Here is a 57,671-nt window from a genome sequence, read left to right on the forward strand (position 1 = left end):
ATGCAAGTGAATGGTTGTAGTCCTCTTATAGGAATTATTGTGGAAGTAGAAGAATGTTTTGTACATTGTGCAAAAGCATTCATACGTTCTAAACTATGGAATCCAGACTCTTGGGTAGAAAAAGAACAATTACCTTCTGCAGCAAAAATGTTGGCTGAGCATGCGAAAAGTCTCAATCAAAATGAGAAAGAAGTTGCTAATTCTCTCTATGAAAGTTATACGAAAAGGCTGTATTAAAACTTGTGTATTTTTACTACAAATGAGGGGTAATTTGAATAGTAAGAGAGCGAAATAGTTCAAAACGAGAATATATTTTTTTCTTAATGACACAATTGGGCTTTTTTAAAAAAGTCTTGCTTTTTAAAATTATCACAATTATAATAATTAAATAAATATAACTGAACGAAAAGTAATGATAAGGACATGAGATTATTTTTACGGTTTACAGAGAGGGAAGCCAAAGGCTGTGAGCTTCCTAACACGGAAAATAACCTTACCACCTTTGAACTTCAATAGTGAACGAGTAATCTAGTAATTATTGACGGACTCAACCGTTATCTGATCTTGAGCAATCTATCCTGTATATACTGGTAGGTTGAAACAAGGGTGGAACCACGAAAACACATTCGTCCCTTTACTAGGGATGAGTGTGTTTTTTTATATATATAAATACAAATTAAAAAACGGACATAAAACCCTTCTTTTTAGGTGGGAGAGAGCATCCGACCATGCATAGAAGCGGTCAGATCCTTTTCCTTCCCCATGCCAAGTGAAAACAAAGAGAGAAAATGAGTGCAGGTCACCTTTTGTTATCTATAGCCGTGGCTTATATGTCGAAAAATCAAAATGGATTTATACAGACTGATAAATTAAATATTTAAAATATAAAAAATAATTATTTATTTTATGTAATATGTATGTATAATGAATTAATAAATATAACTGAACGAAAAGTAATGATAAGGACATGAGATTATTTTTACGGTTTACAGAGAGGGAAGCCAAAGGCTGTGAGCTTCCTAACACGGAAAATAACCTTACCACCTTTGAACTTCAATAGTGAACGAGTAATCTAGTAATTATTGACGGACTCAACCGTTATCTGATCTTGAGCAATCTATCCTGTATATACTGGTAGGTTGAAACAAGGGTGGAACCACGAAAACACATTCGTCCCTTTACTAGGGATGGGTGTGTTTTTTTGTATATAAAATCTTGAAAAGAACAGTTGAATTGAAAGGGGGTGTCGTGGAATGAAACGATTGATACGAACGAAAACAACCATAACCTGCGCAACTACGAGAGCAATGAGGATGGAGAATGTGTCATAGTTTGAAATAATAGGAGGAGGTACAAAAATGAAAAAGGTAATTTATGTCGGTGTGCTAGGTCTTGGAACTGTAGGGAGTGGGGTCGTTCATATTTTAGAGAAACACCAAAAGAAAATTTCCCTTGATACAGGGTATGAGGTAAGAGTGAAGTCAGTAGCGGTCCGTGATTTGGAAAAAGAACGTGATGTTTCTATCAGTGGAATTGCTATAACGAACGATGCAGATGAAATATTAAATGATTCAGATATTGATATCGTAGTAGAAGTAATGGGCGGAATCCAGGAAGCAAAACAATCTATTGTAAAGGCGTTACACAATAAAAAACATGTAGTGACTGCAAACAAAGATTTGATGGCTTCTTATGGTGCGGAATTATTACAATTGGCACATGAACAGGAGTGTGATTTATATTATGAAGCGAGTGTTGCCGGAGGGATTCCAATTTTAAGAGGTCTTGTGGATGGGCTAGCTTCGGATCATATTGAAAAAATAATGGGAATTGTAAATGGAACAACAAATTATATATTAACAAAAATGAGTCAAAATGGATGGTCATATGATCAAGCGCTCCAAGAAGCACAAAAGCTTGGGTTTGCAGAAGCTGATCCTTCAGCAGATGTGGATGGACTTGATGCAGCACGAAAGGTGGCCATTCTTGCTAATTTAGGTTTTTCAATGAATGTTTCTCTAAGTGATGTACATGTACAGGGAATTCGTAATGTGGAGAAAAAAGATTTGGAAATGGCAAAAAAATTAGGATTTACTATGAAATTAGTGGGGAAAGCGGAGCAACACGATTCGAGCATTCATTTAAACGTAGCGCCTACTTTATTACCAGATCATCATCCGCTTTCAAGTGTGAACAACGAATTTAATGCTGTGTATGTACACGGTCACGCTGTTGGAGAAGTGATGTTTTATGGGCCAGGTGCTGGGAAATTACCAACTGGGTCTGCTGTAGTGAGTGATATCATTTCTATCGTTAAAAATATGAAGATAGATGCAAAAGGTCATGGTGTGTTAAAAGAACCACAACCTTATATGCTCAGAGGGGATCGAGAAATCGTTTCGAAATACTTTTTACGGATTTTATTAAAAGATGAACCGGGAATGTTTCAAGAAATCACTGAATGTTTTGTTAATAATTCTATTAGTTTAAAAGAAATTATTCAGTTGCCATTAAATCAAGAACTTGCAGAAATTGTGCTTGTTACTCATCAAACTTCAAAATACCAATTTGAACAGACTTTAGCATCATTAGAGAGTGTAGCAAGTGAGGTTAAGAGTTATTACTGTATTGAGGAGGAAAAAGAATATGTATAATGGTTTATTAAAACAATATGCTTCATTTTTACCGGTGAGTGAAAAAACACCAAATGTCAGTTTGATGGAAGGGAACACACCACTTATTCCGCTTCCGAATCTTTCTAAGAAATTAGGTATTACTTTATATGGGAAATATGAAGGAGCAAATCCAACTGGTTCCTTTAAAGATAGAGGAATGGTAATGGCTGTTGCGAAAGCAAAAGAAGCAGGTTCAGAGGCGATAATATGTGCTTCGACAGGGAATACATCTGCATCAGCGGCGGCGTATGCTGCCCGCCTTGGCATGAAATGTATCATTGTCATACCCGAAGGGAAAATTGCCCATGGCAAGCTGGCACAAGCAATTGCTTATGGAGCGGAAATTATTTCAATAGAAGGGAACTTTGATGATGCACTGCGAGCAGTACGTCAAATTGCAGCAGAAGAGCCAATCACATTAGTAAACTCTGTCAATCCATACCGTATTGAAGGGCAAAAAACAGCAGCATTTGAAATTTGTGATCAACTTCAAAAAGCACCAGACGTCCTTGCTATTCCTGTTGGAAATGCTGGAAATATTACAGCATATTGGAAAGGATTCTGCGAGTATGAAAAAGAAAAAGGGTATAAAAAACCAAGGATTCATGGTTTTGAGGCAGAAGGTGCAGCGGCGATTGTAAAAGGTCATGTGATTGATTCTCCAGAAACAGTTGCAACAGCAATTCGCATTGGTAACCCAGCGAGCTGGTCATATGCGGTAGAGGCAGCGGAGCAGTCGCAAGGTGAAATTGATATGGTAACGGATGAAGAAATTCTACAAGCATATGGGTTATTAGCAAAAAGCGAAGGTGTATTTGTGGAACCGGGATCTAGTGCATCTCTTGCAGGTGTGATCAAACATGTTCGAGCCGGTAAAATTAATGAAAATGAGACGGTTGTCCTTGTACTAACAGGAAATGGTTTAAAAGATCCTGATATCGCTCTTTCTTCAAATAAACTGGATATCGCTAATATTTCAAATGATATGTCAAAAATAAAAGAACATATTAAGGAAGTGATTGTTTCGTGATCCCATTTATGATTCGTGTCCCAGCTAGTACAGCAAATGTCGGCCCTGGTTTTGATTCTATCGGAATAGCTTTATCTCTATACTTGGAAGTGCGTGTGAAAGAAAAGTCAGATCATTGGCATGTGGCCCATTCATTTGGCCCTTCTATTCCAAATGATGAAAGAAACTTAATTGTAAGCACAGCACGTGAAGTATTCCCGTCTTTATCTCCTTATGTAATAGAAGTGACAAGTAATATTCCACTTACGCGAGGATTAGGTAGTAGTGCAGCGGCGATCGTGGCGGGAATTGAACTTGCGAATCAACTTGGAGATTTAAAGTTAACAAATGACGAGAAAATTCATGTTGCAACAAGCTTTGAGGGACATCCTGATAATGTAGCTGCCTCGATTTTAGGAGGTACAGTGATTGGGGCGATGGATCACCAGCATGTGTCTGTTGTAAGAATAGAACATAGAGATGTAGGCGTGATTGCACTTATTCCAAATGAAGAATTAAATACAAATGAAAGTCGTTCTGTTTTACCAGAAACGTTCCTATTTGCAGATGCTGTTCGCGCAAGTGCAGTAAGTAACGTATTGGTGGCGGCACTATGCCAAAAGAAATGGAAAACTGTAGGTGAAATGATGGAAAGGGATCAATTTCATGAACCGTATCGTTCACAGCTTGTTCCACTTTTACCGAAAATTCGCCATTATGCAAAAAACTTTGGCGCACATGGAACATCATTAAGTGGTGCAGGACCGTCGATTTTTATTCTGACTCCATATGAGAAACGCCAGGAAATTGCCGAACAGTTAGTAAGAAATTTTCCAGTACTGCAAGTATGCGAGCTTGAGATTGATCTTGAGGGAACGGTTGTCAAAAGCGAACAAAGTGCTGGAATTTCAATAGAATAATAGAATGGTATGTATCATTTTTGGAGCTAAGAAAAATGATATGATTGAGACGATGTGTACTATTTATCCCGCTATTCGCGGGCAGTAAAACCCCCACTGATCAAAATTTCACTTTATACTGTTCGGACACAACCTTTAGATAAGGGGAAAATGACATGACAAAAACATTAATGGAAGCGTTAGGTATTGAGTTATTAGAAGTGACAAATGAAAAAGTTGTGGCAACAATGCCAGTCGATGGCAGAACACATCAGCCATTCGGTTTTCTGCATGGAGGTGCATCTGTTGCATTAGTAGAAACGGTTGCGAGTATGGGGACCTATCATTTAATTGATCAAGATAAATATATTTGTTTCGGCTTAGAGATCAACGCGAATCATCTTCGTTCAAAGCGAGAAGGGATTGTGACAGCAATAGCAATGCCGCTTCATATAGGAAAGACAACAATGGTATGGGAAATTAGAATTGTTGATGAAGAAGATCAGTTAATGTGTATTTCAAGATGTACCGTCGCCGTTAAAGAGAAGCGTGGAGAATAAATCACACTTTTATTATTAAAATCCAAGACTTGAGATTCAAAGACAATAAAAATGAAAATGTCCATAAGAACTGAAATGCCATTTAGATAATTGAGTAATGATCAATGACACCACGCTGATTATCAGGGTGGTTTTTTTATGCTTTAAAAGACTAAGAGCTATCTAAACATAAATCTAATTTCATATGAAGTGGAAGAAATTATTTTCTGCCACATTCCTGTAACAAACCATCCGTATAGTCAGTGGTGGAGGTGCAGGAGATGAAAAAAATAATGGCAATATGTCTTCTTATAACAATTACGATCTCATTTTTCACGGGATGCGAGTGGAAACAAAAGAATGTTTCAATTGAATCAAAAGCAAAAAAGGTAACATATAAAGACTTTACGTATGAAGTGAATCCAGAAACGTTTGAATTAACGGTAACGCATAATGGAGTGAAGGAACAAGCATCACAGCCCTTACCAAAGATGAAAATAGCAAAGGTGAAAAAAGATGATACGCATACATCATGGGAATATCCAGAGCAGAAAGTGAAAGTAAATCTAGAAAAAAAGAAGGATCACTTAAATATTGGAATTGAATCTACAGGTGCAGAAAGTTTTACTTGGCCGAAAGTACAGGCTGAGAATTATACACTTCCTTTATGGGAAGGAAAATTTATTCCAAGCGATGATACGAATTGGAAGAACTTTTTAAAAGACGACACCTATTCATTTGCGGAATCATTTTCGATGAAATTTTTTGCATTAAATGCGTCGCAGTATTCCATGGTATATGTCGTAAACAATATGTTTAATAATGAGTTGAAATTTCATTCGGATCCTAAAATCGGTTTTGATTTTATTCATGAGTTTCCTACTATTAATAAGAACAAAGTATACAGTTTTCAATTGTATGTAACGGATAATAATGCTGTGGATATCGCAAAATTGTATAAGAGCAATATTGTTGAAAAAGGTGAATTTAAAACGTTACAAGAAAAAGCAAAACAAAATAAACAAATTGAAAAGCTATATGGGGCGGCACATTTTTATTTTTGGAATCAAGACTCTCTATCACAAAGTAATATTGACTGGCCGAAATTGAAGCAGCAGATGAATAGTCCCTTATTTGAATGGATTAAGGAGTTGATTCAAAAATATAGTAAAGAACCTGGTGAGCTAAATGTCTTTGATCAAGTCAATAGGCAAGATTTTATTGATAAGTATCAAAAGAATGTAATTCTTCGTTATATAAATGAAGCATTAGGAATGAAAGAATTGTATAAGGAAGTTATTTTCCAAAAAGTGGATGAGACAGCAAGTGAATTATTGGAAAAAGGTATAGGCCACTTAACTCAAACTGAATTATATACGTTAAACAAACACTTGTTAAAAAGTATATTAGGCGATACGGTCGATGATATTGAAAAATGGGGCAGTGCGGATGGAACGAATGTTTTAAAAGAGATGAACGAAGCTGGTATTAATCATGCATGGGTTGGACTACCAAACTGGGAGCAAGGTTTTATACAACCGGAATTTGTGAAGCGGGCAGAGAAAATGGGATATTTAGTTGGTCCATATGATTCGTATCATTCTATTCATGAAAAAGGAGATAAAAACTGGAATACAGCATCCTTTAAAGATCCTTCCTTATTTGAAGAGGCAACAGTTTCTAGAAAGAATGGTGAGAAAATACAAGGGTTTCTTGGTAGAGGACGTAAGTTAAATCCAACATTATCCCTGCCAAGTGTGAAAGAACGTGTCGGTGGCATTTTAAATAATGGTGTTGCTTTTAATTCATGGTTTATTGACTGTGATGCAACAGGAGAGATTTATGATGATTATTCTCCAAATCATATAACAACGCAAGAGCAAGACTTAAAAGCAAGATTGGCACGTATGGATTATATTGCAAAAGAGAAAAGTATGGTCGTTGGCTCAGAAGGCGGAAATGATTTTGCGAGCGAAGTAATCGCTTTTGCGCATGGTATTGAAACACCCGTTATAAAATGGGATGACGAAGACATGAGAAAAAATAAGACGAGTCCTTATTACGTAGGTGGATACTGGTCACCGAATCAAAATGTGCCAGAGAAATATGCGAAACAAGTACCGATTAAAGAAGAGTATAAACAAGTGTACTTAAATCCAGTGTATTCTTTACCACTTTATAAGCTTGTGTACAATGATTCAGTGATTACGACACATCACTGGGAATGGGGAAGTCTGAAAATTGAAGATGAAGTTGGAAATCGGATGCTGAATGAATTATTGTACAATGTTCCACCCCTGTATCACTTGGATCAAGTAGAATGGAAAAAGCATAAAAAAGCCATTACGCATCATTTGAAAACGTGGGAAGCATTTCATGAAAAGGCAGTAAGACAGGAGATGACTGACTTTGTGTATCTTTCAAAAGATAAACTTATACAATCAGCCACATATGGTAAGGATTTAAAGGTTATTGTGAATTTTTCAGGTAATGATGTGAAAAATGAAAATACAACAATACCAGCGAAATCCGCAGTTATTTATGAAAAAGAGAAGAAAACGACATATAAACCTGCAGTAAAGTGAATGACCCATCCTTACCATTCTAACGAGCTGTTTGAAGAAGAGGACTTCTGCTGAAGTACTGTTAAAATTGGATGAACGTAGTGGAGGCTTTCTTTTATAGGAATTTGTTATATATGTTATCAACATATAAAGTGTTCCTAGTGTGAGAACTAAAATTGTAAATTTTTTGAAATTCAATTGTGATGTCTTGCTAAACTGAAATGTGGGAGTATAATGTGAGATGAAATATATAAATTCAGTTTAATTTTCTCCTTAAAAAAGAAACCTTACAAAAATGTAAGGTTAATGAAATGAAATTCAATATGAAGAATAAAAGATTAAGAGTATACTAAGTGCAGATAAGGAGAGGGAAGGAGAATCAACATGAGTTCTGAGTTAGAATCCAATACAAGAAGTGGAAAAAAGCGTTCTAAAAGAAAATCTGTGAAATGGTTCATTTTGATTCCATTTGTACTGCTCATTTTTGGTGGAGTAGGCTATGGTTCATTTCTATATAATAAAGCAAAAGCAGTCGTAAGTGATGCATATGCAAAAATTGAGAAATCGGATAAACGTGATAAAGATGTTAAACCGTTAAAAGATAATATTTCTATTTTGATTATGGGTGTTGATGGAAGTGATATCCGAAAAACGCAATATGGTGAAGCGGTTCGTACGGATGCACTTCTGCTTGCGACAATTAATAAGGATGATAAATCAGTGAAATTGGTAAGTATCCCACGTGATTCACGTGTGTATATTCCATCAAGAAAAAAAATGGATAAGATTACACATGCGCATGTATTTGGCGGTGTTGAAAGTACACGGGATACAGTAGAGAAATTTTTAAATGTTCCAGTTGATTATTATGTGAAGTTCAACTTTGATTCTTTTGTGAAAATTGTAGATTCACTTGGTGGTATTGATGTGGATGTGCCTGTTACATTTACAGAACAAGATAGTAAAGATCAAGCAGGTATGATTCATTTAGAAAAAGGAAATCAACATTTAAACGGGGAGCAAGCTCTTGCGTTAGCAAGAACGCGTAAAATTGATAGTGATGCAATGCGTGGTCAAAGGCAGCAACTTGTAATCGAAGCAATTGCGAAAAAAGCAATGTCCGTTCAATCTATTAGTAAACTTGGTTCTATGTTAGATGCGATTGACAGCAACATGAAAACAAATTTAACATTTGATGATATGCTTTCTATTACGAAAAATATGGCCGGAACAGATTTACAAATGGAAAAACTACAAGTGGAAGGTACGGATAAGCGTATCGGTGGTATTTATTACTACCTTCCAAATGAAAAGAACGTGCAAGATATTTCTAACAAGTTAAATGAACATTTAGGTATTACACCAAAAGCGGTTCGAAACTAATTTTGAAAAGGTTGGCGTCTTGCCAACCTTTTTTTCATACGTAACGATTTGTAACATTTCTGTAACGATTTTCTTTTTAATAAAAATTATACTTTTTTATGAGTGAAAATATTGGATAAAGTGTAACGGTAAGTAGAAATTAAAAATGTTTTGAAGTGAGATTACTACAAATACACAATATAAAAGAAGAAAATAAGATTGATACTTTGTAGAAGAAACAATTTTAGAAAAAAGGATAAAAGTGAAACGAAGTAAACAAATATGTAGTGAGGAACGAGAATACATGCGAAAAGCGTTAGGAATCATTGGAGTAATTACGATGTTGACGGGCTGTGCAATGGCCGAGACACCTACAAAGTTAATGGAAGCTCCTACCCATGAGAACTGGCAAAATGAATTGCAGGAACAAATAAAGAAAGATTTACCTGTGAATTCTCGGTTAATAACCCCCTTGTCCAATCAAGACAAACAAACGATTTGGACGGTGGATGTAAATCAACATGGCAAGAAAGAAGCAGTTATTTTGTATAAACAGCAAAATGAAGATTATCACGTGTATATGTCCGTTTATAAACAATCGAAAAAAGGATGGGAAGTTCAAGCTACACGCACTTTTACAGGAGAAGGTGTCGATACTGTCTCGATTGGAGACTTCACTGGGAATCACAAACAAGATATCCTGATTGGAATCTCTCTAAGCCATAAAGAATCTCAAAATGAGGTGATTGTTTTTTCTACAGAAGAAAATGATCTTGTGGAACGGTATAAACGAAATTATACAAAACTGTTTGTTGAAGATTTAAATGATAATGGGATTAAAGATATCAGTGTTGTTACATATGCAAAAGATGAACAATTGCAAGTAGAGTTGTTGGAAAAATTTAAGACGCTTTCGGAAATTTCATTTGATCCATATGTGAATGGAATACAAAAAGTGCAGCTTGGACGTATTTCTCTGCAAACAAAAGCAATGGTAATTGATGCAGCTGTTGGTGCGCACTCGGGTATGACGTATGTAGCTAAATTTGAAAAAGATCATTGGGAAAAAATGTTTGAAGATGAAGAAAACCAATTATTTAATGGTTCTGTAATGGAAAGCCAAGATATAAATGGTGACGGAATTATTGAGTTTGCCACTAAGATTGAACCGAAAGGCTGGGAAGAAAGTGCCTACGCAGAAATCCCTTGGTTTGAACGATATGTACAGTGGGATGAAAAGAATGGATTTAAGCCAGTACAAGAAAGATATGTGAACGTAGAACAAGGCTATTATGTTAATATTCCTGCAGATTTAATAGGAAACATAACAATCGCAAAAACGGATGCTAAGGATGCGCAGCATTTTATTTATGGTGACACAAATAAAACGTGGCTCGAAGTTCACACTTTTAAACGTACAGAGTGGAAAGATGTAAAAGAGTATGATGCAGTAGTTAAAACAAATTCATATATATATGCAGTGCCGAATCAATCAAAATATAAAAAATTCAAATCATATATTAAGCCGTTAGCTGATTACCAGCAGGAGTAGTAGAGGGAGGAAGAGGATGAGTACAATTTTAGTGCTGGAAGATGAAATGACGATTCGCAGTTTTATCGTGTTAAATATAAAGCGTGCGGGATTCGATGTACTAGAAGCAGAAACGGGGGAAAAGGCTTTAACTTTACTTCGTGAACATCATGTTGATATTGCACTATTAGATGTGATGTTACCTGGAATGGACGGTTTTGAAGTCTGCAGATGTGTACGTGAAATGAATAAGCAAATTGGTATTATTATGTTAACGGCACGTGTTCAAGATAAAGATACAGTACAAGGTTTAACACTTGGAGCGGATGATTATATTGCAAAACCATTTAGTCCAGTAGAGTTAATTGCGCGCATTCAATCCTTGTTGAGGAGAGTGAAAATGAATGAAGAAAATGTAGAAGTGATTCAATCAGGCCCATTTACATTAAACCATTCTCAAGAAAAGTTATATAGAGACGGAAAAGAAATTGATTTGACACCGACGGAATATACGATTCTTCATTATTTGATGGACAATGCAAGTAAGCCAGTGTCGAGAGATGAAATATTAAACAGAATATGGGGCGTTAATTATGTAGGGGATATGAAAGTGGTAGATGTAAATATGAGTCGCTTACGCCAAAAAATAGAAGCTAATTCATCACAACCTCAGTTTGTTCAGACTGTTTGGGGGAAAGGATATATGTGGAAGGAAAGCATGGAATGAACCGGAAAATAAGTCTGTATTTTATGACAGTAATTATTCTCATGCTTGCTTTATTTGAAGTTGTTTTCTCCTTTGTTATTTACCATTATTATTACAATGGAATTGTTAATCATATTGAGTCACATGCGAAAACAAGCACTCGCTTTTTTTCAGAATATAACTCAATCTATTTAATTCGATTACGTGAATATAGCGGCGATATTATGGAGGCATTTCAATTAGAAGGAGCAGAATTGCAACTGATTGATCGCAGTGGCAAAGTCGTACAATCTTCAAGTGGATATAAAGTAAATGAAAAGGTAAAAATACCTCTCACATTACTAGAAGGAGAGACCTATCATCAGGTGACCACTAGAAAAGATGAGCAAAAACAATTGGAAGTGTTTAGTCCACTTATTCATCAAGGACAAACGATTGGTGTTTTAAAATATACGACAGTTCTAACGACTGTGAACAAAACCATTATAGAGCTTATTCTGTTTACAATTATAGTGGGAATGGTTATTTCAGGGATTGTTTTGCTGATTAGTAGGCGTTTAGCAAATATGTTTGTCAGACCGATAGAATCTATTATCCACGCCTCCTCACAAATTGCAGAAGGAACGCTGAACAAGAAGATAAAAGAGGATTATCCTGGAGAGCTCGGAGGATTAGCACATAGCTTAAACCATATGTCAGAGAAAATTGAGAAAACCGAACAAATGAAAAATGAATTTATTTCATCAATCTCACATGAACTTCGTACGCCTTTAACAGGGATTAAAGGATGGAGTGAAACATTAAAATCTGTCGATTCTTTAACGGAAGAAGAGGTTAAGCAAGGAATGAATATCATTTCTGGTGAAACGGATCGTTTAATTGATCTCGTAGAAGAATTATTAGATTTTTCTAGGCTAGAGGCTAATCATCTTCGTTTATATAAACAACAAGTTCAATTGCATCATATACTTGATGAGTCCATATGGCAGTTAACGCCAAAAGCAGAGAAGAAGCAGATTGAAATGATATCCAATTTAGAAGAGGTAGAAGTATTAGGTGATAAAAGTCGTTTAAAGCAAATTTTTTTAAACGTAATTGATAATGCAATTAAGTATTCAAATCAATATGGAAAGATTTCAATATGTGTAACACAAAAAGAGAGAAAAGCGATCATTACTGTAACGGATGAAGGCATTGGAATGGCAAAAGAGCACATACCGTTCGTAATGCAATCTTTTTATCAAATTAACAGTTCATCGTCAGGTGCAGGAATTGGACTTGCTATTGTGAATAAAATTGTTCAGCTTCATGAAGGATCAATACATATTGAAAGTAGCGAAGGAGCTGGCACAGTGATTATGATAAAGATTCCTTTATAATGTGTACAATGTTCGTTTTCTAGTAGTCGAAAGAAAACGAATATATTTACATTTGTATAAATGGATGTTATATATTAGAGTGATAGAAAGAGAAAAAGAGAGAGAAAGGAATTTAATAGAATGGGAAATTTACTAAATGTAAAAAGAATAATTGTAATGGTAGTAGCTATTACAGTGATAGCAGTTGGGTTTTTTATGTTTCAATCCATCACATCGTCAGCGAGAGCGATAGCAAATCAAGAAAATTCGGTTCAGCTTGCAAGCGAGCAGCCGAAAGTAGAGATGAATAAAACAGCACTAGGTCAATTTAATGGTCAAGTGCGTAAAGTTGCATATCTTACTTTTGATGATGGACCGGGAAAATACACAACTGAGCTGTTAAATATGTTAAAGCAACACGATGCGAAAGCTACATTTTTCTTAATTGGTGCGAATGTAAAAGAATATCCTGATTTAGTCAAGCGTGAAAACGCAGAAGGGCATTATGTTGGCATGCATAGTATGACACATGATTTTAAAAAATTATATACACATGGTGACTATGTAAATGAAATGAAAGAAGATCAAAGTTTAATAGCGAATACTATTGGACAAGCACCAAAATTAACACGTCCACCATATGGCTCAATGCCTGGTTTAAATGAAGCGCTCCGCAACAAAGTAGTGGAAGGCGGTTTTAAAGTATGGGACTGGACGATTGATTCTTTAGATTGGAAATATAACAAAATACCAGTTGATGTTGCTTCAGCAAAAATTGTTCAAAATGTACTTGCTAGTGCAACAAATCCGACAGAAGTCATATTAATGCATGATATTCACCCGCAATCTGTTGCTGCAGTACCAGGTATTCTGAAAGGTTTAAAAGAAAAAGGTTATGAATTTGAGGCATATCATGAAGATGATCACTTCCCGTTGAATTTTTGGCATGATAAGCGTATGTAACTTAGGAGGAATTGACGTTGATTTATAGGAAATTAGCACTTGTAGGAGTCTTATCAGTAGGATTGTTATCAGGTTGTTTTGGCACAAAGCCAGAAGAAGATTTATATGTAGCATTTGAAAATGCTGCAAAACAGGAAAAAACGTTGTTTGAAGATGCGAAAAAATTAGAGACATTAGAGAAAAAAGGGCAAGAGTTATATGTTCAAATTATACAAGAAGGAAAAGATCAAAATGAAGTAGTGGCACAAAAATTAGATCAAGGTACTACGAACATTGATGATCGTGAAAAAGTATTAAAAAGTGAAAAAGATTCATTAGATAAAGCACAGAAAGAAACAAAATCCGTTCAAAATCATGTGAATAAAATAGAAGATAAAAATTTACAAAAACAAGCAACTAAAGTGCAGGAAGCTTATAAAAATCGTTATGACGCTTTTCAAAAGATGAATGATAGCTATGTAAAATCAATGATGTTGGAAAAAGAATTATATACAAAGCTTCGAGCAAAGGAAACGAAGCTAAAAGAGATTAGTGAAAAAGTCAAAGCTGTAAATCAATTGAATGAAGAAATGCAAAAAGAAAAAGAGAAGTTTAATCGATATACAAAAGAGTATAACGAAGAAAAACTAGCATTCTATAAAGAAGCGAAGATCAAGATTAAAGAAGAAAAATAAGACAAAAAAGCTGGAAAAACATTTCATACAAAATGTTTTTCCGGCTTTTTTACTTGAAAAGATTATATAAATACAAATTTTAAAAACGAAATAAACCCCTTCTTTTGAGGTGGAAAACAGCATCCGGCCATGCATAGAAGCGGTCGGATCCTTTTCCTGCCCAGACATAGTGAAAACAAAGAGAGAAAATGAGTGCAGGTCACCTGTTGTTATCTATAGCCGCGGCTTATATGTCGAAAAATCAAAATGGATTTATATAGAAAAAGACTGGCATTGAAAGTATAAAAGAGTTATAGTTAATTATTTAAAGAAAAGGATGTTTAGGATGAAGAATGATGAACATTATATAAGTAAGGAGAATGAAATATGACATATGAATTTTTACTCAAATTAGGCCTCGCACTTTTTTTAGGTTTATTTATAGGGATAGATCGGCAGCTAAAGAATAAACCACTTGGTGTGAAAACAAGTATGGTCATTTCTGTAGCGAGTTGCTTAATTACAATGGTTTCGATTGAATCGGTAAATGTATACTCTTCACCAGGACATACGAATATGGATCCAATGCGCCTTGCAGCTCAAATTGTGAGCGGAGTTGGTTTCCTCGGCGCAGGTGTGATTTTACGAAGAAATAACGATGTGATTTCCGGACTAACAACGGCTTCTATGGTTTGGGCAGCATCTGCTTTAGGGATTGCGATTGGTGCTGGTTTTTATATACAAGCAATAGTAGCCATGGTTTTAATTATACTAGCGATTAATGTATTTCCACATCTCATTAAGCTAGCGGGACCGTATTCTTTAAGACAAAGGGACTTATCAATTAAAATCATTGTGAATAAACATCAAGAACTAGATGGAATCTTTAAGCAAATTAAAAATTTAAATATGCAAGTGAAACGTGTGAAAATTAAAGATATCGATAATGGATCTCAACAATTAGAAATGATGATATTAGCACCTGAAGATTTATATACAACAGAGTTATATAGCTCTTTAAAAGAGATTAATCACATTGTTTCAGTTGAGGTTGAAAGTAGATAAGATATGTGTTTGAAAAATCCTCCACTTATTTCATTAAAGTAGAGGATTTTTTAAGATACTAGATATTGCATTAAATAAAGGGGTACTACTTTACTTCTGCGGAAATGCAAGCGAAGTGATTCGAATGATTCCGCCGCTTGCTGTAAACAAAGATCAGATCGATGATGGACTAGCTATTTTAGATGCAGCACTTACGGAATATGAGGAAGAGTTAGAGGTTTTGGTGAAGAACTAAACATATAGGATTAAAGTTGGAACAGTTAAAGCAAGAAACAAAAATACATTGTATTTTTGTTTCTAGTTTGTTAAGACTCTTCATAAGTAAGATAAAAAAGGGTGGAGAAAAATCCACCCTTTTTATGATAATGTATTATTTTTTTGTATCAGCAGGAAATACAAGTCCAATTTGTTTTCTAGCTTCCTCCATTATTTTCATTGTAGTCATAGAAGAAGTATGAGAATTCACAGTAGACTCTAATTGATTTTGCTGAATTAATCTAATAAATTCTTGTGCTTCATAAGACATTGCTTCATTTGATTGTGGTTGTGTTATATCTTCTACACGACCATCCGTATAACGGATTTCTATTTTTGTCGGTCCGCTAATTTTATCGATTACTATACTACCGTTTTCTCCTTGGATTTCAGAAGGTACATAAGAGTTCGTTATTTTTGAGTACATAATGACAGCATCCATATCTTCGTATTTTAATAAGAGGCTTCCTTCACCATCTACACCGGACTCAAGGAGAAGGGCATTTGCTTGTACGCGAGATGGTTCACCGAATAGTACGACCATCGGGTATATACAATACACACCGATATCCATTAACGCACCGTTCGAAAAAGCAGGATTAAAGGCATTCAGAATCGTACCTTCTTTATACGTATCATAACGAGATGAATACTGACAAAAACTAGCAAAATAACGACGGATTTTCCCGATTTTATGTAAATTAGTTTGTATCGCTTGGAAATTAGGAAGAAGTGTCGATAATAATGCTTCCATTAATGCAACCTTATTTTTTGTAGCAGCTTGAACCATCTTCTCCAATTCTCTTGTATGAGAGGCAATGGATTTTTCACATAGGACATGCTTACCATGATTCATAAACAGGATGGATTGTTCTGCATGCAATGAATTGGGACTGGCGATGTAAACAGCATCAATTACATCACTTTTGGCCATGCTTTCTAAGTTAGTAAAAGTAGTGTCTACGCTATATTTACTTGCAAACTCTTTTGCTTTTTCTTCTGATCTTGAATATACCGCTGTTAGAGAAAAGTCTTTCAGTGTACGTGAATCTTGAATAAATTTAGTTGTAATAGTATTTGTTCCAATTACTCCAAATCGTATCATCTGTATTTCTCCTTGTATGAATCATTTTCGTTATTGTTTTCTGTGGAAACTTAATTATATCGGGAAGTGACTTAAATATTAAATCTTTTGCCTCATCTTCTTTCTAAAAACTATGTTAATTTTATATGAAAAAGATATACATCATTTTGGAATACGATCTTTTTGATAGAATGAAACAAAAGGGGGTACGCAATGGAGATTAAAATTAGAAAGGCAATAGAAGCTGATACAAAAGGAATGGCAAAGGTTCATGTTGATAGTTGGAAAACAGCTTACAAAAGGATAGTATCAGATGAATTCTTAGCTAACTTATCGTATGAGAGCCGGGAAAAACAATGGAAAAGCATCTTTAAACAAGCAACACCAAACCATTATACATACGTGGCGGAGATTTCAGATGGAACGGTTATAGGATTTATTAATGGAGGACCTGAAAGAACGGAAAAATATAATTGTGATGGCGAATTATATGCGATATACATTTTGCAGGAGTACCGAGGCCTTAAAGTTGGACAACAATTATTTCAATCTCTTGTATTAAATTTTATACAAAGTGAATTTCGTTCGGTATTAGTATGGGTAATATCGAATAACCCTTCAAAGTCTTTTTATGAAAAATACAGTCCGGACTGTATTGATACAAAATTTATTAACAGATTGGGCGTTGAGGAAATGGCATATGGCTGGAGCGATATTCATAGTCTCAATAATAGGCTTATCCAATAAAGTGAAACTTTATATGCTCCTAGGGGATACATACGTAATTATGAAAAGAGAGTCTCGGTTATGCGAGGCTCTTTTTCTATGATTTGAATTTTATTTTATCGCGCAAAAAAATTACCATTAATTGGAATGTATATAAATGCTATAATCTTTACATTTTAATATGTAAAGGAGGTGAACCGAAATGGCAAACAATCGTAATTCTAAGCAATTAGCAGCAAATGGAGCACAAGCAGCTCTTGATCAAATGAAATATGAAATTGCGCAAGAGTTTGGTGTGCAACTTGGTGCCGAAACTACATCTCGTGCAAATGGTTCTGTTGGCGGTGAAATCACGAAACGTCTTGTAGCTATGGCAGAACAACAGCTTGGTGGCGGATATACTCGTTAACTTGGTAGTGGCATGGATGAAAGAGAGGGCTTCCCTCTCTTTTTTTTGTATTTGTGCGGTTTCTAATGTGAAGAAAATAAACTTCCTATTAAATGGTAAGGATATAATGTTTCGTGGGTAGAAAGAATATATGTAATGCTATATTTTTTATCCAATTTCTTTTGTTGAATAAGTTTGAATAAAGACCAAATGTGATAGCCCTGATGAAATGAAAAATCAAATTTCAACAGGGCTACTGCATGGGAAGAAATATATGATGAAAGGTTTCGAAGTCCACATGTTGAAAAAAGAAAACTGTTGCTTGCTTGCACTTGCTTCTGTCCCACTCGTCATGACATTGGGAAATTCGATGCTTATTCCGATTCTTCCTACAATCGAAAAAAAGTTACATATTTCTTCTTTTCAAGTATCAATGATTATTACGTTATATTCAATTGTCGCAATTTTATTAATTCCGATTGCTGGCTATTTATCAGATCGATGGGGACGTAAAATGGTGATGGTTCCAAGTTTATTGATTGCGGCTATTGGCGGGGCAATTACAGGTTGGGTATCTTGGAAAGTAGAAAATCCTTACGTTTGGATTTTAATAGGAAGAGCTATTCAAGGGATTGGTGCTGCTGGAGCAATGCCTGTTGTTATTCCATGTGTTGGTGATTTGTACAACGATGAAAAACAAGTAAGCAGTGGATTAGGAATTATTGAAACATCCAACACATTTGGAAAGGTTCTTAGTCCAATTTTAGGTTCTGCACTTGCAGCAGTTGTATGGTTTTTACCATTTTGGGCGATTCCAATTTTATGTATAATAGCTGTTATCCTTCTTTTATTTTTAGTAAAAGCAAAAAAACAAACAGAACAAGCGCCGCCATTAAAGGAATTCATTCAATCCATTGGCTCGACTTTCCGTGAAAAAGGAAGATGGTTAGTTGCCATTTTTATATTAGGCGCTATTATTATGCTTATTTTATTTGGTGTTCTGTTTTACTTGTCTACCGTATTAGAATCGAAATATGACATACATGGAATTTGGAAAGGGTGCGTCTTGGCAATTCCGTTGCTTGTATTATCGTTAAGTTCGTACATAGCAGGAAAGAAAATTGGTGACGACCAAGCAATTATGAAGAAGTGTATATATATTGGTTTTATATTCGCTGCGATTTCTGTTATTTTTCCTTTGTTCTTGAAAGGGATATACTTGTTAATTCTTTGTCTTGTTGTCATGGGGATAGGAATTGGCATTGCTTTACCATGTCTAGATGCTCTAATTACGCAAGGGATTGAAAAAGAACAAAGGGGAACAGTGACATCTTTTTATAGTTCGATGCGTTTTATCGGTGTCGCTGCAGGTCCTCCTCTTTATTCTTTCTTTATGAAAGGGACAGATCATGAAGTGTTCTATGTAACGAGTATATTTGCAGTGATAGGTGCCATTATAACGATTGTATGGATTAAACCTGAAGGTGATCAAGCATCTTTACATCCAAAACCTAAGCCTGTGCCATGATTAAGAAAAGAAGTGAAAATGTATAACTCATAAGAAATCTTGAAAAATTAACCGCATGCATGTTTTGCATACGGCTAATTTTTCAATTACTTAATTGGAGTTGTTACTCTTTTTTATCATTATGCTCTGTATTATGACATGAGTTGTACGAACATATAAAGAGCAACACCCCAAATAATGACCCCCGAAATTTTATTTAACATCACGATAGTTCTTCCTGATGGATCCACCTTCCCAAGCATTCGTCCTGCAAGCGCTAAACTGATAAACCATAGCCAAGAAATCGTAATCGTGGCGATCGTAAAAGCCCATTTTTCTGCTCCTACATATTGAATAGAGTTTGTTCCAATGACACCAATCGTGTCTAAAATTGCATGTGGATTCAATAAGGAAACTGAGGCAGCGAAGATAATTTGCTTTTTGATCGTCATCGTTTTCGCCTCAGTCTTTGTTTTAGTAGGCTTACTTTTCCATATGACCCACCCCATATAAATGAGAAAGAAAAATCCTATCACATAGAGTAGTGTTGTTAGCCATGAAAAGGTAAGTAGCATAAGAGATACACCTTGTACTGCAATTAAAATTAACATAGTATCGCATATTGATGCCGTTAGGACAACGGGAGCAGCCCGCCATACATTTGATTGGCTGGCACCTTGATTGAAAACAAAAACATTTTGTACGCCTAGCGGAATAATGAGTCCAAATGCAAGAATAATTCCGTGAAGTATTGCTTCAGTCATTTTATTTCCTCCCCTACAAATTTCTAAATTATGATAGTGTATATTGTATAAGAGAAAATAGAAATTGTATCCATCCATATGGTTGGATAGCAAACCAACCAAAATGATTTGGAGTGATGATATGGAACGATTTGGCTGGAAACCAAATGTATCTTCTCCCATTCCGTTATATAAACAAATTGAGGGGTACATAAAAGAAAAGATTGTCAATGGGGAATGGACTGTCGGTACAAAATTACCATCACAACGAGCATTTGCACATGCATTTAAAGTGAATCGAAGTACAATCGTCATGTCTTTAGATGAATTAGCGGCACAAGGGCTAATAGAAGGAGACGGGAGAAGAGGAACGATTGTTAGGAATGATACATGGAATTTCTCAACTTCCACGCCTCCTCCAGACTGGAATTCATATGTAGAAACGGGTCTACACTATCCGAATTTACCGACCATTCAAGAGATTAATCAAGCCGAGTTTTATCCAAATATGATCCGGTTAGGAACCGGTGAACTCTCGCCAGATCTGTTACCTGAAAAGAAAACACGGCAAATCATGAAAAAACTCTCCCAACAAGGAATTCCGTTAGGGTATGAAGAACCAAAAGGGGACTTCAAATTACGTGAGCAACTAGCGGAGTATTTAAAAAAGCATGACATTCGTGTATCGCCAGCATCCATATTAATTGTTTCGGGGGCAATTCAAGCATTGCAGCTCATTTCGATGGGATTACTCTGTAAAGGTTCCGCCATTTTATTAGAAAAACCATCTTACTTATATTCTCTAAATGTTTTTCAATCAGCAGGGATGCGTTTATTTGGTATTCCAATGGATGCGTATGGGATTCAGCCGGCACTCATCTCAAAATATAAAAATCAATTTAATGGCTCTATTCTATATACAATTCCTTCTTTTCATAATCCGACGAGTGTTGTTATGGATGATGAAAGGAGACAACAAGTCATGAGTGTATGTAATGAGATTGGATTACCCATTATTGAAGATGCAGTGTATCAAGATGTATGGCTGGATGCTCCGCCGCCTAAGCCGTTGAAGGCGTATGATAAAAATGGAACAGTTCTCTACATAGGAAGTATGTCAAAAGTAATTAGTCCTGGTTTAAGAATTGGCTGGATTGTCGGACCGGAACTAGTTATTCAAAGGTTGGCGGATATAAAGATGCAGACAGATTATGGTTCTAGTTCATTATCGCAACAAGTTGCTGCTGAATGGTTTTTAAGTGGGTTATATGAGGAGCATTTACAATATATTCGAATCGAATTAAAAAAACGGAGAGAGAATATGCTACAAGCAATCGAGAAACATTTAGGAGGTATGGCGACTTGGCGTATACCAACGGGTGGTTTTTATATTTGGCTACACATTCAGGCCAATATTTCGATGCGTGAGCTGTTTGAAAAAGCCCTACAAGAAGGAATTTTACTTAATCCGGGGAATTTGTATGATCGCCATGCAAGCCAACATTTGCGTCTTTCTTATTCGTATGCGTCATTGCATGATATAGAGAAAGGAATTGAAAAACTTGCGCGATTGATAAAAAACCTCTAGGCATAATAGTAAGTTCTCTATTAGATTCAAAAAAGTGGTATCATAAATGCAAGTAATAGAAAAAGGGGAAGAAATATGAAGCAATATGTAATTTGTCAAGTTATTGATGGAACAAAATATTTAGCTGCTTATGCAGAAACAAAGCAAGAAGCGATTGAAAAAGCAGAGCTGTTAGGGCTGCGAACAGGTGAACGTTACATTGTCATTACAGCTGAAGAAGCGGAAGGGTTACAATATCCTTAATTGTAAAGCTACTATAAAAGTAGCTTTTTTTATTTTCTTTATGATACATTGCTACGTAATATCTAAAGTATTCGCGACACTTTAATCCAAGTTTTTGTAGAACCTTTGTGATGGTTAGTTAGCGATACTTGTTGTTAACAGAGATACTTCATGAGGTATGTCTTGTAAAAGTACATTTTGCAACTAGTTTCAATTGTTATTCCTTTGTTTCTAAAATAATACTATAATAAATTTGACTTTCTTATACATTAATTTGTAAAAATAGTTAATAAACGGTGATTGAAAATGTAAATGAAGAAATAGTTTGCAATCTCAATGTTAACTTGGGAAAATATGAAGCCGATAAAGAGGAGAAATAAAATGAATATAGTGAACTTACGTCCTAAACAGCGGTCTAAGTACCGTATTATACTAGGAACATGGTATTACTCTACAAAGAGGTACATTCAGTGGTTAACAGATGAAAAAATATACGCAAAAACTTTACAACAAGAAAAGTTACCCTGTACAGTGATTCAGCACCGAACGATACTACTTCGTAAGCTCAAGGATGTAGATATGTGGTATCAACAGAATAAAGTTGTTAATTTAAAGATTGCTATTAAACAGCTAGATGGTATCGTCATTAGACCGGGAGAAACATTCTCTTACTGGCGTTTAATAGGTAAACCTACGAGGAGAAAAGGGTATGTAGAAGGTATGATACTACATTATGGATCTTTTCAAGCAGGCATTGGAGGAGGACTTTGTCAGCTTTCAAATTTAATATATTGGATGACCTTACATACACCACTGACAGTAACAGAGCGATATCGTCATAGCTTTGACGTTTTTCCTGATTCTAAGCGTACCCAGCCGTTTGGAAGCGGAGCGACTTGTTCTTATAACTATTTGGACTTACAAATTAAAAATGAAACGGACCAATCGTATCAACTTCACCTTTATATCACAGATAAACATTTAGTTGGTGAATGGAGAACAGCCTATCCTCAACTTTATCAATATGAAGTATATGAAAAAGAACACTCAATCCAAACTGCGTACTGGGGCGGTTATCTACGACACAATGTTATTCAACGTAGAGTATATAACCAACAGAAACAGTTTGTAGAAGATCAATATGTAACGGAAAATCACGCTATAATGATGTATGAACCACTACTAGCTTGTAATAATGAGAGAAGTGGAGATTAGTATAGCGCACTAGTAGTTTATCCCACTATTTGTGGGTAGTAAAAACCACACCTCAAAACTTGCCAGGAAGTCAAGAAGTTAGATGGCGGATAAACTGTCCGTAAAAGCCCGATTGGTGAAGGCGAATGATTAGTGGAAAATGAAGAAAAACCTACTAATCATTCGCCTTCACTTTATAAATAGTTCGAGCTCATACATAAGAATACCTAATAAATAAAAAAATATTTTATTTATTAGGCATTTTTCTTTTCATAATTAATTTAGATGTTGACTTCGGTTATTTGCTTTTCGGATAGGAGTTCCATTCCGATGTTGATTGATATATCTTTTAAAATTCCACGTTTTTAAAAAGTTTTCAGCCGCGTCAAAACCAGATTGATAGAGCCATTCTTTTTCCTTATCAGTTAATTGAAATTTTGTACTTGTTATTGTTCCAGTTGGAATTTTGATTGTCCGTGCGTTTGCTGCTTTATCTAAGTGACGTAAGTCGTGTGCTTGCATCATCGTTTTAAATAGTCCTTTAAACATGGAGAAGGGTTCATCGTAATGAACAGGCTCAGCTTGTATATCGTCTTTTACAAAATGAAAACCAAAAGTGGGCCAGCGCGGTACGTTTGGTGAATCGAAGATCCAGATAGGATAATTGCTAAGAAGGCCTCCATCCACCATATAACAAGGTTGTTTCCATTTTGGTGTTTTCCATTTCACAGGTTCAAAAAAGAATGGAATAGTTCCACTCATTCTTACTGCTTTTGCGATAGAGAAATGATTATTGGTAAATCCGTAGTTTGGTAAGTCATCTGGGAAAATAACCATTTTACCATTACTAATATCAGAAGCGATGATTTTCAAGTTTTCAGGATGAGGTAAGTCACTAAAGTTATGAATTCCTTTTTTGTGTAGTAAGTCTTCCAACCATTTTTCTAAAAAGTCATTTGTGTATATTCCTAATTTGGCCCATGCGCTTAATCCCTTTCCGATAACAGGAATTTTGTCGAGCCATGTTTTTGTTATAAATTTATGATAGTTAGCATTACTTATAATTGTTTTTAATTCTGCACATGTATAACCGGCCGCTAGAAGAGCTGCAATAATGGCACCAGCCGAAGTACCTGCTACGCGTTCCCATTCGTAACCATGTTCTTCTAATGCACAAATTGCACCAACGTGTGCGATTCCTCGGACACCGCCACCTTCAAAGACGCCATCTATTTTCATGAAAATAGTTCCCTTCAAAAAATGGATTTGGTGTAAAGTAAAAAAGCACGTGGGTAACGTGCTCTTTTACAATAGTTAGTAAAGTTTACTTAGCAACTGAAGCCGCCCCAACAGCTAGCTCCAATGATAATTAGAAGGATAAATAAAACGATTAATAAAGCGAAACCGCCAAATCCGCAGCCGCCGTAACCACCGCCGCCATATCCTCCGCAACCGTAACCGTAACCGCCGCCATATCCGTAACCCATGTGGAATGCCTCCTTATAATAGAAATTGAGATGAAACAAAGTGAAAAATAAGGGAGTCTACTGTAAAGAATTGTGAGATATCGTGTTTGTAGGAACAATGTATACTATGTTGTTTTAAACTAGTTCGCGTCCGAAGGGCAAGCCTGTTTTTCCGAATGACTTGTATTAATCTTCGAGGTGAAGTGCATATAGGATTTGTGCTATGATACAGATAAATACATTTACATAAGGAGTTTTTATGAAAAAACAGATTGAATCATTAATTGATAAATATGAGTTAATACATATAAAGCAAGAACTTTTATCCACAATATTTACATGTATAAAAGTTTTTCCGAGGAAGGCAGATTCGCTTCCAATTGGTTGCTCAAAAATGGGCGGAGTTCCCGATGTACCAGATGCGTTTCAATATCCGATGTATAAAGGATACCCACTTGATTTTATTGCACAATTTAACCTAGCTGATTTACAGGGAGTGGGTATGAAACATGACCTTCCCGCAACCGGTATGCTATATTTCTTTTATTTTGTAAATCAAGAGCATGAAGATTTCCATGAAGTGTATGGAAATCCGAATAGGAAGGAAGGATGGCGTGTTCTGTATCATGATGTTCAAGCTGAACAGCTACAAAGAATGAGCAACATCAAAGGGACGTATACGCAATGTGCGATTACATTTGAATTAACATATAAACTGCCAGAGCTGTTTATTGAAGACGAAGCAGATTCTGATCGCTTTTTACAATTATTAGAGGAACTAAGCCCAGATCAATATGATAATCATCAACTGTTTGGTGAGCCATTTTCAGTACAAGCAGAAGTATTTGAAGAAGCAGAAGAATACATAGGTGTACCTCATCATGATATGACACTTTTATTCCAAATTGACTCCGATGAGCCAAATTGCAACATGATGTGGGGCGATTTAGGGATGCTTTATTTCTGTATTGCCAATGAAGATTTAAAACATCGCCGTTTTGAAAATACGTGTTGTTTATTGCAGTCGTGTTAAAAAAGAGAAGCAATAGTAATTCTCACTGAATTACTACTGCTTCTCTTTTATTCTTTGGTTATTTTAAATCCTCGTTTGTTCGAACTATATAAATCCATTTTGATTTTTCGACATATAGCCGCGGCTATGGATAACAAAAGGTGACCTGCACTCGTCTTCTCTCTCCTACCTAAAAAGAAGGGTTTTATGTCGGTTTTTTAATTTGTATTTATATATACCGGATAGTATGATGTATCGTAAATAGAAGTTGCTATTTTAGTACAGACACAAATTTGTTATCCGTTTGTGTATTCTTACATATTTTATAATGTTAAAATCGAATTAATGAATATGTAAAATCTCATGTTTCCTTTTCGGAAAATTATTATATACTCTAAGAGTATATGAAAATATCTTTCATATGATTTTAAGTAGGGGATGTGACGAGATGAAGAAGACAAACAAATATTTAACAACTGTCGCACTGTGTTCGACGATTATGATTGGTGGTTTGCAAATTCCTGCAGTTTCCTATGCAGCTACAAACCAAAAAGTGGCGGCTCCGCAAACGGATGCGAAATTATTAGAAGGATTTCAAAAGGAATTAAAAAAGCATATTGATAATCGTGAAGAGAAAATTACAATCACATATAAAACAAAACATAATAATATTAAAGAAGTAATGGATACGCTTGTTAAAGAGTATAACAAGACAGTAGATTCAGATGAGTACGTAAAATATAATGTAGCAAGTACAAAGTATTCAATACGCGGCATACCAGGAAACTATGCGTTTACATTGAATATTGCATATCGTGAATCAAAAGAACAAACACAATATGTAAAGACCCAAGCAAAATCAATTGTGAATTCTATTTTGAAACCAGGAATGGATGAGCATGAAAGAGTAAAGGCAGTTCATGATTATGTTGTGAAACATGTTTCATATGATACTTCATACAAAGCTTATACGGCATATGAAGCATTAGCCAATCGCTCAGCTGTTTGTCAAGGATACACATTATTAACCTATCAATTACTAAAAGAAGCAGGGATACAATCCCATATCGTAACAGGAACTGGAAATGGACAAGCTCATGCTTGGAATCTAGTGAAAATTGAGGGGAAATGGTACCATCTCGACACAACGTTTGATGATCCAGTTCCGGACAAACAAGGACGAGTAACATATTCTTACTTTAATATGTCTGACGAACAATTAAGTAAAGACCATCAATGGGATCGTAGTAAATATCAGGCGGCAACAACAAATTACTATAAGGAACTAACAAGTAAAATAAAAACAGGTAACCCAAAATCGGTAGTGTACCAGCAAATGTTAAAGGATACAAATCTTGTTTATTTATCTGCTCAATATGGAGCGGAAAACTATAATGAGTTTAAGAAGAAACTACAACAGCAATTTGCAACAAAACCTCAGAAAGTAGAACTGCGCTACAAGCAGTCTATGGATGGAACGATGCAAGATGTAAAGAAAGTATTAAATGAAATTGCTTGGCCAAAAGGGGCAAAGCGCGTATCTTATCAAGTTGCACCATATAGTGCACAAGCTGGCTATTCATTAGCGACGATTACGTTTTCGTATTAAATAACAAAAAAGACATCTTTCGTAGATGTCTTTTTTGTTATTGCCTATCCTGAGTAGTAATACCCCGTCTCAAAGTTCTGTAAGAAGCAAAGAAGATAGGTGGGGGGGAAGAAAACCCCACTGATTAAAGTTTCACTTTATGTGCAATGATATGTAGAAGTACATACATATATAAATCCATTTTGATTTTTCGCCATATAAGCCGCGGCTATGGATAACAAAAGGTGACCTGCACTCGTTTTCTCTCTTTGTTTTCACTATGTCTGGGCAGGGAAAGGATTTGACCGCTTCTATGCATGAACGGATGCTCTCTCCCACCTAAAAAGAAGGGGTTTATGTCGTTTTTTTAATTTGTATTTATATAGATTTGAAATTTTCCTCGTAGGATCAAATTCCAGTCTTTTTCAATGAACAGTACCAGCAATGTTTACAAGCTATTTTTGATGATAAAACAGCGATATATCGTTAACGCAAAAAGAAGCTAATCATATTTAGCTTCTTTTTGCGTTTTCTTATTTCCACCAATCATCAAACATAGATGCCGGTACGTGTCTTTTATGTTCACTTATCATATAACGTTTTTCAATTTTCTCTGCTACTTCTTGTGGAACTGTTTTTCCTTCTAAATAATCATCCAGTTGATCATATGTAATTCCTAGTTCTGTTTCGTCTGCTTGTCCTGGTTTCTCATCTAATAAATCTGCTGTTGGCATTTTTAAGTATAGGCGTTCTACAGCCCCTAACTCTTGTAATAATGCTCGTCCTTGACGCTTTGTTAAGCCTGTAAGTGGTAAAAGGTCAGCGCCACCATCTCCAAATTTAGTGAAGAAACCTGTTACAGCCTCAGCTGCGTGATCTGTTCCGATAACAAGCAAGCCCTGTTGTCCGCCAATCGCATATTGTGTCACCATTCGAATGCGTGCTTTTACATTTCCTTTATTGAAATCGGTTAATGATTCGTCTAATAATAGATTGTACTGTTTTGCAAATTCATTTACTGTCGATGCAATATCAAAGGCAACAGATTTATCAGGCTTTATAAATTGCAGAGCTAATTGTGCATCATCTTCATCTTTTTGTACTTCATACGGAAGGCGCACTGCGATAAATGTAGCGTCATAACCTTCTTTTCGGGATTCCTCTACTGCAAGCTGTGCCAATCGTCCTGCTAGTGTAGAATCCTGTCCACCGCTAATTCCGAGTACAAATCCTTTTGCACCTGTTTTTCTTAAGTAGTCTTTTAAGAAATCAATTCTTTTACGAATTTCTTCTTTTGGATCGATAACAGGTTGAACATGTAATGTTTTCATAATTTCATTTTGTAACGTCATTTCGTTTTCCTCCTGTTCATATGCTCTATGGGAAGGTGACTTCCTTTATCCCGCATTAACGGGCAGTAAGACCCCCACCTCAAGATTCAGAGAGAAACAAAGAAGATAGGTGGGGGATAACTGCCCGTAAAAGCCCGATTGGTGAGGGCTAATTATCAGTGGGGGATGAAGAAAACCGCCACTGATAAAAGTTTCACTTTATAGCGTGAAACAATTTTTATGTATTGATTCATACATCTCCATCTTTTATTATTTCGCAAAATAACAGAATACACAATAGTATTAGCGTATGAATGTAGTCATTATAATGAAACTGTTGGTTTTAAGCAATTTTCTGATATGCGTTACTGGATGCTTAGAGTTTTGAATACAATCTTGCACCTGTATTGTTCTAAAACAACAGGCTTTACTGAAAATATAGAAAAATAAAAGTACACTGTTGTTTATGTTAAATGCCATATTTATATAATGCATTTGAGTTCCATAAACATTTTATAATTAGACCGACCGATCGGTTTTGGGCATTCATACGATACAATGTTTTTTATCATTATAGGAAATAGCGAAATGGTACACCTCATATGTGTTAACCTTTCAAAAATGTAAGGTTTTTGTCATTTGAATCGATAGAAGGTATTTCTCTGCTTCGGTATGATAGCGATGTAGTCATTAAAGAAACGGAGGGACACCATGAACATTAGGGAATTAGCGTTTCGTAACGTAACGCGAAACCGACGTACATATTCTGCCTATTTTTTAAGTAGTACGTTTGCAATTATGGCCTTTTTTGTATACTCATATTTTGCTTTTCATCCGGCATTAAGTGCAAATCAATTAGGGAAATATGTATTTGTCAGTATGTCGTTTGCACAAGTTATAATTTATGCCTTTACGTTTTTCTTTATTTTATATTCGATGGGAATGTTTTTGAAATCAAGAAAGCGTGAATTAGGGATTTTAATGATGTTAGGAATGACGAGATTCCAATTAAGACGTCTTATCTTTTTTGAAAATGTCATGATTGGGATTGGTGCAATCATAGCAGGTATTATTTGCGGAATTCTATTTTCTGGCGTATTGATTTTCGTAGCACCACTATTGTTAAAGGTAAATCTACCTTTGTCACTTTATTTTCCAACGATGGCTATCGGTGTGACAAGTATTATGTTTTTTATTTTATTTATTATCATTTCGTTCTTTAGTGCAGGAATGATCCGTAAAAATCAAATTATGAAATTATTTAGAGGTTCAGCAAAAGCAAAGCCAGAACCAAAGGCTTCCATTATCGCATCTGTTCTCGCGGTGTTATTACTTGGCGGAGGATACGTAGCGGCATTATCTTCATTTGGTGTAGTGGTCTTCTTTATGCTGATTCCGGTAACAACGATTGTCATTATTGGTACGTATTTGCTGTATAAGCAACTAAGTGTATTTATTATTCGCACATGCAAAAAAAGTAAACGTTTCTACTGGACAAGAACGAATATGATTACTCTTTCTGATTTAGCATATCGAATGAGAGATAATGCACGGATGTTCTTTATCGTAACGATTATTTCGACAGTTGCTTTCTCAGCAATCGGTACGTTAGTTGGATTATCTTCGGTGATGCGAGGGGCGATGGATCAGCCTTATGCATTTAATTATCATTCGAAACAAGGTAACGTAAACGAATCGCAGCATGTGCAGTTCATCGATCAAACGTTAAAGAAATATAATGTTTTCTCTCAAAAAATAAATGTTGTATCCAAACAGAATAAAAGTGAAAGGTCACAAGATATAGCCTTTGTCAAAGAGTCTGATTATAAAAAGTATGCAAAGGCTACAAATGAATTAGCTGTTTCAGTGGAACAAAATAAAGCAATTTTCCTTTCATTTGAAATTCCAATGTCACAAAAACAAGAAAGAAAAACAATCGAACTTCCAAATCAAAATGTATCATTAAAAGTAAAAGAAGTTGATAGCTCTACACTTGGTAAGGTTTTGTCTAGTCACGTATATGTTATTTCAGATGCTCAATATAATGCATTGCAGGTAGGATACAAAGAAGTGAAAGACTATATGTATTATACAAAGGACACGAAAGACCTTTTTGAAGTTGGGAAAGAGCTGACAAATGAATTGCAATCACATCAAGAAAACTCTAGATTTAGTGCAACAGAGTATGAACAGAACGAAGCATTGCAATTCCTAGGACCAATTCTATTCGTAGGATTCTTTATCGGTATTGTGTTCTTCGTTTGTGCAGGTAGTTTTCTATATTTCCGTTTGTTCTCGGATTTAGAGGATGATTGCCGTTTATTTGAATCGATTCGAAAAGTAGGTTTAACAAGCGGAGAACTATCAAAAGTTGTAACAATTCGATTAGCGTTACTATTCTTCGTCCCAATTACAGTTGCGACTGCGCACGGTGCCGTTGCATTAACGACTTTAGGACAAATGTTTGAATACTCGCTTCTGAAAGAAAATATGATTGTTTTAAGTATATTTGTAGGTATTCAAATTGTATATTTCATCATCATCCGATCTCGTTATTTAAAACAATTGAAAGAAAGATTGCATATGAATTAGCAAAAGGAGTCCAGCTTACGGGCTCCTTTAAATAGTGATTTTACAGATGGTTTGATGAACGCCTTTTTCTTCATTATGGCTGAAGAAAAAGGCGTTTTTGTATGTTGAGAAAAAATATAAAACGTATTGCAATGCAGGAAAATAAACGTCTGAAAACGAATGTTACATATATATATGTAAGCGTGTTCATTTCGAGGGCCAAAGTAATAACAATAAACATTAGGAGGGAATTTGATGAACAGTAGTACAGTGAACAAGCAAAAAGGAGTTCAATTAATCCCGTTTACGGTTAATAAAGTGGTAGAACAAGTCAACGAAATTCCGCCAGGTGTACAACTGATTCATGCTCCGCAAGTTTGGGAAAAGAGTGTAAAAGGAAAAGATATTGTTGTGGCTGTGCTAGATACAGGGTGTGATGTAAATCATATTGATTTAAAAGATCGTATTATTAGCGGAAGAAATTTTACTAATGATTACGAAGGCGATCCAAAAGTATATCTTGATAACAATGGACATGGAACGCACGTTGCTGGAACAATTGCAGCAACAGAGAACAGCGCTGGTGTACTCGGTGTTGCGCCGCTTGCTAAATTATTAGTGTTGAAAGTATTAGCAGGAGATGGATCAGGAAGCTATCAACAAATTATTGAGGCGATTGATTATGCGGTACGCTGGAGAGGCCCAAATCAAGAGCGAGTCCGAATTATTTCTATGTCATTAGGCGGATCGGAAGATGTACCAGAGCTACACGAAGTTATTCAGCATGCGGTGAAGCAAGATGTACTCGTTGTATGCGCTGCAGGAAATAACGGAGATTGCAGCGATGAAACAGAGGAATTAGATTTTCCGGGTGCCTATTCAGAAGTTATTGAGGTGGGAGCGGTAAACTTAGAAAGGAAGCTTGCTTGCTTTAGTAACTCGAATCAAGAAATTGATTTAGTAGCTCCTGGAGAAGAAATTCTTTCCACCTATCCGGAAGGGAAATATGCAGTGTTAAGTGGAACATCAATGGCAACACCGCACATAGCAGGTGCATTAGCACTTCTTATTAAACAGTGCGAAAGAGAATATGGCAGAAAATTATCAGAGCCAGAAATTTATGCGCAGTTAATAAAACGAACCGTTCCTCTTGGGTATGAGCGTACATCGGAGGGGAATGGATTAATAGATTTGTTAAAAGAATAGTTGGCATAAAAAAGACATCTCACTCATATGAGATGTCTTTTTTATAGGGTTCTGTAGCTTGTGATACAACGTCTAATAATCCTGGGAACCTAGCGTTTAAATCTTCTGTTCGAATCGAAATAAAACGCTGAGTACCTTCCATACGTGTATGCATGACACCTGATTCACGCAATACTTTGAAGTGATGGGATAAGGTCGATTTTGCAACCGGGATGTTTAAAGCACCGCATGATTGTTCATTTTGCACCATTAACATTTCGACAATTTGTAAACGAATTTGATCGCTAAGTGCATATAAGACAGAAGAAAATTGAATTTCTTCGCGATTTGGATGGTATAGTGTTCGCATTTTTTCACCTGCTTTATTAAGTTCATTTATTTGCACTATAGCATATAACGTGCTACATTTCTATTGTTCGAATATATTCGAACAATAGAAATGTAGGGGGATAAAAGATGAAGTACACGACATTACAAAAAGCAGGATTACAAGTTTCGCAAATAGGTTTGGGGACAAATGCAGTAGGAGGTTATAACTTATTTTCTAATGTAAACGAACTAGAGGGGACAAAAATGATTGAAGAAGCTATTCAGCATGGAATTACGTTTTTAGATACAGCCGATACATACGGATTTGGAAGATCTGAAGAATTAATAGGAGAGACATTAAAAGGTAGAAGATATGATGTTGTACTTGCAACAAAAGGGGGCGTACAGCCACTATCAACTGGTTCCACAAGTATCAATAATGAGCCAAATTATTTGCGAAATGCAGTTGAAAATAGTTTGCGAAGACTACAGACGGATTATATTGACTTATATTATTTACATTTTACTGATCCAGCAACTTCATATGAGGATTCTATCGGAGAACTTGTGCGTTTAAAAGAAGAAGGAAAGATTCGCTCTATTGGAATTTCTAATGTAAATCTAGAGCAATTAGCAGAAGCAAATCAGCATGGGGATATTGATGTATTGCAGTCACCTTATAACATGTTAGATCGAACAGCAGAGAAAGACCTTTTACCATATTGCATGAAGCAAAATATTTCATTTATCCCCTATGGTCCTCTTGCTTTTGGTATTTTAGGAGGTAAATATCCTGAAGACTTGCAATTAGATGAAAAGGATTGGCGTAACAGTATTTCATTATTTGAAGAGAATACATATAAAAAGAACTTTGTAAAAGTTGAAAAACTAAAAGGTTTTGCTCGAGAAAAGGGCACGACAGTCTCAAACATAGCGTTAGCTTGGCTTCGGAATCAAACTGGTATTGATACGGTGATTCCTGGAGGGAAACGAGCAGAGCAAGTAAAAGAAAATGTAAAAGTAGTGGATATAGCATTACATGAGAGCGATTTGAAATATATTCACTCTATTTTAGAGGACTAAATAAAGCAAAACTTTTCTCAGTTAGGGAGGCTTCACCTCCCTCTGAGAATAAGTTGAACCTATCGGGCTCTTACGGACAGTTTATCTCAGGCGAACTACTTTGTTTCTTTCAGAACTTTGAGGTGTGGATTTTACTGCCCGTAAGTATGGGATAAAAAGGCTGTGATTACAGCCCTGGATCTATAGTTGAGGAGATGTTACTAATGAAAAGAATCATGAGCTTATTTTTTATCGTGATGTTTATGATTGGTACAGATACATTTTTGATTTCACCACTTTTACCGACTTTGCAAACAGTATATAGTATCTCTACGGAAATATCTGGTTGGATGGTAAGCGCGTATGCGCTTGGCTATGCACTATTTGCGCTCATTGCAGGGCCTATTTCTGATGGATTAGATCGCAAAAAAGTGATGCTTGGTGGCATGAGCTTTTTTGCGATTAGTACGTTTTTATGCGGGTTAGCACCAAGTTTTTGGTGGATGATTACGTTCCGCTTTTGTGCTGGTGTTAGTGCAGCGTTTGTATCACCACAAATATGGGCATCTATTCCGCTCCTTGTGCCAAAAGAACAGATTGTGAAATGCATTGGGATTGCAACGGCAGGATTATCATTGTCACAACTTCTAGGTTTACCGATTGGAGCTTATTTAGCAGCAGATCACTATGCAACGCCGTTTTTTACAATCGGAATTTGTTCAGCAATACTTGTATTATTCATTTATGTTACGTTACCCAAGCTACGACCAGAACAGACAGAACAACAAAATAAATCGATTATGAATCGTTACAAAGGTTTATTACAGGAGCGAAAAGCTTCATATTCATTTTTTGCGTATTTTCTCTTCCAAACAGGAAATTTTGCAGCATTTTCGTTTTTTGGCGTATGGCTTGCAAGTCAATTTGGATTACAAGTAAGTGAAGTGGGAAGTGCTATGCTTATACTCGGATTAGGGAACTTAACAGGAAATATTTTAGGACCTAAGCTTGTCAAAAAACTTGGTCATGCGTATTCATTTTATGGAGGCATAATACTGATTACGATTTTATATGTAATTTTGCCACATTTGAAACAAATACAATTGGTAGAACTATTTTTCTTTATTTTATTTTTTATTACAGGAATTTTATTTGTTTTAATGATGAGTCAGCTACAACATTTATCTAGTTCGGCAAGAGGGACTGGAGCAGCACTCGCAAACTCTTGTATGTATATCGGACAAACAATAGGGGCAGCAGTTGCAGGACTGTTATTTGCGACATTCCATAGCTTTGTAGCAGTTGGAATATTTACAACTAGCTGCTATGTTATTTCGCTACTGGTATTTAGAAAAAGTGATCGAATAGAACTGGTAGAAAAAAAGCCAATGAGAAAAGCTGTTTTATAAAGTGAAACTTTGATTAGTGGGGGCATCACCCGCTAATCATTAGCCCTCATCAATCGGGCTTTTACGGACAGTTTATTCTCTAGCTAACTTTTTGACTTCCTGCCGAATTTTGAGGTGGGGGTATTATTGCTCGTTAATACGGGATAAAGTGCACAATAAAAATATTATGTTAACAAATATAAGGTGGATATAATAAAAGCACTGTTTTGCATAATTTGCTAAAACAGTGCTTTTCGTTTTGATTGAACGGCTGCAGCATTTTCATCTTGTATTCCAGCTTCAGCAATAATTCGTTTCTTTGCTTTATCTAATAGATGATTCACTGTTTCGCCAAAATAGTTTGCTTCTTGCTTTGTGCGGGCTTCTCGTAAACATCGATAGTTTTCTATCAGTTCCTCTTTTTCAGAGTCTGTTAAGAAATCTTCTACTTTCTTTTTTGTCATACGAAACACCCTTTCTTCTGACAGACGACGCATTTCAGAATATTTATTTCTCATTATAACAATAATTTTTAGCGGAAGTACATATTAACGTCGTAATAGTTTGTCAATTTCTTGTATTTTTTCATCTGCTTTACCAATCTGTGTATTTTTAGCTTGTTCACCGCCAAGTGCTTGATGAAGTAAGAAGGTTTGTCCGGAAATAGCAGTAACGATGGAAACTTTCACAATCTCCTTCACTGTTGTCGCATCAAATAAAACAAGTCCAAGAAGTGCAGCAAGGCTACCAATCAAAATATCAGTGAAAAAACCAAGATGAAAAAATGTTTTTAGACGGCGTGGAAGCAACAATTTGCCTTGATGATTAATAAGATGGGCAACAAAACCGGTAACGCCACCAACGAGAACAGCTGTTAGCCACTGATACATCTCCATCAAATCCACTCCTTTTAGTGAATACAATTCGGTTTATTGCGTCTCCATTCCTCTTTTAATTTTATATACACATATTGAGAAAATTTGGTTTGGCTGCATGTCTGCTCATCTTTATTTTAACAGAAAATTAATATTTATTTCAGTCTATTCTATTGTCAATGCTTTTATTATGATAAATCTAGAAAATGGGATAACGGTGTATCGTATAATCAATACTACTTATGGTTTCATGTATTAGAAGGTGAAATCAACCATCGTGGGTAAATAAGAACAATAAAAAAACATATCTGAAAATTTCGTGAAATGAAGTAGCTTTTCAAAATGAAATTATATATAATGAGATTAATTATAAAAAGAACGGAGTGATGTATAATGGCGATTATTTATATGAATGTAACAGCGAATACAAAGGTGGATGGAAAGAGCGGTACTTTGTAAAGAATCGCTAAGTCCTTCCACTGGGCTCATAATAGGGAGGATACAAAGTTGAATCAAAATCGTTTAGAATCGTTTGGATGGGATTCTTTTTTTGAAGATCAATCTTTAGAACAATATGAAGTAGGACGCATTTTACTAGAACATAAACACATGTATCGTGTGATGTGTGAGGATGGAGAATGTGTCGCGGAATTATCAGGAAAGTTTCGTCATGAGACACTAGTAAAAGGTAATTATCCAGCAGTTGGTGACTGGGTGCATATAAAGAAAATACAAGATGAAAATAAGGCGATTATTCACGGTGTTTTTCCGAGAAGAAGCTCCTTTTCTAGACAAGCAGCTGGTGAGAAAACAGTAGAACAGATCATCGCAGCAAATGTCGATTATCTCTTCTTAGTGAATGCACTAAATGCTGACTTTAATGTGAGACGAATTGAGCGTTATTTATTATTAGCATATGAAAGCGGTGCCGCGCCTGTTATTGTGTTAACAAAGAGTGACCTATGTAAAGATGTAGAACAAAAGATACTGGAAACAGAAGCGGTTGCAATAGGTGTTCCCATCTTTGCCGTTGATAGTGTGCAGCAAGAGGGCATTCATTCATTACAGCAATTTGTAGCTTCCGGAAAAACGATTGCTCTTGTTGGCTCATCTGGTGCAGGGAAATCAACGTTGTTAAATGCTTTAATAGGGAGCGAAGTTGCAAAGACAAGTGGTATTCGTGAAGGAGATAGTAAGGGGAGGCATACAACGACCCATCGTGAGTTGTTTCAATTGCCAAATGGTGGATTAGTTGTTGATACACCTGGAATGCGGGAACTACAACTTTGGGAAGGAAGCGGTGCGATTCATGCAGCGTTCTCTGATATTGAAGAGGTAGCGAAAGAGTGTCGTTTTCGTGATTGTGAACATGAAAACGAACCGGGTTGTGCAGTTCGCTCGGCCATTGATAACGGTGTTTTAGCAGCAAATCGTTTGTTGAATTATAAAAAACTCCAAAGAGAAATTTCTTATGCTATGAGAAAACAAGATCCGATTCTTGCTCGTGCTGAGCGAGAGAAATGGAAAAAGATGACGAAGCAGCATAGGAAAAAATAGTAAACTAAAAACCAAAGGCCTCTGTAGGAAGCCTTTGGTTTTTAGTCATGAGATCGCATGTTAATTAAGAAATTTAAAGTGAATCGTGAAAAAAGGTAGACAACTATATCCACTTGTTATTAAAATAAAGTCGGAAAATAGAGGGATTTGTCATATGAGTGTATAATTCTTTATAAGAAAACTATGTAAAAAGGAGACAAGTATGGGAGCTTATTGGGGAGAGAAGAAGCATTCCTGGCTTAGTTATGCTTCATTTTGGTTAAGTATTTCATTTTTCCTTATCTTTTTGATTGAAGTGTTTGTACTTAAGACACTTTTAAATAGTTCAACCGGTGTGGTACACATGATTAAATATTTTTATTTCATATTTGTACCATTAAACCTTATCCTTAGTGTAAGGCTACTGCTTAAAAAGAATGAAAAAAAGATATTGCCGATATTTAGTTTTATCGTGTCATTATTATTTACAAGTTTTATCGTCGTATTAGCTTTAGCTGCGGCGGGTAAAATATTTTAAAGAAAACAGGAATGATAAAAATCATTCCTGTTTTTTTCTTTGAAATTCATTCGTGAGTAGAAGTTTTGCTATGTATATAATAGGCAGATGAATACGGTAAGAGAGGGGATATATGGTACAATAAGTGTGTAAGTGATAGAGAAAAAGGGTATATAAAATACTCATTGTTTTTTAGTAAGAGAGGGGTTATCTTATGCTACACGAGACTTTGATGTCATTATTTCAAGTTGCTCCAATTGAAGATGGAAAAAACGGCTGGAAATATGTAATCCAAGAAAAGGATAGCAAGTATTCACTTGTTGATTCTGTATCCACAGCACATATGAATGTGGAATTATTTTTTAATGAATATGATGAGCTGCGTCTTACTTTATATAAAGACGGTCACCCAATTACAACAATACAGCGTATAGCGATTTTAAAAGCTGAGTTAGAAGATGATGAAGATGGCATTCGATTTGTTTTAGAACGTATGCCAAGTCGAATGATTCGCTTACAATTACAACCATTTCTTGCAATAGAAATGGGGCTGTATTGGGAAGTATGTGAAGACTGTGAATGAAAAAGCATCCGTGCATAGCGGATGCTTTTTACGTCTTTTGTAATTGTTTGAAAGCGATAATGGGAAGCAGTATGATACTGACCCACCCGATGATAGGGTACAAAATGTGAAGAAGTTCACTGTAGCCGATATAGCTAAAGCAATAACTGATGAGTAAAATAAAATAAATAATGGTGTTATTTTTCCAACCTGTGATGGATTGCATTTGTTTTGTCATACCAAATATATTGCCGACTAGTGTTGTAAACACTTCTCCAAAAATAATTAAAACGAAAAAGAAATGAAAAGTAGCATTAAAACGGCGTACTACTTCTGCCATTGGAATGTTGTATTGGTAAAATTGCTCCACAGATAAAATGGCTAAATGGCTGCATAATAGAATGAAACATAGTCCAGCCCCTCCTAAAATACCACCCCACCAAATGGCCTTTCGATCTTTCACTTCACTTGCTAACGGTACAAGAACACTTTGGGCGAGAGATAGATTTAAGGCGACATATGTAATCGGACTTGTAATCCATTTCATATTCCAACTTTCAGCAGGAACAACGTTAAGTATCGGTGTTGTACCATGAATAAACGTTGTAATGGAAAGCCCGATAATGAAAATCATCATGATGGGAACTACGAGTGTATTCACTTCAAATACGCCTTGTAGTCCGCGGCTCCCTATGACGATACAAGCGAGTATCGTTATAAAAATACCAAGCTGTCTTGGAAGGCGAAGCTGTTCTTCAAATACGGCCCCAGCACCTGAAAGCATCACGCTTGTTACACCAAACAGAACAAGTAGCAATAAAGTATTTACAACATTTCCAAATACATCACCAAATAAATATCTATTAAATTCCTGTGCAGAAAACGCCCCGATTTGTGAAGAAAGTAGCATCATCTTCGTACCTAACCAAATAAAAAAAAATCCGCTCACGCATATGCCTATTGTTCCGTAGATACCGTTTATCGTAAAGAACTCGACAATTTCTCGTCCCGTTGCAAATCCAGCTCCGACGACAGTCCCGATATAAGTAGCAGCAACCTTTTTGGCTACCTGCCATTGCTGATTATCCATGCGATCCCTCTTTCTACTATGATGGGCTTGACTTACTACATGCATATGAGCAAGCTTGGACAATTAGACATGAGAAGTGAAAGAAAGGTTACATCTTTTTCTGAAGGCTGTGGGAATATTAATGTTGGTGAATGATCTATCTCTAATATTCTGTCGAGCTGTTTGAAGGAGGGCATTTTATCCCGCTATTTGCGGGCCGTAATGCTGCTTCCTACCTCAAGGCAGGAAGTAAAGAAGTTAGGTGGGAGAAACTGCCCGTAAAAGCTCGATTGGTGAGGGCTAATGATCAGTAGGAGATGAAGAAAACCCCACTGATCAAAGTTTCACTTTATTGGATTACTGTTAAAACTTTGTGACATATATGCGAATGGTTTGGGTGAGCAGGAAAAGTATGGTACAATAAATGTGTATTATTAAAAGATAATAATTCTAAAATAATAAGAGGAGTGGATAGAATGAGTACAAAAACAAATGTTGTTGAAGTATTAAACAAACAGGTAGCAAACTGGAATGTGTTATATGTAAAAATACATAACTATCACTGGTATGTTACAGGGCCACACTTCTTTACATTACATGAAAAATTCGAAGAGTTTTATACAGAAGCCGCAACATACATTGATGAATTAGCAGAGCGTATTTTAGCATTAGAAGGAAAACCATTAGCAACAATGAAAGAGTATTTAGAAACATCTACTGTACATGAAGGTACAAGTAAAGAATCAGCAGAAGAAATGGTACAAACGCTCGTAAATGATTACTCTGCACTGATTCAAGAGTTAAAAGAAGGTATGGAAATAGCAGGTGAGGCTGGAGATGAAACGTCAGCAGATATGTTATTAGCTATTCATACGACATTAGAACAACATGTTTGGATGCTAAGTGCGTTCTTAAAATAACACTGCAGAGCCCTATTGAAAGAATTTTCAATAGGGCTTTTTTGTAAGTTTTAAGCTTTCCTTTTATGGTATAATATAGTAAAAAGGAGGCGATGGAATGTTTCGCTTTTTCAGAACTGGAAAAGAGGAGAGGATGATTACAAAAGATGAGTTAGAGCAAGCGATGGCGAAGTTTCTTGAAAAGAATGCTAGCATTGTATATACGGTGTTAGTCAATGAAGATTATACAGTGAATTATGACTTGTTAAAACCATATTTACCGGCATTTCCTACAAATACGTTCATTATAACGAAGGAAACGCTTGAAGTATTTGAACATACATTAGAAAATATTGAATTAGTAAAAGAAATTGATGTGGTGCAGCGTGCGGTCGATCAATATGTAACTGAAAAAGAAAGATTTCCAGTTGTAGAAGACGACGCTGATCGTTTAATATGTGGAATGAAATTAGCACCCTATTTAGAGCGTGTGTTAAAGAGAAAGTTATATATTTCAGAGAAGCATTATTTAGTATCGAGCCAACCAGATAAAAGTAAAAAGAATATTGTATAACAAAAAAACAACAATGAAATATTGTTGTTTTTTTGTTTGCAAGGGAATTTACCTCGCAAAAGCCCGATTGGTGAGGGCTAAGGATCAGTGGGGGATGAAGAAAACCCCCACTGATCCAAGTTTCACTTTATTGTAAATCAAAAGCGTCTGCCAATAAACGATAAGATTTTAGTTTATCCTCAAAATCATGGGTAATCGTTACAATCATAAATTCTTCCGTATTGTAAGCTTGACTCAACTCTAGAATTTGTTCTTTTACTTGTGCTTGATTTCCTACAATCATACGTTGACGATTTTCTTTAATACGGAATAAGTCATACGTGCTATAGGAATAGTTTTGAGCGGTTTCAATAGAAGGAGTGCCAGTTGTACGCATTCCTTGTTCGAGTAAAAGAATCGATAAGTCAAGACTAGAAGCAATTCTTTCTGCTTCTTCAGTTGTTTCTCCGCAAACGACAAAAATAGAAACAATTGATTGTGGTTTATCACCTAAGAAAGATGGTTGAAATTGATCTTGATATGCTTTCATTACTTCCGGGCCACCATATCCGTTAATAAACTGAGCAAATGCAAAAGAAGCCCCTTGCTTTGCAGCAACCATTGCGCTTTCTCCACTTGATCCAAGCATCCATAGTTCAGGAGCAGTTGGGATAACAGGAGCAGCTTGAAGGTTAGCAAATTGATGATTGCCTGGCACTTTATCATGTAAGTACATTGCTACATCTTGAATTTGTTCTGGATAATGGTCGAGTGAAATCATTTTTCCTTCTTGTAGTGCACGCGTTGCAATTGGCATACCGCCTGGTGCTCGTCCAACCCCAAGATCGATTCGGTTTGGATAAAGCGCTTCTAGTACACGAAAGTTTTCAGCCACTTTATAAGAGCTATAGTGAGGAAGCATAACGCCACCAGAACCGACGCGAATACGATTTGTTTTTGCTGCAATATGAGAAATAAGTATTTCTGGACTTGATCCAGCTAAACTTACAGAGTTGTGATGTTCGGATACCCAAAAACGAGTAAAACCAAGTTTTTCAACCTCTTGAGCGAGTTGTACAGTATTTGAAAAAGCCTCAGTCGGTGTACTACCCTCTGAAATAGGAGATTGATCTAATACGCTTAATTTAATCATCATATATACCTCTCTATCTTAATGTACATTCTATTATATATTTCCTTACGAAAAATGCGTAAGGAAATGCTCAAAATAAAAAGCGAATGCTTTCACATCCGCTTTTAGTGAGAAATACCACGTTCGTAATGATTCATTTCCACTAAGTTTAGAATATATTCGTAGTTATCGATTGCCATCTTAATTTGATTACGATCTTCTTCTGTTAAATTCACGCTTGTAAGTTGTTTACATAACAGTTGTTTTTTCAGTTCTAATTGTTTTTTTGTTTCACGATAGTCGTAAGTACGTTTCATTTTTACCATCCCTTTCCTTACAGTACCTATCTATACCTTTATTATATGGCAAGAGAGAAGGGATGAGAGCAAATTTTAATGAATTTTTAGTGAATATTCAGAAAAAAGTTGTGTTATGTTCTACTATACTTTTGAATACAATGCAGTGAATTACTGTTCTGTATTTATGAAGTAAGGGGTGGGATGATGCAAGAGCCTATGCAATCCCGTTTCACAATAGATGAAATGCTACGAATAATCGATAAGGGTTTACCAAAAACGACACATCCAAAGCATATTCTCATTATTGGTGCTGGAATGGCCGGCTTAGTATCGGCCTCGTTATTAAAAAACGCTGGGCATCATGTGAAAATTTTAGAAGCAAATTGCCGAGTAGGAGGCAGAATAGAGACTGTTAGAATGGAAGATACAGGGTTATACCTAGATGTCGGAGCAATGCGTATTCCGTATATACATACGCTTACGATGGCGTATATAAAAAAGTTTGGGTTACAAGTCAATCCATTTATCAATCGAAATGAGACTGATATTATTTATGCGAATGGTAGAAAAACAACCTTACAGCAATATGAAAAAGATCCAAGTATATTGCGATATCCAGTTGCGATGAATGAAGAAGGAAAAACGTCAGAGGAGCTATTGTTATTGGCTGTTCAGCCGATTATTGATTTTGTTAAAATAGATCCCGATAAGAACTGGGCAATTGTTGAAAAGGATTTTGGAAAGTATTCAACAGCGCAATTCTTAAAACATCATCCGTATCAGTATAATACGTACTTTTCACCAGTAACGATTGAGATGATTGGTGTGCTATTAGATTTAGAAGGTTTTTTAGAAAGGGCATTTGTTGAAACATTACGTTTTATATATATATTGCAGCAGGAAAATGGCTTTTGTGAAATTACAGGAGGCAATGATCAGCTTCCAAAAGCTTTTTTACCGCAGTTACAGGAGAATATTGTTTACAATCAAAAATTAATGAAGCTTCATCAACACGATAAAGGGGTGACCGCTTATTGTAGGAATGAGGAAACATTTGAATACAGCAGCATAACGGGTGATGTAGTGATTATTACAATTCCTTTTTCTACAATGCGCTTTGTTGAAATTGAGCCATTTGACTCTGTGTCACATGAAAAGTGGAAAGCAATTCGTGAACTACATTATATGGCGGCTACGAAAATAGGGATTCAATTCAAAAGTCGTTTTTGGGAAGAGCAGGGGCAAATGGGAGGGAGAATCATTACAGATTTACCAATCCGATATGCGTATTATCCAAGCCATGGTATTGGATCTAAGGGACCTGCTATTATGCTAGGGAGTTATACATGGTCGTATGATGCATTGCTTTGGGATGGGCAATCAAAAGGTGACCGTATTTATTATACATTACAAAATTTAGCGACTATATTGGGTGGTCAAGTATACGATGAATTTATGGCAGGTATAGCAAAAAATTGGACATTAGATCCTTATGCATTAGGAGGATTTGCAATCTTTCAAGCTGGCCAAGAATCAGAACTACAGTCTGCGATTGTAAAACCAGAAGGGAAAATTTACTTTGCAGGAGACCATACAACGCTGTACCATGGCTGGATACAAGGAGCGATTGAATCAGGAATACGTGCTGCGGCAGAGGTGAATCAATTACGAGTAAATAAGTGAAAACTAAATTCTTATTTCTAGATTGATTTTGATGAAAATTCAGAAAAATATTTACTAGATGTTCCTCTTTATATATCATTATATATAAAGGAAAAGTTAGGAGTGTTTTATATGGATCCATTGCTATTCGATTTCCCTTCTGAATTTTACACAAAAAGGCTCCTCATACGGATGCCAAAACCAGGGGATGGAAAAGCGGTATATCAAGCTATAAATGAATCTCTAGATGAATTAAAACCGTGGATGGTTTTTGCACAAAAGGAACAAACGGAGCAAGAAATAGAAGCGAGTATAAGAAAATCCCACATCCAATTTTTACAACGTGAGGACTTGCGACTGCTTGTTTTTTTGAGAGAAACAGGTGAATTTATTGCATCTTCTGGTCTACACCGTATTAATTGGGAGGTACCCCGGTTTGAAATCGGTTATTGGATCGATTCTCGTTTTAGCGGGAAAGGGTACATGACAGAAGCAGTTAAAGGGATTGTAGAGTTTGCTTTTACCGAATTAAAAGCAAACCGGTTGGAAATTCGCTGTGATTCCAAAAACGTAAAAAGTCGCGCCATACCAGAAAGATTAGGATTTAAACTGGAAGGGATTTTAGAAAGTCACAGTGTAGCTGTGGATGGCACGGGATTAGGAGATACGTGCGTGTTTGCTAAGAGAAGGTAGAGCTTATATATAAATACAAATTAAAAAACCGACATAAAACCCTTCTTTTTAGGTGGGAGAGAGCATCCGGCCATGCATAGAGGCGATCAGATCCTTTTCCTGCCCCAGACATAGTGAAAACAAAGAGAGAAAACGAGTGTAGGTCACCTTTTGTTATCCATAGCCGCGGCTATATGTAGAAAAATCAAAATGGATTTATATAGTAATTGTTTTATAATCTTTATCCAGCTTAAATATGAAAATCCTAGAATAAATGCCTATAAAAAGGAGATTGTTTTATGTGGTATCTATCATTCGTTTCGCTCCTTTAATAATAAAAAAGCACAAACCATGAATACTACGAGGTTTGTGCTTTTTTATTACAAAATCTTCATCACGGTACAGGATGCCCATTAGAGCTTTCAAAGATTGTAAACCATTGTTGACGATCTAGTGTAAGTTTTGTTGCTTCAACAGCGGTTTTTACACGAACAAGTTTACCAGAACCGACAATTGGTATCATGTTTGCTGGATGAGCAAGTAGCCATGCGTACATGACAGAATCGATTCCATCTACGCCTAAATCATTTGCGATTTTTTGTAATGTTTCACGCAAACGTACAGCACGTTCACTTTCACCTTTAAAGATTTCTCCACCTGCAAGAGGTGACCAAATCATTGGGGCGATGCGTTTTTCTTGGCATTGGTCAATTGTACCTTTTTCAAAATGTTCGAGCTGCATAGGAGAAACTTCAATCTGATTTGTGATGAGAGGAAAATCTAAATACGAACTCAACATATTTAATTGAGAGGGTAAAAAGTTCGATACGCCAAAGTGACGTACTTTTCCATCTTGTTTTAAACGAGAGAAAGCTTTTGCTACTTCTGCTGGATCCATAAATGGGTCGGGACGATGAATGAGCAATACATCAATATAATCTGTATGTAAGTTTTTAAGAGACTGTTCAGCACTTTGTACAATATGGTCGGCACTTGTATTATAGTGAGCGACATATCGATCTGGAAATTTAGGTGATGGGGGAGCGATTCCACATTTCGTAATAATTTGCATTTGATCACGTAAATGGGGTTTTAACTGCAGTGCTTCACCAAATAATGATTCGCACGTATAACCTCCGTAAATATCAGCATGATCGAACGTTGTAATTCCCATTTCCATACAAGATTCAACAAAAGACAGTAATTCTTGGTCTGACATATTCCAATCTGCTAAACGCCAAAAACCTTGAATAATGCGAGAAAATTCGAGGTTATTAGCCATTTGAATTCGTTCCATGTGGATAGGTCCTCCTTGATGATTAATGTTAGTTTTCATTCATGAAAAGGCTTTCTTGTTCGGTAATATTATATAGTTATTAGAATGTACTTACAACAAATAAGTTTCACTATAAAAGCAAGCTTTTAATGTATGGTATAATATACAAATATTTATCCCGCTCTAAAGGGTAGTAAGCCTTCCACTTCAAAATTTTGAGGGATCAAAAAAGTTAGGTGGAGGACACTGTCCGTAAGAGCCTAATTGATTCAACTAGCCTTCAGCTAAAATTATGCTGAAGGAAGTTTCACTTTATAGTCATAAGGAGCTGCACAAAATGATTCCAGTAACAATATTAACGGGATTTCTCGGTTCAGGGAAAACAACGTTATTAAATCGTATTTTGTCTGAAGAGCACGGTAAGAAACTAGCGGTTATTGTAAATGAGATTGGTCAAATCGGCATCGATAATCAACTAATTATGAATGTTGAAGAAGAAATCATGGAAATGACGAATGGCTGTCTATGCTGCACAGTACGTGAAGATTTGCTAGTTGCGTTAAAACAGTTATTAGATGTTAGAGCGGAAGGGAAAATGGATTTTGATGGTTTGGTGATAGAGACGACAGGGCTTGCGAATCCAGGACCAATTATTCAAACGTTCTTTTTAGACCCGGTTATTCAATCAGCGTACCAAATTAATGGTGTCATTACGGTAGTGGATAGCTATCATATACATAAGCACTTTGAAAAGGGATTAGAGGCAAAAGAACAAATTGCCTTTGCTGATATGGTCTTAGTGAATAAATTAGATTTAATTGAAGAAGCAGAGAAAGAGAATCTACTCACTGAACTACAAGGAATAAACCCAACTGCAAAAATGATTCCAACGACTAACTGTGAAGTAGATATCCCTGCATTACTAGAAATACAAACGTTTAAAACACGTGATACATTAGAAATTTATCCACATAAAGAGCATTATCATTTAGAAGGTGTAAAATCATTTGTATTACGTGAAGAGCGTCCGTTAGATCTACAGAAGCTGAATGAATGGATGTCAGCTGTTGTTCAAGAATTAGGAGAATATTTATACCGTTATAAAGGGATTTTATCAATAGATGGAGTAGATCGTCGTATCGTTTTTCAAGGTGTTCATACATTATTTGCTGCCTCCTATGACCGGGAGTGGCAAGAGGGAGAAGAGCGTGTAAGTGAAGTTGTCTTCATAGGAAAAGATATTAATAAAGAATGGTTTCAAGAGCATTTTCAAGAATGTATTAAATAAGCCTGCTTTATTATCAAGACCTAAATTTTAAAAATGCTTGAAAAATAAAGACGCTAACATATTATATATGACTAATATGTTAGCGTTTTTTATTTTATCTTGCTATTTGCGGGTAGTAATACCCCCACCTCAAAGTTCTGCAAGGAGCAAAGAAGTTAGGTGGGGGATAAACTGCCCGTAAAAGCCCGATTGGTTCAACTATATAAATCCATTTTAATTTTTCGACATATAAGCCGCGGCTATGAATAACAAAAGATCACCCGCACTCGTTTTCTCTCTTTGTTTTCACTATGTCTGGGCAGGAAAAGGATCTGACCGCTTCTATGCATGGCCGGATGCTCTCTCCCACCTAAAAAGAAGGGTTTTATGTCGGTTTTTTAATTTGTATTTATATAATAATCAGTGTTATCAGAAGTAAATACATATGGGTTGCTTAACATTAGCTTACTGTTAGTGAAAGAAGTAGTCTCACTTTCTTTATTCCACAAGTATCGAAACGGCACTATATATCAACAATAAAGCCATAATTACATTAAATTGACTTCTATACTTTGATAAGAAATTTTGAAAAATTGAACCAAACACACTCCAACAAAAAGTACTCATAAAACCAACAAAAGCTAGAAATAACGAATAAAATAGTAAGCTGAAATTTGAAGTGTGATAGGGAAGGATGAAGGTTGATATTGCAGTTATGCCATATAAAATGCCTTTCGGATTTACGAATTGTAAAAACATACCTGTTAAAAAACTGTTATTCTTGTCCCCATTATTGTCTTTATCATTATTTTTACTGGTAATAATTTTTATAGCCAAATACAACATATAGATTGCACCTAAGATAGTCATAATAAATTCAATTTTTGGAATGAAATTTTTAAGCAAAAGATTAAAATAACTACACAATAACATTATTACAAAGAAACCTGCACCTACGCCTAAACAAAATCTAATTGTCTTTTTTAATCCGTATTTGTTAGCCAATAACATTGCCATAATATTATTGGGACCTGGAGTAAAGCTAGTAACAAAAACATATAACAAAAATGATAATAAAGGCATATTGGAACCCCCTTTGTGATGTATGTTATAATGATCAAAACGAACATTATAACGATTTTCATTTTATTGTACAATACGTACGTTATATTGTACAGAAGTAAGGGAGTGTGTTTATGGAGGAAATACATCTTATCATTGCAAAAAACTTAAAAGCCTTTAGAGAAAGCAAGAAATTAAGTCTTGAAAGGGTTGCAAATTTAACTGGAGTAAGCAAAACGATGATAGGTCAAATTGAAAGGGGGGAGTCGAGCCCTACTATTACAACTATTTGGAAAATAGCAAACGGATTAAAGATTTCTTTTACTTCACTAATAAATAATCCGCAACCAGATACAAAAGTTGTTTTAAGAAGTGAAATTCAAACGTTATCTGAAGACAACGGAAAATATCGAGTCTATCCCTACTTTCCCTTCGAAGATGATAGACGTTTTGAAGTTTATTCAGTCGAGGTAGAAAAAGGTGGATTCTTAAGTGCTGATTCGCATAGAGAGGGAACTGAAGAGTTCTTAACTGTTTTTGAAGGGGAACTAACTGTACGTGTAAATAACAATGAATATACAGTAAGAAGTGGTGATTCTATCAGATTCAAGGCTGACAGACCCCATACTTATCATAATTCAGGGGAAACATTAACTCGATTAAGTATGATTATATATTATCCGGCTTAAAAACCCCGTTCTTGTAGAACGGGGTTTTGTTTCTGTTTTTATTTGTGCCTTTGTAACAATACAGTTGCTGAGCTAGGTCCCCATCCTCTAATAATTGTAGTATATTTACATAGTTGCAGGCTTATTTGTAGAATGTGCTTAATCTCTTCCAGCTTCCACTAGCTTTTTCGCAATAATTGCTGACTTGACATGAAACATGGTCATGTGATCACCTTGCGTAGTTACTAATCGGAATAAACCAAGGCGACTCGACATATGTGGATGCCAGCTGTATTGTTCACCTTGCGGAACAGCCATATCTTCTGTTAAGTAAAAATAGCTTTTTGGAATATTTAACTTATAAAATTTAGAGAGATTAAGCTTCTCAAAGAGTGGTTCAGCAGGTTCTGGCGTAACTGTTTCATAGATTTTTTTCGCTAATGAAAGGTCGGCATTATTCATAAATGTTTCTCTCCAAATAGGAAAAGGTAATTGGATAGCGTTATCTTTTGATTTCTTTGCAAGTTCTGCCCAAAGCTGCTTACCATCGGCAGGAATCTCATCTGCTGTACTATTACCATCTGCTACAACAAAGGCATCCATAAAGACGAGTCTTTTAATCCGATCTGGAATTAGTTCCGCAACTTTAGAAATAACGGTACCACCAAAGCTATGACCGACAAGAACAAAATTTTTCAAATTCCTTTTTTCGACATAGTTTACAACTGATTTTACATAATCCGAATGTTTTACAGCTTTATTTGTATCTTTTCCATGCCCTGGTAAATTAGGCGTATGTACTTTATGTCCCATTTGTTTTAATTCATTTGCGGTTTTTTCCCAATAGCTAGAATCACCCCAAGCACCGTGAATTAAAACAAAAGTAATGGGTTTTTGTCGCTCTACATCTATTTCAGCCTTTGCTGGAACATGAAACCAATTACTACTAAACAAGATGAAAATAGAAGCGAGAACAACAAATAGGAACTTCAATAATTTCACGATGTAACCTCCGTCGTATTATGATTTGCATACACAATCATATAATTTCGCTGGAAGATTGTTTTTATTCCTGATAAATATATAAAGGAAAAAGACAATCTAAATTAGATTGCCTTTTCCTTTATATATAACTCCATTACAACCCCAACAACAGGCCCGTCATCGTCAATATCACCAGTCAAGCGAAAGCCGAACGACTCGTATAATTTCATTGCTAGTTTGTTATCGGGATGAAGACTTAAATAAATTTTTTTACAATTGTATTTTTGTTGTAAATGCCCAATTAATAAACGGAGAAAACGTTTCGCATAGCCGTTTCCTTGAAATTTGTGATCGATCATAAAGCGGTCTAGCCATGCACTTTCATCTTTTTCGGAATGCCAGCCGTACATTGCATATCCAACGAGTATTTCTCCATCATATAAGCCAACTGACGTCCCGTTTTCTTCAAATATCGATTCTGCTAAAGAAAACGCATTGCTTTCAATGAATTGCTGCTGTCCCTTTGCTACGTCTAAAGCAGCGACTGAACGCCAATTATGTGCTGTTACTTCACAAATGTGAAGATTCATAGTTCCATCTCACTTTCTAAATCGTTATATCTTTAAAACTAATATGGATAATTTTACTTGTTATTTCTTGTAAGTCAAGCTGAAAAGTAGAAATATAAGGAAGAGGAGAGAAGGTAAGATATAAAAAAGACCGCTGAAAATAGTTCTTCAGCAGTCTATAATGAAATAACATTTTAATTTGTTGCTTCTTTTAATGTATTCACGTTTTCTTCCATTAATGTAAAGTAATCTTTATTTTGTTTTGCGTCATCTTCGGAAATGGTTGCAAGATGATTTAATCGTAAAATTTTTGTTCCCGTTTCTTTTTGAATGACTTCTGCTACTTTCGGAGTAGAGAATGTTTCAAATAATATATATTTTAATCTATGCTCTTTCGCTGTTTTTGTAATGGAAGCAAGTGCTTTTTGTGACGGTTCATCAGAAGCGGAAATCCCAGCAACAGGAATTTGTTTTAGACCGTAGCGTTGTTCCCAATATCCATATGCAGCGTGAGAAACTAAGATTTCTTTCGTTTTGGCATTATCTACGACTGTTTTAAATTGATCATCTAAGTCAGTAAATTTTGTTTGTAAGGCAGCGAAGTTTTTCTCGAATTCTTTTTTGTGCTCTGGTTGTAATTCAACGAGTGCATTTTTTATTTTTTCAGCTTGTTTCATCGCAAGCGTAGGGTCAAGCCATACGTGTGGATCTTTATCATGATGATGCTCTTCTGTATGATCTTTTTCATGTTCATGATGTTCCTCTTCAGATGAAGAACGAAGCTCGATACCATTAGAAGCATTAACAATTTTCACATTTTCTTTTTTTAATGCCTTTTCCATCTTGTCAGCAAATGGTTCTAATTCAGCACCGTTATATACGAATAAATCTGCTTTCGCAACTTGCACCGTTTGTTTTTGACTCGGCTCATATGTATGAGAGTCAGCCCCTGGTGGATAGATTGCTTCTACGTTTACATAGTCACCACCGATCTTTTTAGCAAAATCAGCAAGTGGAAAAATTGTCGTATACACAGACAGTTTTCCATCTTTTTTTGCCCCTCCATCTTTTTTGTTGGAGCATCCAGCAAAAATTAATGAAAAAATAAGTACAAAAGAAAATGCGATTAACCTTTTGTTCATGTAATTCTCCTCTTTTCTTTCTTTTCCAATCTTATTTTCCCCATATTCAGGGAAAAATATCTTTTTTGTTTCAAAACGTAATAATTACGTTTTATGTTGCGAACTTAGTATAATACATCTTTATAAAAGTTGCAATAAATAATAATCATTACGATTTGCATTTTGTTATAAAATTGTCAAAAAGAACCGTATTATTTTTATGATTATTGCATATGTGACAGTGCTGCTTTCATATATTGAGGGAGAGGGTATGAAAAGGGGATGAGCGATTGGATTACTTAATGGAAGCGATTCTATTGGTATTAGCAGTAGTCTTACCATTAACGTGCGTTCTTATCTTTTTAAAGACATTAATAGGAAATCTAGGCGATTCTACGATCATAACAAAGCTACCACCAGAGAAAGAGAAAGAAAAAGAGTAAGCAAAGCGCTTGCATCATGCATAGTGCTTTGCTTATGATAAAATGAGACAAAGTGAAACTTCTATAAGCAGAAGTCTCACTGCCCGTTAAAACGGGATACAAGTAGATAAAGAGGTATAAAAATAAATGAACAAACGAACAGCGTTAGTACTCGGTACGAGTGGCTTAGTTGGACAAGAAGTGACGCAGCTATTATTAGAATCAGATTACTATGAATCGGTGACAATTTTTGTAAGGAAACCGCTTCAATGGGAGCATGAAAAATTGCAGCAAAAACAAGTAGACTTTTCTATTTTAGAAGAGTATAAGGAATTTTTTGCTGTGGATGATGTATTTAGCTGCCTAGGGACAACAATTAAGAAAGCGAAAACGAAAGCTAATTTTAAACAAGTTGACTATGAGTATACATTGCGTGCAGCTTGTTTAGCAGAAATACAAGGTGTACAAAATTTCCTTGCCATTTCTTCTATGGGTGCGAATCCAAAATCTCTTTTCTTTTATTCACAAGTAAAAGGGAAGATGGAAGAGGAAATTAAAAAATTGGTGATTGGTGGTATTCATATATTTAGGCCGTCATTATTGCTAGGAGAACGAGAAGAATTTCGTTTCGGAGAAAGATTGGCGGAGAAGACATTGGGTATTATGCCATTTGTATTTAACGGTGCTTTTAAAAAGTATAAACCGATTACAGCCGAGCAGGTTGCAAAAGGGATGTATTTAGCGGCATTACGCGAAGAATCTGGTGTTCATATTTATAATTCATCAGAGATTACAATGATGAAATAACGAAAACGAGAAGGGAAATCCTTCTCGTTTTTTGTTTTATCCCGCTATTCGCGGGCAGTAATATCCTCACCCAAAGTTCAGCAAAAAGAAAAGAAGTTAGGTGGGGGATAAAGAAAACCCCCACGGATTAAAGCTTCACTTTATTTAAGATTTAGTATGGGTAGCGATGTTTCCACGAGCACGCCGATATTGATACGGTTCTTGTAATTCAAAGCCGAGTTCGTTTGCTGCTGTTCTTGGAAAGTATGGATTGCGTAGTAGCTCACGGCCAATAAAGATTAAATCGGCTTCACCCTTTGTCAAAATTTCTTCTGCTTGAATACCATTTGTAATAAGACCAACTGCGCCGGTAGCGATATGAGCATGTTCTTTTATATGTTTTGCATATTGAACTTGATACCCTGGGTATACGTCGATATGAGCAGGAACAACTGCTCCAGAGCTACAATCAATGACATCTACACCTTGTTCTTTCATCCACTGTGCAAATTGAACATAGTCATGCGCTGTTAAACCTTCAGGATGATGATCATTTGCAGAGATACGGACGAATAAAGGTCCATTCCAAACTTCATTTACAGCATCAATAATTTCATTTAAGAAACGGTAGCGATTTTCTGGTGATCCGCCGTATTCATCACTCCGTTTGTTGGATAGTGGAGAGAGAAATTCATTAATGAGATAGCCATGTGCTCCGTGTAATTCAATGATATCAAACCCAGCTTGTTTGGAGCGATATGCACCATCTTGAAAAGCTGCAATTGTCTCTTGAATTTGGTCTTTACTCATTTCAACAGGAATTTTCATTGTATCATCAAATGGAATCGCTGAAGGGGCAACGGAATCGATATGTAGCTCTGCTTTTCGTCCAGCGTGTGCAAGCTGAATGGCTGCTTTTGCACCGTTTTCGTGAATCAATTTCACAGTTTCCTGCAATCCTTCAATATGATCATTACTCCAAATTCCTAAATCTTTACTAGAAATGCGGCCTTCTGGTGCTATAGCTGTAGCTTCTAGCATAACGAGACCGACTTGACCAGCCGCTCGTGATGCATAATGAACATGATGAAAATTCGTTACTTTTCCATCTTCATTTACAGAAGAATACATGCACATTGGTGACATAACAATACGATTTTTTAATGTAGTGCCTTTAATCGTATAAGGTGAAAAAAGTTGATAGTTCATATTTATTCCCCCTTATTGCAGTTTCTTCCATTGTAGCATTATCATTTTTTGTTTCCATAATAAAACGCTTATTCTCGAAATTTTTGATCTTTGTGATACAATTACGAATATGAGTGGAATTGGAGGATAAGAGCATGTACCAAGCATATTATGACAGTGAATTAGGATGCATTGAAATCACTGCAAATGATGAAGGAATTACTTCAGTTATATTTGTAGAAGAACGAAAAGAAGAGAACAAGAATCCGATTGTGGAACAATGTATTACGGAGTTAGATGAATATTTTCAGCAGAAGCGTACTGAATTTACAGTACCGCTACAAGCGGTTGGAACATCGTTTCAAAAGAATGTATGGGATGCTCTTTACACTATTCCGTATGGAAAAAGTGCTTCCTATTTAGATATTGCGGAACAAGTTGGAAATATAAAAGCAGTGCGTGCAATAGGTGGTGCAAATAGTCGAAATCCAATCTCTATAATTGTACCTTGTCATCGTGTAATTGGAAAAAGTGGTAAGTTAGTTGGTTATGCAGGTGGCTTATGGCGGAAGGAATGGTTATTAAAACACGAGGGTATTTTGAAATAATTGTATAATCCTATACCACTTAAATGAGCGGTGAACCAACCAGCTGGGGGAAAGGATAAATCGAGGAAAGAGGGATTGTTTTGCGTTGTATAAATTGTGGGAATCCTTGTCCTGACGGTCAGTTCAATTGTGAAGATTGTCAGCGAATCGTGCATCATGGAAAAATAGAGGAGATCTCACCGATTGAAAAAGATATGGAACAATATGTTGGATCTCATTATCCACACTTTAAAAGAAAATGGGATGTAGAAGAGAAACGAATAGCAAGGTGGAGTTGGAATGGGTGGGCTGCCATATTCCATGCAGGGTGGTTTGGCTACCGGAAATATTACTTACCTGCGTTTCTATTTGTATTTTTACTAGTTACCTGTGATGCCTTTTCATATTATATGGGATTCAATGTGGCACTTCCCATTATTAATATGGTTCCGCTCACTTTTATATTGCTGATCCTTGGTATGATTGGATTTGGAATTTTTGCGAACAGCCTATATTTTCGATTTGCTGAGCGGAAAATTTATCGCCTAAAAGCAAAAGGTATCGAAAATGAAGAGGTAGAGCGTTATCTCATTCGTGATAGTGGAGGAACCAGCAAGATTGGTGCAGCTATCGTTACGATTTTGACGGCTGCTAGTATATTTATGAGTCATTTTTTCTTTCCAACGGATCGGGATGTCATTCAAGAAGTACGAACAAGCTCATTATATGAATATCCATTCTTTTCAATTGGAGAATCATTTGAACAATATTTTCAGCAGCCAAGTTGGACATACTACCGTGGTACGGACGGATTAGAGCTTGTTGAATTTCATGGATATAGTCGCGGTGCGAACCGGCAAAAAGTTGTGATACAATTTGTTGTAGATTACCATTTACATGAAGTTGAACCGTATGCACTTGAATTAAATGGTGAACCACAAGGAGAAAAAGAGTTCTTGAAAATGATGGAAGACGTGTTCCGCATACAAAATCCTTTTGAATTAGATGATGGATTGCAATGGGATGATGAAAAAGAAATGCTATAAGAGATGGATTCAAAGACACATTACGTGTTTTTTGAATCTATCTCTTTTTTAATTTAAACAAAGAAAAGTATTTTAAATTATCAGAATGTTTTGTATAATACTATCATACATGCACTATCGTATACATATAGAGTGGGGGGAAAGGGAGAATGAAGAAAAAAGTTTCAATGCTTGCTGCACTTGCGTTATCAACGAGTATATTTGTTGCAGGTTGTGGAAGTGGGGAGAAAACTTCGACAACAGAAAAAGATAAGGAGAAGGGAGTCGCTGACAAACAAGTTTTAAATCTAATAGAAGCAGCTGAAATTCCTTCGATGGATACGTCAAAATCAACAGATTCGGTTTCGTTTCGCGTATTCGTAAATGCAATGGAAGGGTTATATCGTTTAGATAAAGATAATAAGCCGACTCCAGGTATGGCGAAAGATGTGAAAATTAGTGAGGATAAGAAAACATATACATTTGAACTCCGAGATGCGAAGTGGTCAAATGGGGAACCTGTTAGAGCACAAGACTTTGTGTACGGCTGGCAACGTACGCTTGATAAAGCACTCGCTGCGGAATATGCATTTATTTTATTTGATATAAAAAATGCGCAAAAGGTTAATAAAGGGGAATTGCCACCAGATCAGCTAGGTGTGAAAGCAAAAGATGATAAAACACTTGTAGTAGAATTAGAACAACCAACTCCATACTTTATTGAGCTTACATCATTTCCAACGTTCTTTCCTTTAAATGAAAAGTTTGTGAAACAGCAAGGGGATCAACATGCATTAGAAGCTGATAAGGTTTTATACAATGGCCCGTTTACTTTAAGTGAGTGGAAGCACGAACAAAGCTACCAACTAAAGAAAAACCCAAACTATTGGGAGAAAGATAAAGTGAAATTAGAAGAAATTAATGTAAGCATCGTAAAAGAAACGAGTACCGGTGTAAACTTATATGATAGTGATCAGGTTGATCGCGTTATTTTAAGTTCTGAGTTTGTTGATAAATATAAAAAGAATAAAGCTGATGAATTTAAAACGAAATTAGATCCGCGCATGTATTTTCTTCGTTTTAATCAACAAAATGCGACGTTGAAAAACCAAAAAGTACGAGAAGCAATTGATTTAGCATACGACAAAAAAGGAATTGCGAATGTCATTTTAAATGATGGTTCATTACCAGCTTATTTCTTAGTACCAGAAAAGTTCACAACAGGACCAGATGGGAAGGACTTCCGTACAGTAAATAAAAATTTCCGTGATAGTAAAAATAATGCGGAAAAAGCAAAAAAACTATGGGAAGAAGCAAAAAAAGAACTTGGCCAAGATACAATCACTATTGAATTGCTAAACGATGATAATGGTACTCGGAAAAAAGTTGGCGATTTTATTAAAGAAGAGCTTGAGAAAAATTTACCTGGATTAAAAGTAAATATTAAACAGCAACCATATAAACAGAAATTAGATTTAGAGAAGAAATTGCAATATGATTTTTCTCTATCGGCATGGAGCCCAGATTATCCAGACCCAATGACATACATCGATATGTTTGTGACAGGAAGTTCATTTAATGAAATGGCATATTCGAATCCGAAATATGATGATTTAGTTACAAAAGCAAAAGGTGAATTATTAAAAGACGATAAAGCACGTTGGAAAGCGCTTGTGGAAGCAGAGAAAATTTTATTTGATGATGCAGCAATCTCACCTGTATACCAACAAAGTACTGCATATTTAGAAAAAACGTATGTAAAAGGAATTGCGAATCATACATTTGGCGGCGATTTTAGCTATAAGTGGGCGTATGTTACAAAAAAGTAGTATAATAAAAGATGCGTGAATTTTCACGCATCTTTTATTGTGTGAGGAGGATCAGCCTTGATAAAAGGGATAAATCATCTTTGTTTTTCAGTTTCAAATTTAGAAAAATCTATTTATTTTTATGAGAAAGTATTGGAAGGAAAGTTA

Annotated in this window: 57 protein-coding genes, 1 pseudogene and 2 other annotated features (2 of these 60 running past the window's edge); of the genes and pseudogenes, 41 read left to right on the forward strand and 17 right to left on the reverse strand. The window is 35.8% G+C overall.

Annotated elements, in window-relative coordinates; all coding sequences use genetic code 11:
* From QUF99_RS13095 to QUF99_RS13160, 14 genes and pseudogenes are all read left to right on the forward strand, one after another.
* On the forward strand, positions 1-237 hold the 3' portion of the coding sequence (locus QUF99_RS13095; protein ID WP_289370589.1) for a pyridoxamine 5'-phosphate oxidase family protein. It extends 405 nt beyond the left edge of the window; the window shows 237 of its 642 coding nt (coding positions 406-642); its start codon lies off the left edge, out of view; its stop codon occupies positions 235-237.
* A gap of 166 nt (positions 238-403) precedes the next feature.
* Positions 404-637: a binding site (T-box leader), on the forward strand.
* A 310-nt stretch (positions 638-947) separates the two neighbouring features.
* Positions 948-1,181: a binding site (T-box leader), on the forward strand.
* Positions 1,182-1,358: 177 nt separating this feature from the next.
* Positions 1,359-2,654, forward strand: a complete 1,296-nt coding sequence (locus QUF99_RS13100; RefSeq protein ID WP_289370592.1) for a homoserine dehydrogenase — start codon at positions 1,359-1,361, stop codon at positions 2,652-2,654.
* Complete coding sequence (thrC, locus tag QUF99_RS13105; protein WP_289370594.1) at positions 2,647-3,705, forward strand: threonine synthase; 1,059 nt, start codon at positions 2,647-2,649, stop codon at positions 3,703-3,705. Before QUF99_RS13100 ends, thrC begins: the two co-directional genes overlap by 8 nt.
* Positions 3,702-4,604, forward strand: coding sequence for a homoserine kinase (thrB, locus tag QUF99_RS13110; protein WP_289370596.1), 903 nt, complete (start codon positions 3,702-3,704; stop codon positions 4,602-4,604). The genes thrC and thrB overlap by 4 nt, the downstream gene beginning before the upstream one ends.
* Positions 4,605-4,759: 155 nt before the next feature.
* Positions 4,760-5,143 carry a hotdog fold thioesterase gene (locus tag QUF99_RS13115; RefSeq protein ID WP_289370598.1) on the forward strand — a complete coding sequence of 128 codons (384 nt, stop codon included), beginning with the start codon at positions 4,760-4,762 and terminating at the stop codon, positions 5,141-5,143.
* A gap of 260 nt (positions 5,144-5,403) precedes the next feature.
* Entirely contained in the window at positions 5,404-7,707 is a 2,304-nt protein-coding gene (locus QUF99_RS13120) for a glycoside hydrolase (protein WP_289370600.1), read from the forward strand.
* A gap of 363 nt (positions 7,708-8,070) precedes the next feature.
* Positions 8,071-9,069 (forward strand): LCP family glycopolymer transferase, encoded by a 999-nt coding sequence (locus QUF99_RS13125; protein ID WP_289370602.1) that lies wholly within the window; start codon positions 8,071-8,073, stop codon positions 9,067-9,069.
* Positions 9,070-9,352: 283 nt separating this feature from the next.
* Positions 9,353-10,600 (forward strand): hypothetical protein, encoded by a 1,248-nt coding sequence (locus tag QUF99_RS13130; protein ID WP_289374642.1) that lies wholly within the window; start codon positions 9,353-9,355, stop codon positions 10,598-10,600.
* A 16-nt stretch (positions 10,601-10,616) separates the two neighbouring features.
* Positions 10,617-11,306 carry a response regulator transcription factor gene (locus tag QUF99_RS13135; RefSeq protein ID WP_289370603.1) on the forward strand — a complete coding sequence of 230 codons (690 nt, stop codon included), beginning with the start codon at positions 10,617-10,619 and terminating at the stop codon, positions 11,304-11,306.
* Positions 11,303-12,664: a sensor histidine kinase gene (locus QUF99_RS13140; protein WP_289370604.1), complete on the forward strand. Its 1,362-nt coding sequence runs from the start codon at positions 11,303-11,305 to the stop codon at positions 12,662-12,664. The genes QUF99_RS13135 and QUF99_RS13140 overlap by 4 nt, the downstream gene beginning before the upstream one ends.
* A 120-nt stretch (positions 12,665-12,784) precedes the next feature.
* On the forward strand, positions 12,785-13,606 hold the full coding sequence (locus QUF99_RS13145; protein WP_289370606.1) for a peptidoglycan-N-acetylglucosamine deacetylase: 822 nt from the start codon (positions 12,785-12,787) through the stop codon (positions 13,604-13,606).
* A gap of 17 nt (positions 13,607-13,623) precedes the next feature.
* Positions 13,624-14,280 carry a YkyA family protein gene (locus QUF99_RS13150; protein ID WP_289370607.1) on the forward strand — a complete coding sequence of 219 codons (657 nt, stop codon included), beginning with the start codon at positions 13,624-13,626 and terminating at the stop codon, positions 14,278-14,280.
* A gap of 366 nt (positions 14,281-14,646) precedes the next feature.
* Entirely contained in the window at positions 14,647-15,324 is a 678-nt protein-coding gene (locus tag QUF99_RS13155; RefSeq protein WP_286124621.1) for an MgtC/SapB family protein, read from the forward strand.
* Positions 15,325-15,367: 43 nt separating this feature from the next.
* Positions 15,368-15,559, forward strand: a pseudogene (locus QUF99_RS13160) (aspartate aminotransferase family protein); the annotation flags it as partial.
* Between the two features lie 135 nt (positions 15,560-15,694).
* Here the strand turns inward: QUF99_RS13160 and QUF99_RS13165 are convergent.
* A complete protein-coding gene (locus tag QUF99_RS13165) occupies positions 15,695-16,684 on the reverse strand; it encodes a Gfo/Idh/MocA family protein (RefSeq protein WP_289370609.1) in 990 nt (329 codons plus the stop codon).
* 192 nt (positions 16,685-16,876) lie between these two features.
* On the opposite strand from QUF99_RS13165, the gene QUF99_RS13170 reads away from it, so the two are divergent.
* The 3 genes from QUF99_RS13170 (at position 16,877) to bcbE (ending at position 19,305) form a co-directional block, all read left to right on the forward strand.
* Positions 16,877-17,410 carry a GNAT family N-acetyltransferase gene (locus QUF99_RS13170; RefSeq protein ID WP_289370611.1) on the forward strand — a complete coding sequence of 178 codons (534 nt, stop codon included), beginning with the start codon at positions 16,877-16,879 and terminating at the stop codon, positions 17,408-17,410.
* Between the two features lie 181 nt (positions 17,411-17,591).
* Positions 17,592-17,798 carry an alpha/beta-type small acid-soluble spore protein gene (locus QUF99_RS13175; RefSeq protein ID WP_289370613.1) on the forward strand — a complete coding sequence of 69 codons (207 nt, stop codon included), beginning with the start codon at positions 17,592-17,594 and terminating at the stop codon, positions 17,796-17,798.
* 208 nt (positions 17,799-18,006) lie between these two features.
* Entirely contained in the window at positions 18,007-19,305 is a 1,299-nt protein-coding gene (bcbE, locus tag QUF99_RS13180) for a bacillibactin exporter BcbE (RefSeq protein ID WP_289370615.1), read from the forward strand.
* A gap of 131 nt (positions 19,306-19,436) precedes the next feature.
* On the opposite strand, the gene QUF99_RS13185 is transcribed toward bcbE, so the two are convergent.
* The gene (locus QUF99_RS13185) at positions 19,437-20,048 is read right to left on the reverse strand and encodes a LysE/ArgO family amino acid transporter (RefSeq protein WP_289370617.1); all 612 of its coding nucleotides are present in this window, start codon (positions 20,046-20,048) and stop codon (positions 19,437-19,439) included.
* A gap of 121 nt (positions 20,049-20,169) precedes the next feature.
* On the opposite strand from QUF99_RS13185, the gene QUF99_RS13190 reads away from it, so the two are divergent.
* From QUF99_RS13190 to QUF99_RS13200, 3 genes are all read left to right on the forward strand, one after another.
* The gene (locus QUF99_RS13190; RefSeq protein WP_289374643.1) at positions 20,170-21,615 is read left to right on the forward strand and encodes an aminotransferase-like domain-containing protein; all 1,446 of its coding nucleotides are present in this window, start codon (positions 20,170-20,172) and stop codon (positions 21,613-21,615) included.
* A gap of 75 nt (positions 21,616-21,690) precedes the next feature.
* Positions 21,691-21,858: a DUF3933 family protein gene (locus QUF99_RS13195; RefSeq protein ID WP_289370619.1), complete on the forward strand. Its 168-nt coding sequence runs from the start codon at positions 21,691-21,693 to the stop codon at positions 21,856-21,858.
* A 360-nt stretch (positions 21,859-22,218) separates the two neighbouring features.
* Positions 22,219-23,052: a VanW family protein gene (locus QUF99_RS13200; RefSeq protein WP_289370621.1), complete on the forward strand. Its 834-nt coding sequence runs from the start codon at positions 22,219-22,221 to the stop codon at positions 23,050-23,052.
* A 255-nt stretch (positions 23,053-23,307) separates the two neighbouring features.
* Here QUF99_RS13200 and QUF99_RS13205 read toward each other — a convergent pair whose 3' ends face one another.
* Positions 23,308-24,270 (reverse strand): patatin-like phospholipase family protein, encoded by a 963-nt coding sequence (locus QUF99_RS13205; RefSeq protein ID WP_289370622.1) that lies wholly within the window; start codon positions 24,268-24,270, stop codon positions 23,308-23,310.
* An 89-nt stretch (positions 24,271-24,359) separates the two neighbouring features.
* The gene (gene yjcZ / locus QUF99_RS13210; RefSeq protein WP_289370623.1) at positions 24,360-24,518 is read right to left on the reverse strand and encodes a sporulation protein YjcZ; all 159 of its coding nucleotides are present in this window, start codon (positions 24,516-24,518) and stop codon (positions 24,360-24,362) included.
* Positions 24,519-24,756: 238 nt separating this feature from the next.
* Here yjcZ and QUF99_RS13215 point away from each other — a divergent pair, with 238 nt between their 5' ends.
* Positions 24,757-25,530, forward strand: coding sequence for a YwqG family protein (locus tag QUF99_RS13215; protein WP_289370624.1), 774 nt, complete (start codon positions 24,757-24,759; stop codon positions 25,528-25,530).
* A gap of 427 nt (positions 25,531-25,957) precedes the next feature.
* Positions 25,958-27,118 (forward strand): transglutaminase domain-containing protein, encoded by a 1,161-nt coding sequence (locus tag QUF99_RS13220; RefSeq protein WP_289370625.1) that lies wholly within the window; start codon positions 25,958-25,960, stop codon positions 27,116-27,118.
* A gap of 512 nt (positions 27,119-27,630) precedes the next feature.
* Here QUF99_RS13220 and nadE read toward each other — a convergent pair.
* Positions 27,631-28,449, reverse strand: coding sequence for an ammonia-dependent NAD(+) synthetase (gene nadE / locus QUF99_RS13225; protein ID WP_289370626.1), 819 nt, complete (start codon positions 28,447-28,449; stop codon positions 27,631-27,633).
* Positions 28,450-29,139: 690 nt separating this feature from the next.
* Here nadE and QUF99_RS13230 point away from each other — a divergent pair.
* Together QUF99_RS13230 and QUF99_RS13235 are read left to right on the forward strand one after the other, a co-directional pair.
* Positions 29,140-31,020, forward strand: coding sequence for an FtsX-like permease family protein (locus QUF99_RS13230; protein WP_289370627.1), 1,881 nt, complete (start codon positions 29,140-29,142; stop codon positions 31,018-31,020).
* 234 nt (positions 31,021-31,254) lie between these two features.
* Entirely contained in the window at positions 31,255-32,205 is a 951-nt protein-coding gene (locus QUF99_RS13235) for a S8 family peptidase (RefSeq protein ID WP_289370628.1), read from the forward strand.
* A 19-nt stretch (positions 32,206-32,224) separates the two neighbouring features.
* Here the strand turns inward: QUF99_RS13235 and QUF99_RS13240 are convergent, their stop codons facing one another.
* Positions 32,225-32,554 (reverse strand): ArsR/SmtB family transcription factor, encoded by a 330-nt coding sequence (locus tag QUF99_RS13240; protein ID WP_289370630.1) that lies wholly within the window; start codon positions 32,552-32,554, stop codon positions 32,225-32,227.
* A 107-nt stretch (positions 32,555-32,661) separates the two neighbouring features.
* On the opposite strand from QUF99_RS13240, the gene QUF99_RS13245 reads away from it, so the two are divergent.
* Positions 32,662-33,597, forward strand: a complete 936-nt coding sequence (locus tag QUF99_RS13245) for an aldo/keto reductase (RefSeq protein WP_289370631.1) — start codon at positions 32,662-32,664, stop codon at positions 33,595-33,597.
* Positions 33,598-33,800: 203 nt separating this feature from the next.
* Entirely contained in the window at positions 33,801-34,985 is a 1,185-nt protein-coding gene (locus QUF99_RS13250) for an MFS transporter (protein ID WP_289370632.1), read from the forward strand.
* Between the two features lie 218 nt (positions 34,986-35,203).
* On the opposite strand, the gene QUF99_RS13255 is transcribed toward QUF99_RS13250, so the two are convergent.
* Positions 35,204-35,428 carry a hypothetical protein gene (locus QUF99_RS13255; protein ID WP_289370633.1) on the reverse strand — a complete coding sequence of 75 codons (225 nt, stop codon included), beginning with the start codon at positions 35,426-35,428 and terminating at the stop codon, positions 35,204-35,206.
* An 84-nt stretch (positions 35,429-35,512) separates the two neighbouring features.
* A complete protein-coding gene (locus QUF99_RS13260; protein ID WP_289370634.1) occupies positions 35,513-35,860 on the reverse strand; it encodes a DUF4257 domain-containing protein in 348 nt (115 codons plus the stop codon).
* Between the two features lie 600 nt (positions 35,861-36,460).
* On the opposite strand from QUF99_RS13260, the gene rsgA reads away from it, so the two are divergent.
* From rsgA to QUF99_RS13275, 3 genes are all read left to right on the forward strand, one after another.
* The gene (gene rsgA, locus QUF99_RS13265; RefSeq protein ID WP_483298627.1) at positions 36,461-37,396 is read left to right on the forward strand and encodes a ribosome small subunit-dependent GTPase A; all 936 of its coding nucleotides are present in this window, start codon (positions 36,461-36,463) and stop codon (positions 37,394-37,396) included.
* 202 nt (positions 37,397-37,598) lie between these two features.
* The gene (locus QUF99_RS13270; RefSeq protein ID WP_289370636.1) at positions 37,599-37,913 is read left to right on the forward strand and encodes a hypothetical protein; all 315 of its coding nucleotides are present in this window, start codon (positions 37,599-37,601) and stop codon (positions 37,911-37,913) included.
* 193 nt (positions 37,914-38,106) lie between these two features.
* On the forward strand, positions 38,107-38,475 hold the full coding sequence (locus QUF99_RS13275) for a DUF3979 family protein (RefSeq protein ID WP_289370637.1): 369 nt from the start codon (positions 38,107-38,109) through the stop codon (positions 38,473-38,475).
* Positions 38,476-38,503: 28 nt separating this feature from the next.
* On the opposite strand, the gene QUF99_RS13280 is transcribed toward QUF99_RS13275, so the two are convergent.
* Positions 38,504-39,544, reverse strand: a complete 1,041-nt coding sequence (locus QUF99_RS13280; RefSeq protein ID WP_289370638.1) for a YkvI family membrane protein — start codon at positions 39,542-39,544, stop codon at positions 38,504-38,506.
* A gap of 455 nt (positions 39,545-39,999) precedes the next feature.
* On the opposite strand from QUF99_RS13280, the gene QUF99_RS13285 reads away from it, so the two are divergent.
* Entirely contained in the window at positions 40,000-40,443 is a 444-nt protein-coding gene (locus QUF99_RS13285) for a Dps family protein (RefSeq protein WP_289370639.1), read from the forward strand.
* Positions 40,444-40,540: 97 nt separating this feature from the next.
* Complete coding sequence (locus QUF99_RS13290; protein ID WP_289370640.1) at positions 40,541-40,996, forward strand: DUF3939 domain-containing protein; 456 nt, start codon at positions 40,541-40,543, stop codon at positions 40,994-40,996.
* A 127-nt stretch (positions 40,997-41,123) separates the two neighbouring features.
* Here QUF99_RS13290 and QUF99_RS13295 read toward each other — a convergent pair whose 3' ends face one another.
* On the reverse strand, positions 41,124-42,128 hold the full coding sequence (locus QUF99_RS13295; protein WP_289370642.1) for an LLM class flavin-dependent oxidoreductase: 1,005 nt from the start codon (positions 42,126-42,128) through the stop codon (positions 41,124-41,126).
* A gap of 104 nt (positions 42,129-42,232) precedes the next feature.
* Positions 42,233-42,424: a DUF3896 family protein gene (locus QUF99_RS13300; RefSeq protein WP_289370643.1), complete on the reverse strand. Its 192-nt coding sequence runs from the start codon at positions 42,422-42,424 to the stop codon at positions 42,233-42,235.
* A 186-nt stretch (positions 42,425-42,610) separates the two neighbouring features.
* Between QUF99_RS13300 and QUF99_RS13305 the strand changes: the two genes are divergently transcribed.
* Together QUF99_RS13305 and QUF99_RS13310 are read left to right on the forward strand one after the other, a co-directional pair.
* Entirely contained in the window at positions 42,611-44,089 is a 1,479-nt protein-coding gene (locus QUF99_RS13305) for a flavin monoamine oxidase family protein (RefSeq protein WP_289370645.1), read from the forward strand.
* A 111-nt stretch (positions 44,090-44,200) separates the two neighbouring features.
* Entirely contained in the window at positions 44,201-44,761 is a 561-nt protein-coding gene (locus tag QUF99_RS13310; RefSeq protein WP_289370646.1) for a GNAT family N-acetyltransferase, read from the forward strand.
* Positions 44,762-45,134: 373 nt separating this feature from the next.
* On the opposite strand, the gene QUF99_RS13315 is transcribed toward QUF99_RS13310, so the two are convergent.
* Positions 45,135-46,037 carry an aldo/keto reductase gene (locus QUF99_RS13315; RefSeq protein ID WP_289370648.1) on the reverse strand — a complete coding sequence of 301 codons (903 nt, stop codon included), beginning with the start codon at positions 46,035-46,037 and terminating at the stop codon, positions 45,135-45,137.
* A 316-nt stretch (positions 46,038-46,353) separates the two neighbouring features.
* Here QUF99_RS13315 and QUF99_RS13320 point away from each other — a divergent pair, with 316 nt between their 5' ends.
* Positions 46,354-47,304, forward strand: coding sequence for a CobW family GTP-binding protein (locus tag QUF99_RS13320; protein WP_289370649.1), 951 nt, complete (start codon positions 46,354-46,356; stop codon positions 47,302-47,304).
* A 477-nt stretch (positions 47,305-47,781) separates the two neighbouring features.
* Here the strand turns inward: QUF99_RS13320 and QUF99_RS13325 are convergent, their stop codons facing one another.
* Positions 47,782-48,366, reverse strand: coding sequence for a LysE family transporter (locus QUF99_RS13325; RefSeq protein WP_289370650.1), 585 nt, complete (start codon positions 48,364-48,366; stop codon positions 47,782-47,784).
* Between the two features lie 113 nt (positions 48,367-48,479).
* Here QUF99_RS13325 and QUF99_RS13330 point away from each other — a divergent pair, with 113 nt between their 5' ends.
* On the forward strand, positions 48,480-49,034 hold the full coding sequence (locus QUF99_RS13330; RefSeq protein WP_289370651.1) for a helix-turn-helix domain-containing protein: 555 nt from the start codon (positions 48,480-48,482) through the stop codon (positions 49,032-49,034).
* Positions 49,035-49,172: 138 nt separating this feature from the next.
* On the opposite strand, the gene QUF99_RS13335 is transcribed toward QUF99_RS13330, so the two are convergent.
* The 3 genes from QUF99_RS13335 to QUF99_RS13345 all read right to left on the reverse strand — a co-directional run bounded on the left by QUF99_RS13335 (position 49,173) and on the right by QUF99_RS13345 (position 51,708).
* Complete coding sequence (locus tag QUF99_RS13335) at positions 49,173-50,015, reverse strand: alpha/beta hydrolase (protein ID WP_289370652.1); 843 nt, start codon at positions 50,013-50,015, stop codon at positions 49,173-49,175.
* A gap of 104 nt (positions 50,016-50,119) precedes the next feature.
* Positions 50,120-50,587: a GNAT family N-acetyltransferase gene (locus QUF99_RS13340; protein WP_286124669.1), complete on the reverse strand. Its 468-nt coding sequence runs from the start codon at positions 50,585-50,587 to the stop codon at positions 50,120-50,122.
* Between the two features lie 173 nt (positions 50,588-50,760).
* Positions 50,761-51,708, reverse strand: coding sequence for a metal ABC transporter substrate-binding protein (locus QUF99_RS13345; protein WP_289370654.1), 948 nt, complete (start codon positions 51,706-51,708; stop codon positions 50,761-50,763).
* Positions 51,709-51,977: 269 nt separating this feature from the next.
* Between QUF99_RS13345 and QUF99_RS13350 the strand changes: the two genes are divergently transcribed.
* Together QUF99_RS13350 and QUF99_RS13355 are read left to right on the forward strand one after the other, a co-directional pair.
* On the forward strand, positions 51,978-52,130 hold the full coding sequence (locus tag QUF99_RS13350) for a hypothetical protein (protein WP_289370655.1): 153 nt from the start codon (positions 51,978-51,980) through the stop codon (positions 52,128-52,130).
* 126 nt (positions 52,131-52,256) lie between these two features.
* Positions 52,257-52,916, forward strand: coding sequence for an oxidoreductase (locus tag QUF99_RS13355; protein ID WP_289370656.1), 660 nt, complete (start codon positions 52,257-52,259; stop codon positions 52,914-52,916).
* Between the two features lie 144 nt (positions 52,917-53,060).
* Here QUF99_RS13355 and namA read toward each other — a convergent pair whose 3' ends face one another.
* Entirely contained in the window at positions 53,061-54,104 is a 1,044-nt protein-coding gene (gene namA / locus QUF99_RS13360; protein ID WP_289370658.1) for an NADPH dehydrogenase NamA, read from the reverse strand.
* 134 nt (positions 54,105-54,238) lie between these two features.
* Here namA and QUF99_RS13365 point away from each other — a divergent pair, with 134 nt between their 5' ends.
* The 4 genes from QUF99_RS13365 to fosB form a co-directional block, all read left to right on the forward strand.
* Positions 54,239-54,691: a methylated-DNA--[protein]-cysteine S-methyltransferase gene (locus QUF99_RS13365; protein WP_289370660.1), complete on the forward strand. Its 453-nt coding sequence runs from the start codon at positions 54,239-54,241 to the stop codon at positions 54,689-54,691.
* An 80-nt stretch (positions 54,692-54,771) separates the two neighbouring features.
* Positions 54,772-55,716, forward strand: coding sequence for a DUF2628 domain-containing protein (locus tag QUF99_RS13370; protein ID WP_289370661.1), 945 nt, complete (start codon positions 54,772-54,774; stop codon positions 55,714-55,716).
* Positions 55,717-55,865: 149 nt separating this feature from the next.
* Positions 55,866-57,524 carry a peptide ABC transporter substrate-binding protein gene (locus tag QUF99_RS13375; RefSeq protein ID WP_289370662.1) on the forward strand — a complete coding sequence of 553 codons (1,659 nt, stop codon included), beginning with the start codon at positions 55,866-55,868 and terminating at the stop codon, positions 57,522-57,524.
* Between the two features lie 57 nt (positions 57,525-57,581).
* Positions 57,582-57,671, forward strand: the beginning of a protein-coding gene (gene fosB / locus QUF99_RS13380) for a FosB/FosD family fosfomycin resistance bacillithiol transferase (protein WP_289370664.1). The gene runs 327 nt beyond the window's last position; 90 of the gene's 417 nt are visible here — the first part of the coding sequence; the start codon lies at positions 57,582-57,584; its stop codon lies beyond the right edge, outside the window.

Origin of the sequence: Bacillus sp. DX4.1 (genome assembly GCF_030348195.1) — a bacterium.
In the GTDB taxonomy this organism is placed as follows: domain Bacteria; phylum Bacillota; class Bacilli; order Bacillales; family Bacillaceae_G; genus Bacillus_A.

What these genes read in the sequence shown, in the direction of transcription:
- QUF99_RS13175 (WP_289370613.1), top strand. Translation starts at nt 17,592, where the DNA reads ATGGCAAACAATCGTAATTCTAAGCAATTAGCAGCAAATGGAGCACAA.
- QUF99_RS13320 (WP_289370649.1), top strand. Translation starts at nt 46,354, where the DNA reads ATGATTCCAGTAACAATATTAACGGGATTTCTCGGTTCAGGGAAAACA.
- QUF99_RS13325 (WP_289370650.1), bottom strand. Translation starts at nt 48,366, where the DNA reads ATGCCTTTATTATCATTTTTGTTATATGTTTTTGTTACTAGCTTTACT.
- QUF99_RS13135 (WP_289370603.1), top strand. Translation starts at nt 10,617, where the DNA reads ATGAGTACAATTTTAGTGCTGGAAGATGAAATGACGATTCGCAGTTTT.
- namA (WP_289370658.1), bottom strand. Translation starts at nt 54,104, where the DNA reads ATGAACTATCAACTTTTTTCACCTTATACGATTAAAGGCACTACATTA.
- QUF99_RS13115 (WP_289370598.1), top strand. Translation starts at nt 4,760, where the DNA reads ATGACAAAAACATTAATGGAAGCGTTAGGTATTGAGTTATTAGAAGTG.
- QUF99_RS13305 (WP_289370645.1), top strand. Translation starts at nt 42,611, where the DNA reads ATGCAAGAGCCTATGCAATCCCGTTTCACAATAGATGAAATGCTACGA.
- QUF99_RS13245 (WP_289370631.1), top strand. Translation starts at nt 32,662, where the DNA reads ATGAAGTACACGACATTACAAAAAGCAGGATTACAAGTTTCGCAAATA.
- QUF99_RS13130 (WP_289374642.1), top strand. Translation starts at nt 9,353, where the DNA reads ATGCGAAAAGCGTTAGGAATCATTGGAGTAATTACGATGTTGACGGGC.
- QUF99_RS13205 (WP_289370622.1), bottom strand. Translation starts at nt 24,270, where the DNA reads ATGAAAATAGATGGCGTCTTTGAAGGTGGCGGTGTCCGAGGAATCGCA.
- QUF99_RS13330 (WP_289370651.1), top strand. Translation starts at nt 48,480, where the DNA reads ATGGAGGAAATACATCTTATCATTGCAAAAAACTTAAAAGCCTTTAGA.
- QUF99_RS13250 (WP_289370632.1), top strand. Translation starts at nt 33,801, where the DNA reads ATGAAAAGAATCATGAGCTTATTTTTTATCGTGATGTTTATGATTGGT.
- QUF99_RS13200 (WP_289370621.1), top strand. Translation starts at nt 22,219, where the DNA reads ATGAATATAGTGAACTTACGTCCTAAACAGCGGTCTAAGTACCGTATT.
- QUF99_RS13125 (WP_289370602.1), top strand. Translation starts at nt 8,071, where the DNA reads ATGAGTTCTGAGTTAGAATCCAATACAAGAAGTGGAAAAAAGCGTTCT.
- QUF99_RS13300 (WP_289370643.1), bottom strand. Translation starts at nt 42,424, where the DNA reads ATGAAACGTACTTACGACTATCGTGAAACAAAAAAACAATTAGAACTG.
- QUF99_RS13290 (WP_289370640.1), top strand. Translation starts at nt 40,541, where the DNA reads ATGTTTCGCTTTTTCAGAACTGGAAAAGAGGAGAGGATGATTACAAAA.
- QUF99_RS13255 (WP_289370633.1), bottom strand. Translation starts at nt 35,428, where the DNA reads ATGACAAAAAAGAAAGTAGAAGATTTCTTAACAGACTCTGAAAAAGAG.
- nadE (WP_289370626.1), bottom strand. Translation starts at nt 28,449, where the DNA reads ATGACGTTACAAAATGAAATTATGAAAACATTACATGTTCAACCTGTT.
- QUF99_RS13230 (WP_289370627.1), top strand. Translation starts at nt 29,140, where the DNA reads ATGAACATTAGGGAATTAGCGTTTCGTAACGTAACGCGAAACCGACGT.
- QUF99_RS13185 (WP_289370617.1), bottom strand. Translation starts at nt 20,048, where the DNA reads ATGACTGAAGCAATACTTCACGGAATTATTCTTGCATTTGGACTCATT.
- QUF99_RS13155 (WP_286124621.1), top strand. Translation starts at nt 14,647, where the DNA reads ATGACATATGAATTTTTACTCAAATTAGGCCTCGCACTTTTTTTAGGT.
- QUF99_RS13195 (WP_289370619.1), top strand. Translation starts at nt 21,691, where the DNA reads ATGAAGCAATATGTAATTTGTCAAGTTATTGATGGAACAAAATATTTA.
- QUF99_RS13310 (WP_289370646.1), top strand. Translation starts at nt 44,201, where the DNA reads ATGGATCCATTGCTATTCGATTTCCCTTCTGAATTTTACACAAAAAGG.
- QUF99_RS13280 (WP_289370638.1), bottom strand. Translation starts at nt 39,544, where the DNA reads ATGGATAATCAGCAATGGCAGGTAGCCAAAAAGGTTGCTGCTACTTAT.
- QUF99_RS13220 (WP_289370625.1), top strand. Translation starts at nt 25,958, where the DNA reads ATGAAGAAGACAAACAAATATTTAACAACTGTCGCACTGTGTTCGACG.
- QUF99_RS13270 (WP_289370636.1), top strand. Translation starts at nt 37,599, where the DNA reads ATGGGAGCTTATTGGGGAGAGAAGAAGCATTCCTGGCTTAGTTATGCT.
- QUF99_RS13375 (WP_289370662.1), top strand. Translation starts at nt 55,866, where the DNA reads ATGAAGAAAAAAGTTTCAATGCTTGCTGCACTTGCGTTATCAACGAGT.
- QUF99_RS13285 (WP_289370639.1), top strand. Translation starts at nt 40,000, where the DNA reads ATGAGTACAAAAACAAATGTTGTTGAAGTATTAAACAAACAGGTAGCA.
- QUF99_RS13340 (WP_286124669.1), bottom strand. Translation starts at nt 50,587, where the DNA reads ATGAATCTTCACATTTGTGAAGTAACAGCACATAATTGGCGTTCAGTC.
- QUF99_RS13275 (WP_289370637.1), top strand. Translation starts at nt 38,107, where the DNA reads ATGCTACACGAGACTTTGATGTCATTATTTCAAGTTGCTCCAATTGAA.
- QUF99_RS13355 (WP_289370656.1), top strand. Translation starts at nt 52,257, where the DNA reads ATGAACAAACGAACAGCGTTAGTACTCGGTACGAGTGGCTTAGTTGGA.
- QUF99_RS13315 (WP_289370648.1), bottom strand. Translation starts at nt 46,037, where the DNA reads ATGGAACGAATTCAAATGGCTAATAACCTCGAATTTTCTCGCATTATT.
- QUF99_RS13140 (WP_289370604.1), top strand. Translation starts at nt 11,303, where the DNA reads ATGAACCGGAAAATAAGTCTGTATTTTATGACAGTAATTATTCTCATG.
- QUF99_RS13365 (WP_289370660.1), top strand. Translation starts at nt 54,239, where the DNA reads ATGTACCAAGCATATTATGACAGTGAATTAGGATGCATTGAAATCACT.
- QUF99_RS13345 (WP_289370654.1), bottom strand. Translation starts at nt 51,708, where the DNA reads ATGAACAAAAGGTTAATCGCATTTTCTTTTGTACTTATTTTTTCATTA.
- QUF99_RS13120 (WP_289370600.1), top strand. Translation starts at nt 5,404, where the DNA reads ATGAAAAAAATAATGGCAATATGTCTTCTTATAACAATTACGATCTCA.
- QUF99_RS13170 (WP_289370611.1), top strand. Translation starts at nt 16,877, where the DNA reads ATGGAGATTAAAATTAGAAAGGCAATAGAAGCTGATACAAAAGGAATG.
- QUF99_RS13260 (WP_289370634.1), bottom strand. Translation starts at nt 35,860, where the DNA reads ATGGAGATGTATCAGTGGCTAACAGCTGTTCTCGTTGGTGGCGTTACC.
- QUF99_RS13145 (WP_289370606.1), top strand. Translation starts at nt 12,785, where the DNA reads ATGGGAAATTTACTAAATGTAAAAAGAATAATTGTAATGGTAGTAGCT.
- rsgA (WP_483298627.1), top strand. Translation starts at nt 36,461, where the DNA reads ATGTGTGAGGATGGAGAATGTGTCGCGGAATTATCAGGAAAGTTTCGT.
- yjcZ (WP_289370623.1), bottom strand. Translation starts at nt 24,518, where the DNA reads ATGGGTTACGGATATGGCGGCGGTTACGGTTACGGTTGCGGAGGATAT.
- QUF99_RS13235 (WP_289370628.1), top strand. Translation starts at nt 31,255, where the DNA reads ATGAACAGTAGTACAGTGAACAAGCAAAAAGGAGTTCAATTAATCCCG.
- QUF99_RS13100 (WP_289370592.1), top strand. Translation starts at nt 1,359, where the DNA reads ATGAAAAAGGTAATTTATGTCGGTGTGCTAGGTCTTGGAACTGTAGGG.
- QUF99_RS13295 (WP_289370642.1), bottom strand. Translation starts at nt 42,128, where the DNA reads ATGATTAAATTAAGCGTATTAGATCAATCTCCTATTTCAGAGGGTAGT.
- bcbE (WP_289370615.1), top strand. Translation starts at nt 18,007, where the DNA reads ATGAAAAATCAAATTTCAACAGGGCTACTGCATGGGAAGAAATATATG.
- QUF99_RS13190 (WP_289374643.1), top strand. Translation starts at nt 20,170, where the DNA reads ATGGAACGATTTGGCTGGAAACCAAATGTATCTTCTCCCATTCCGTTA.
- QUF99_RS13165 (WP_289370609.1), bottom strand. Translation starts at nt 16,684, where the DNA reads ATGATACGATTTGGAGTAATTGGAACAAATACTATTACAACTAAATTT.
- QUF99_RS13215 (WP_289370624.1), top strand. Translation starts at nt 24,757, where the DNA reads ATGAAAAAACAGATTGAATCATTAATTGATAAATATGAGTTAATACAT.
- QUF99_RS13240 (WP_289370630.1), bottom strand. Translation starts at nt 32,554, where the DNA reads ATGCGAACACTATACCATCCAAATCGCGAAGAAATTCAATTTTCTTCT.
- thrC (WP_289370594.1), top strand. Translation starts at nt 2,647, where the DNA reads ATGTATAATGGTTTATTAAAACAATATGCTTCATTTTTACCGGTGAGT.